Here is a 57671-nt window from a genome sequence, read left to right as displayed (position 1 = left end):
TGCGCTTTTGCTTCCGCTTCGCGCTTAACAGCTTCTTCTGCTGCACGTTGTTCATCCTCTAGTGCTGAACGTTTCACGTAGGTGCGCTTTTTGCGCACTTCTACTTGAACATTTTTGCTCTTGCCACCACTGCCAGACACACTTAGTGTACTTCGTGTCTTACGCTGCAGAGTCAGACGAGTCGGAGCGCCGTCAGTATTGCCGTCACTACCATGCTCCTTTTGGAGATGGTTAAGTAACGCCTGTTTTTCGGTTTGGCTTACATTTGCATCAACATTCTTAGCTATCCCAGCATCTGAAAACTGTTGAAGTAAACGGTCAATCGGCGTACCAATTTCTTCCGCCAATGTTTTAACGGTAACCTCTGACATAATGCTCCTCCCTTGCTTTATTTTTTATTACGCTTCGTCGCTGAACCAGCAAATATTACGCGCAGCCATAATTAGCTCACCCGCTTTTGCTTCGTCCACGCCTTCAATGTCGGTCAAGTCATCAGTTCCTTGATCAGCAAGATCTTCAAGCGTACAAATACCTTTTGCTGCAAACTTAAACGCTAATTCGCGCTCAAGACCTTCCAGACTTAATAAATCTTCAGCTGGTTCTACACCATCAAGCGATTCTTCTTTAGCAAGCGCTAACGTAGTCAATGCAGCTTTTGCACGGCTACGTAGTTGCTCAATAGTCTCTTCATCAAGACCATCAATATCCATTAATTCACTTAATGGAACGTAAGCAATTTCTTCTAGTGTAGTAAAGCCTTCTTCTACCAATACAGTGGCAAAGTCTTCATCAATATCAAGGTGCTTAGTAAACACTTCAATTGATGCTTGTGCTTCTGCTTGGTGTTTTTTCTGTAGATCTTCAACTGTCATTACGTTTAGTTCCCAGCCAGTAAGCTGTGATGCTAGACGTACGTTTTGACCGTTACGACCGATCGCTTGTGCCAGATTATCTTTCTGTACAGCGATATCCATAGTGTGGTTGTCTTCATCAACAATAATTGAATCAACTTCCGCAGGTGCCATTGCATTGATCACGTATTGTGCAGCATTCTCATCCCACAATACGATATCAATACGCTCGCCGCCAAGCTCACTAGAAACAGCTTGAACACGTGCGCCACGCATACCAACACACGCACCAACAGGATCAATACGCTTATCGTTAGTTTTTACTGCAATTTTTGCACGAGAACCAGCATCACGTGCTGCACCCATTAGCTCAATCAGTTCTTCGCCCATTTCAGGCACTTCAATGCGGAATAGCTCAGATAACATTTCAGGCTTAGAGCGCGTCATGAATAACTGGAAACCACGAGCTTCAGGGGCAACTTTGTAAAGTAGACCACGAACACGGTCGCCTGGACGGAAGTTTTCACGAGGAAGTTGATCATCACGCTGGATAACCGCTTCTGCGTTGCTGCCTAAATCAATAATTACTGCGTCACGATTTACTTTCTTAACAATACCAGTAATTAGCTCACCTTCGTTGTCAATAAATTGTGCCACGATTTGCTCACGCTCAGCTTCACGTACTTTTTGTACGATAACTTGCTTTGCTGTTTGCGTAGTAATACGGTCGAACGTTACAGATTGAATATCATCTTCAACATAATCGCCAAGAGCAATTGTTGGATCTTCAAATTGTGCCGCTTCTAAGGTAATTTCAAGTGTAGGTTGAGTCACCTCTTCTACTGCTTTCCAACGACGGAAAGTTTCAAATTCACCAGTTTTACGATCGATAACAACACGAACTTCGATTTCAGCTTCGTGTTTCTTTTTAGTTGCTGTCGCTAATGCAATCTCAAGCGCTTCAAAGATACGCTCGCGAGGAACAGCTTTTTCGTTGGATACCGCTTCTACGACAGCCAAGATTTCTTTGTTCATTTCTAATGCCCCAATTTAGCGGTTAGAATTTTGGAACTAGGTTGGCCTTGGAGATATTGCTAAGTGCAAAGGACTCGTCATTGCCATCTACGTTAAGTGTGATCAGTTCGCCTTCAACAGCGACAATGTCACCTTTCCACTTACGACGGTTACCCATCGCCATTTTTAATACTAAGCTAACTTCATGACCAATAAATTGTTGGTAATGTGCTGCTTTGAAGAGTGGTCTTTCCAATCCAGGGGAAGACACTTCTAGGTGGTAAGCAACAGTAATTGGATCTTCAACATCCATTACTGCACTAATCTGGCGGCTAACCTCTGCACAACCGTCTACATTTATACCATTTTCATGGTCAATAAACACGCGAAGTGTGGAGTGCTCACCAGCACGGATGAACTCTAAACCAACAAGTTCAAAGCCAATAGCTTGAACTGAAGGCTCAAGTAAGTCGGTTAATTGTGTCTCTAAAGCTGTCAAGACAACCCCCCGGAAACAAAAAAAGGGCATAAAGCCCAGTAAATACCTGAATGGTCATGTTTCAGATAATAAAAAACCCCGAATACGGGGTTTTTATTACTGGACCCTGATTACTAAAACCATGCAAGCAAGTGTCTTAGTAAGAAAACAAACATTCAAAAGTAAGAATAGTCTATTTTCAGGAAAGTGGTTGCGGGGGCCGGATTTGAACCAACGACCTTCGGGTTATGAGCCCGACGAGCTACCAAGCTGCTCCACCCCGCGTCCGATTCTGAACTGAGTATACCGTTCAGATGTTACTATTACAAGTAACCAGTATAATGGTGCCGAGAAGGGGACTTGAACCCCTACACCTTACGGCACTAGCACCTCATGCTAGCGTGTCTACCAATTTCACCATCTCGGCTAAATATTTACTTACTGAGATTTCTCACTTGTTGCTGGTGTTGTTTCAGCAGTGTTCTCAGTTGTTTTTTCAGCTGTAACAACTTTATCTGTAGTTACAGTCTTTGGTGTTTCAACAGTTTGTGTTGTAGCAGGAGCCGAAAGGTTATCCCAACCACTTGTCTCTGTTGCTTGCTTGGTACTGATGTTGCCAAGAACAAGACTGATCACAAAGAAAATTAGTGCACAAAGTGTTGTCATTCGAGTTAGAAAATTTCCTGAGCCGCTAGAGCCGAACAAAGTTCCTGAAGCACCAGCCCCGAATGAAGCTCCCATATCTGCGCCTTTACCTTGCTGAACCATTACTAGGCCAATTACACCAAGCGCAGCGACAAGATAAATCACAAGTAGAATTTCGTACATGGGTTCCACCTATGGTTAAATTGCTATACCGGCTTTGCTTTAGCAGTGCCAGCGCATTCCTCTTATCTAGAGAGCGAATGAATACTAGCGAAACCCTGTAACAGTGACAAGTAATATTTACTAAAAAAGTGAATATTCCGAACCACTTGCACAACATTTAGCCAAAAACAAAGTCATCGAAATAAAAAGGCTGACCATATTTGTATTAGCCAGCCTCCTCCTTTATTGAATAATGTTTAAAAAATTAAACAGTTATCAATAACCATTACATTAGCAGTTTTCTTTTACTGCTTTTGCAATATCTAATGCATATTGCTTAACATCAGCTGCATTTTGGCCTTCAACCATAACACGGATTAATGGCTCAGTGCCTGATTTACGTAACAATACGCGACCATTATCACCTAATTTTTGTTCAACCGCTTGAGTAGCTGCAATAACAGCTGCTGATTGTAGAGGATCGTTGTCACCCTTAAAGCGAACATTTTCCAAAACCTGCGGGAACATTATCATGCCATCACTTAGCTCTTTCAGGCTCATTTTACTTGCTACGATAGAAGCCATAACTTGTAAACCAGCAACAATACCGTCACCTGTCGTTACTTTATCAAGTAAAATTACATGACCTGAATTTTCAGCACCAATTAACCAATTATGCTTTAGTAGTTCTTCCATTACATAACGGTCACCCACTTTTGCACGTACAAAAGGAATGCCTAGATTTCTAAGTGCAACTTCCATGCCCATATTGGTCATTAGCGTACCAACGACACCGCCTTTCAGTTCGCCACAACGTAATGCATCACGTGCAATGATGTAAGCAATCTGGTCACCATCAATTTTATTACCAAGCTCATCCACCATGATAATACGGTCACCATCGCCATCAAGGGCAATACCAAAGTCAGCTTTTTCAGCTAATACTTTAGCTTGTAATGCGGCAACATCTGTAGCACCTACTTTATCATTAATATTGATACCGTTTGGTTCGCAACCAATAGTAATAATTTCAGCACCTAATTCAGCGAAAACTTTAGGAGCAATATGGTACGTAGCACCATGCGCACAATCGACGACAATCTTAAAACCTTCAAGGCTTAGATGATTAGGGAATGTACCTTTACAAAATTCAATGTAACGTCCAGCAGCATCATCAATACGGTATGCTTTACCCAATAGTGCTGATTCAACACACGTTAATGGTTTTTCCATTTCAGCTTCAATGGCTAATTCAACTTCATCCGGTAATTTAGTACCTTGAGCCGAAAAGAATTTGATGCCGTTATCATGGTAAGGATTGTGCGATGCAGAAATTACAATACCCGCTTCAGCACGAAATGTACGAGTTAAATAGGCAACAGCAGGGGTTGGCATTGGACCAGTAAAAGCCGCTTTTAGACCAGCAGCGGCAAGACCTGCTTCTAAAGCAGACTCAAGCATGTAACCTGAAATGCGAGTATCTTTACCTATTAATACTTTTTTAGTACCTGTTTGTGATAATACACGTCCTGCAGCCCAACCCAGTTTCATTACAAAATCAGGTGTAATTGGACCTTCACCAACAAAACCACGAATACCATCAGTACCAAAGAACTTACGTTCAGCCATTTTACACTCCTAGCTTTCTTTTTTATAAGTATATTGATTGTAATTAGCGTTGTGCTTTTCATTACAATCATTCACTGAAATAAGGTTATATCTGCATTATTTGGAATAATTCATCACTATATTACAGACTTTCATAACATCAATTGTCTCTTGTACGTCATGAACTCGAATTATTTGTGCGCCTTTCATTGCAGCCACAGTTGCACAAGCTAAACTACCGGCTAAGCAATCAACGGCTGGTTTATCTAATAATTTCGAAACCATTGATTTGCGTGACATTCCCGCTAATAACGGTAAACCAAACTGATGAAATTGTTCAAATTGAGCTAATAATTGATAATTATGTGCCATTGTTTTACCAAAACCAAAGCCGGGATCTAATACCAGTTGTTGGCGGCTAATGCCTTGTTTCTCACAAGCTTGAATACGCTGGTGAAAAAAATGATTTACATCTGTGATCAAGTCAACATAATTAGGATCAGCTTGCATTGTACGCGGTTGACCTTGCATATGCATCAAGCATATAGGAACATTTGCTTTGGCCGCAGCAACTATTGCTCCTGGTTCTTGTAATGCACGTACATCATTAATTAAATCAGCCCCTGCATTTACCGCCTCAGTCATTACCTGCGCTTTACTGGTATCAATTGAAATCCAACAATCAAATCGTTGTCTAATCGCTTCTATTACCGGAATAACACGTGCAAGTTCTTGTTCAATACTTACATCGGCAGCACCTGGACGCGTCGACTCACCACCTATATCAATGATAGCTGTACCTGCTTCAACCATAGATTTGACATGATGGAGCGCACTATCTAATTGATTATATTTACCGCCATCAGAAAATGAATCGGGGGTTATATTAACAATCCCCATCACTTGAGGTGTTGTCAGATCAAGCGTCTTAGTTTTACTGATTAACATCATGTTATGACTCCGGAAATTTCCATAAAAAAAACCCCGACCTAAGTCAGGGTTTTCTATTCACTTAGCAATTAGGCTTGTGGTTTAGTATCTGTATCATCTTTTTCAGATAATGCATCGATACCATCGCCTACAGGCTCATCAGGTGCTAGCTCTGTTTCAGGTGCATTATGGATTGTATCACCGTCATCAGCCCAACCTTTTGGTGCGCGAATCACAGCCTTACGTTCCATTAGGTCATCAATCTGACCCGCATCAATGGTTTCATACTTCATCAATGCATCTTTCATTGCATGCATGATATCCATATTATCAACCAAAATTTGACGTGCGCGCTGGTAATTACGGTCAATCAGAATACGAACTTCAGTATCAATCAGCTTCGCAGTGTCATCAGACATATGCTTACTTTGTGTTACTGAACGACCAAGGAATACTTCACCTTCGTCTTCTGCATATAGTAACGGCCCTAACTTGTCAGAGAAGCCCCACTGCGTCACCATCTTACGTGCAATATCAGTTGCGCGTTCGATATCGTTTGAAGCACCAGTAGATACTTTCTCACGACCATAGATAAGCTCTTCAGCCAAACGACCACCGTAAAGACTTGAAATCATTGATTCTAAGAATTCACGAGAATGACTTACACGATCTTGCTCTGGTAAGTACATTGTCACACCTAATGCACGACCACGTGGAATAATTGATACTTTGTACACTGGATCGTGATCCGGTACTAAACGACCAATAATTGCGTGACCTGCTTCGTGGTATGCAGTTGATGCTTTCTGATCTTCAGACATCACCATTGATTTACGCTCAGCGCCCATCATGATTTTGTCTTTTGCTAGTTCAAATTCAACCATTGAAACAGTGCGTTTCTCACCACGAGCGGCGAATAATGCAGCTTCGTTAACAAGGTTTGCAAGATCAGCACCAGAGAAACCTGGTGTACCACGAGCAATCAATGATGGATTAACATCACCGTCTAGCGGCACTTTACGCATATGAACTTTAAGAATCTGTTCACGACCACGTACATCCGGAAGACCAACTACAACTTGGCGGTCAAAACGACCAGGACGAAGTAATGCAGGATCCAGAACATCAGGACGGTTGGTTGCGGCAATAACGATAATACCTTCATTACCCTCAAAACCATCCATTTCAACCAGCATCTGGTTCAGTGTTTGCTCACGCTCATCGTGACCACCACCAACACCAGCACCACGTTGACGACCTACTGCATCGATTTCATCGATAAAGATAATACAAGGCGCTGCTTTCTTCGCTTGTTCAAACATGTCACGGACACGGGATGCACCCACACCGACAAACATTTCAACAAAGTCAGAACCAGAGATAGTAAAGAACGGTACTTTCGCTTCACCAGCAATAGCTTTTGCTAGTAATGTTTTACCAGTACCAGGAGGACCAACCATCAACACACCTGTTGGGATTTTACCGCCTAGTTTTTGGAAACGGCTTGGATCACGTAAGTAATCAACCAGTTCTTTAACGTCTTCTTTAGCTTCGTCACAACCAGCTACATCAGCAAAGGTTGTTTTGATTTGGTCTTCACCCATCATGCGTGCTTTAGATTTGCCGAACGACATGGCACCTTTGCCACCACCGCCCTGCATCTGACGCATAAAGAAAATCCAAACACCAATAAGCAATAGCATAGGGAACCACGAGATGAAGATTGAAGCTAAAAGGCTTGGTTCTTCTGGTGGTGTACCCGCAACTGCTACGTTTGCGTTAATAAGATCGTCTAACAGTTTTGGATCATTTGCGACAGGTAAGTATGTTACATAGCTCGCATTATCACGTTTGGTTACAGTGATTTGACGATCATTGAATCGTACTTCCTTTATCTGATCCTGACCGATTTGACGGACAAATGTCGTATAATCGACTTGGCCTTTGGTACTATTACTATTGGTTCCAAAACTCTGGAATACAGACATAAGAACAACAGCAATGACCAGCCATAAAATCAAGTTTTTTGCCATGTCACTCAAGGTGTTAACCTCGCGATAACTAAAAGATGAATGTAGATTACTACAGTTTGTAACCTGTAGCCACAATATAGACTTCACGCGAACGATCTCGCGAGGAATCAGGTTTACGAATTTTGACCACTTTAAACATGCTACGAATATCAGCTAAATATTGGTCAAAGCCTTCACCTTGGAAAACTTTTACCGCAAAACTGCCATTCGGTGCAAGCACTTGTCGACACATATCTAATGCAAGCTCAACAAGATACATAGCTCGAGGTTGGTCGGATGCAAGGTTACCACTCATATTAGGAGCCATATCAGACATTACCACATCAACCATATCTGGTTGAATGCGTGTTAATAAAGCCTCTAATACTGCTTCTTCACGGAAATCACCTTGGAGGAAACTAACCCCCGGCAGTGAATCCATTGGCAAAATATCACAAGCGATGACCTGTCCTTCATCACCTACAATTTCTGCCGCGTACTGTGACCAACCACCTGGTGCAGCACCAAGGTCAACCACTGTCATGCCCGGTTTTAATAATTTATCTTTATTTTGAATTTCTTCAATTTTAAAGAAAGCCCGTGAACGGTAGCCCCGTTTTTGTGCTTCTTGTACATATTTATCGTCAAAATGTTCTTTTAACCACCGGCCTGAGCTAGCGGATTGTTTTTTTCTACTCATGCTAAACCTAATGAGTTGCCATACTTAGTAAGTATACGTCGGCTAAAGACTTTATCGCACCTAATTCATTAGATTGCGCCCTAAAAATGTGCAGTGCAACATAATCACTGTAAATTTTCCGACTGTCATCTATTAAACAAATTAGTCTTCTAGACTAGATGGCGGTAGAATGTCGCGTTTTCAACCCTTGTAACTAAAAAAATAGAGTCATCATGAATCTAAGCACAAAACAAAAGCAGTTCTTAAAAGGCCTTGCTCACAACCTAAAACCTGTTGTTCTTATGGGTGCCAACGGCCTAACTGAAGCAGTATTAGCCGAAATCGATTTAGCCCTAAACCACCATGAGCTTATTAAAGTAAAAGTGGCTTCTGAAGATCGTGAAACTAAATTATTAATCGTCGACGCTATTATTCGCGAAACTAAAGCTGAAAAAGTACAGGTGATTGGTAAAACATTAGTGCTTTACCGTCAAACAGAAGATCGTAAAATCGAACTTCCTCGTAAATAAAAAAGGCCGCCTAGCGGCCTTTTTTATATTCGTCGTTAGCAATAAACATATTTTGTTAACGACAAACCTTACCGTAATTAATAAGTTAACGCTTATTTGTCAAACATAGTCTAAATTTTTACGAACAACAAACAGCAATTAAATATTAAATGTATTGTACATCCATGATTTCAAATTCTTTTAAGCCGCCAGGTGTTGTAATTTGAACTTCGTCACCAACTAGCTTACCAATTAAACCACGTGCAATCGGTGAGTTAACTGAAATTAAATTTTGCTTAATATCTGCTTCGTCATCACCGACGATGCAATAATTCATTTCTTTATCACTATCTAAATCTAACAGTTTAATAGTGGTACCAAAAATAACTTTACCTGTGTTTGCTAATGTTGTTACATCAATAACTTGGGCAACTGATAATTTATATTCAATATCACGAATTTGTGCTTCACAAATACCCTGCTCTTCACGTGCAGCGTGGTACTCAGCATTTTCTTTTAAGTCACCAAGTTCACGTGCTTCAGCAATCGCTTGAGAAATAAGCGGACGACGCTTTAATAATACCTCAAGTTCCTTGAGCAGCTTTTGTTCGCCGCGAACAGTCATTGGTACTTTTTCCATAAATAAATAGCCTCTGTAACCTGATAGCGCTCGCCAATTTCAGGTAAATAGCGCCAGTCTAGCCCATGGCTAGCCCGACAGAATAAAAAATGATTTGGTTTATTTTAAACAAAGATGACTCAGAGATCATCATTGATAAATGATAATCCGTATTTAACTGTCATTTTTATGCTAATTCTTTTATTTCACCGCAGTCCTAAAAACATCCGTGTCGCGATTAATAGCCACCAAAGATCAAACACGCTTTAATGTCAGCACTTACTATTGTGATATTGGCGCTAACAACATAAAAAACGTTACAATCTAAGCCATATCAAAAAGCGCGCTAAATCACACTCTTACAAATAAAAATGTCCTTTTTAAATATAAAAAAAACAATATTTTCTAAATAGAACTAAAATTCAAAAAATAATTAGAACTTTTACTTATTTAGCTAACACACTGATAAAAAACACGATAAGTACCATAAAAACTAAAAACCACTTATTTAAACTATTTTTCAGTTTTTTTTACTAACATATTACCAATGACACAAGTAAAAAGAACGCCATAGCATTTGGCATCAAAATGCAACCTATAAAAAAATCATATAAAGGATTCGGTAATGAACAAGAACCTAATTGCTCTAGCAGTAGCAGCAGCGACTTTCTCTGGCGCAGCATCAGCAGCAACAGTTTACTCAGATGACACTTCTAGCCTAGCTATCGGCGGCCGTGTAGAAGCTCGCGCACTTTCTTCTGAGAACGCAACAAACGACCAAGTTACTGACGTTCTAAAGCAACACACAAGCAACGATGTAACTGACATTTCACGTGTACGTGTAAACATTGATGCTAAAACACAAATCGCTGACGGCGTACAAGGTATTGGTTACTTTGAGCGTGAATTCAAAGCTGATAACGCTAACGATGAAAACCGTTACATCTATGCGGGTGTAAACAGCGATAAGTACGGCCAAATCGTTTACGGTAAGGCTGACGGCTCTCTAGGTATGATCACTGATTTCACTGATATCATGGCATACGCAGGTTCTGTTGTTGGTGGTTCTAAGCTAGCTGTATCTGACCGTACTACAAATAACCTAGCTTACTCAGGTACATTTAATAACCTAACTTTCAAAGCGAACTACGTATTTGATGGCGCGGCTTACAACGAAAAAACTGGTCAGAAAACAAACCAGAATGGTTTCTCAACTGCGGTTAAATACAATGTAGCAGATACAGGCCTTGCTCTTGGTGCTGGTTACGCGCAGCAGAAAGATCAAACTGCAATCAACAACCCAGTAAACCAAACATCTAAGCAAACATTTGCTGTAGCATCTTACACTATGGGCGATCTATACTTCGGTGGTCTATACAAGTACGGTCACCGTGATGCAACTAACCTAGTGAATGGCGACGTAACAGATTCTCAAGGTTACGAATTCGCAGCCGCTTACACTATGGGTAAAGCCGTATTTACTACTACTTACGGCTTCATGAAAGACGAGCGTAACACTAGCGGTGCTTACGATGAGTTAGCAAACCAACTATCTGTTGACGGTACTTACTACTTCAACAGCAACTTCCGTACTTACGCTTCTTACACATTCAACATGCTTGATAAGAACAAAGTAGGTAAAGTTGCAGCATCTGACCAAGTTGTTCTTGGTGCACGTTACGACTTCTAATCCAAACGATTAAAAGCGTACTACAAAGCGTCGGCCTCGGTCGGCGCTTTTTGCTATCTTAGCTAACACATTATTGGTGATAACGATATCAAACGGCTTTTTTTACTAACAGTGTTAAAAAAGCTATGATTATGATTCATTTTATTTATGCCAATATTCCTAAAGATGCTTAAAAGACTTATTTGTTCTGCCTTGCTGCTAACAAGCATGCCATCACTTGCAGCGTTTGCGCCTCAGCAAGCCCTCAAGCAATTACCGACAGGTAGTGATGCCTCACTACTGGTTGTTAACCCTGCAACCAACAAAATCATTTACCAACACCAAGCCAGCCATCTCCAAGCACCAGCTAGTACTCAAAAGTTATTAACCGCACTTGCGGCTAAATTATATTTAGGTAATGATTTCCGTTTTAGTACTAACCTTGAGACTCAAGGCAATAATGTTATTTTAAATTTTAATGGTGATCCAACCCTAAAAAGCAGTGATATTGCCAACTTGTTACGCCAACTCAAGCAACAAGGTGTTAGTACAATTAAAGGTAATCTTTATCTTAATGGTGGTCACTTTACCGGATTTGAACATGCGGTAGGCTCACCGTGGGATATGCTGACTCAGTGCTACAGTGCGCCATCAAGTAGCATTACTTTGGAGCATAACTGTTTTGAAGGGGCGTTATATTCAAACATGGCTTTTGGTGCTAAAACACGGCTACATATTCCTAGCCACCAGCCAATTACTGCTACCAATGATGCAATTGTGGTCACCAAAACACAGCAAAAAGAACACCACTGTGAGCTATCACTGCAAGCCAATGATAATAATAACTACCACATCACAGGCTGTATTCAACCTAAAAAAGATCCACTCGCGCTGCGATTTGCGGTACAAAATACCACGCTATATACAACAGCTATTATTAAGCGTGAATTAAAACAAGCAGGGATCAATTTAGACGGTAAAATTTTACGTAATGACACCATCAGCGGTAAGATCATTGCAACCCATCAGTCTGCGCCATTAACGACACTGCTGTATATCATGCTTAAACGTTCTGATAATTTATTTGCCGATAACCTTGCTAAAACCATCGGCGCTAAATACTTTAATCAAGCGGGTAATTATGCCAATGGTGTCGCCGCTATTAAAGCGATCCTAAAACAAAAAGCCAATATTGATTTATCTAACACTATTATGGTTGATGGTTCAGGCCTTTCGCGTAATAACCGCTTAAACACCCATGATTTAATGGAAGTGCTTACTTACATTTACCAGCACCCGAAACTAGGATTAATCACCGATTTACCCGTTGCAGGTAAAAGTGGCACTCTTCAATACCGTAAAAGTGTTCAAACTGCGCCGTTAAAAAATAATATTATTGCCAAAACAGGCTCATTATTTGGCACTTATAATCTTGCTGGTATTATTAAAACTAAATCTGGTGAGCCACTATTATTTGTACAGCTGGTAACTAACTATTACCCAACAGATGCCGAATTAAAGGCGAGTCCGTTACCGCCAATCAATCAGTTTGAAAAGCAATATTATACGTCGCTATATAATAATTACTGATTGACTGACAATATTCGTTAGCAACATCTAAAAGCCCTATTTATCGATGATAATCTTAAAAACATTCATCAATAAACAGGGCTTTTTTAAAACAGTTAATCACAATTACCATAATTAACGGTTAACTAATACGCCATAACCATCATAATTAATGGCCTAACCCAAGGATCCAATTAATGGTGTTAAAATAAATAACCATCCCTGTAATATCAACCATTGAAGCTAATACGGGGCTTACAAGCACTGCAGGATCTAGGTTAAATGCGCGCGCAATTAATGGCAATAATCCCCCAGCACTGGTTGATACCACATGACCACTAAAGAATACCACTCGACCAACGATCACAGCCGCTAGTCCAAACGCAATCACTAATGAAACACGAAATTCTTTCCATAAGACCGCCATCCAATCTCGAGATCGTATTTCCTCCATCGCTAATGCACGTACAACAAGCGTCGCTGCTTGCGAACCTGTATTACCACCAGCAGCAGCTATCACAGGCATATAAATCGCAAGTAACACTAATTGGCTTAATGTGTCTTCATAATGAGAGATAATTAAACCTGAAATAATGCCCATTAAAGCTAAACCAACAATCCAACCAATGCGTTCACGCACGTGACTAAATACACTATTTTGTAAATAATGCCCTACAGGTTCAACTTCAGAACAAATCAACCCTAATCCATTAGCCAATTGTCGCACTTTAACGTCTTCTTTACGTTCATCAAGACGATCAAGTAATAATTGAACATGGCGTAAAGGGCATTCATGAAGCATGACTAATGCTTCGGGTAAGGCCATTTTTGCTAATAATTGTGCTTGCTCATCTAAATCATATTTTAGAAAAGCATTGCGCACAGCTAAAGCATCGCGTTGATCTAAGTTAGTAGTTGTTGCAGCAGCGGCATAGGCTGCAAAATTCATTACTGTCATGACAGGTTTCCCGGTTAACTGATACTCAAATAAGAGTAATAAGTAGCGACCGTCACAATTTAAAACTTGGCCCTCAACTATAGCAGGCATACCATTAGGCCTACCGCTAATAACAGCCATAAATAGACTGGTATTGAGGGTATTCAATAGTCAAATTGCATTGAAATATAAACGGGAAAATCGAGGAAAATATCGTGGATAAGTTATCGCACTAAAAGAAGGACATATTATTCCGAGCCTGGCAGCACGGAACTGTTACAAATACCGTTGCTAGACTTGATTTTCCACCATCATACTCGGGGGGTGGTCGGTATCGTTCACTTACATCTCCAAAAATATATCGCCTACTGCGACGACTGCATTGTACGCTATTAGTACATTGCTGCAACCAAATCTAGTATTTTCTAAAACACAACAAGCGATAATGCTATCAAATAAAAAAGCCGATCATTTCATGATCGGCTTTAATTTAATTATGTATCGAAATACGATTACTTAATCATTCCATGCAGTTCTTGAATCGATGTTACTGTGTTACGGTCATCTGCAGTGTGTGCCAGACAAGTCGCAAAACCAGCGTTCAAGGTGGTAGTGTAATTGACCTTTTCAGCTAAAGCACTACGACGTAGTACCTTAGAATCCTCAATCGCTTGACGACCCTCTGCAGTATTCACAATGTAGGTGTACTCATTATTCTTAATACGGTCAAGAATATGAGGACGACCTTCGTGAACCTTGTTTACCAAGCGTGGGTTAATACCTGCTTCGCCAAGAATAACCGCCGTACCATGAGTTGCATCAAGTTGGTAACCAAGTTTAATCAACTTAGAAGCCAAATCAACCACACGCTTCTTATCACCTTCACGTACAGAAAGTAATGCACGACCTGATGATGGATACTCTTTACCACAGCCTAGCTCAGCTTTAGCAAACGCTTCTGCAAAGGTATTACCGATACCCATAACCTCACCTGTTGAGCGCATTTCTGGGCCTAACAGCGGATCAACACCTGGGAATTTATTAAACGGCAGTACCACTTCTTTTACTGAGTAATACGGTGGAATGATTTCTTTAGTGAAACCTTGCGACTCAAGTGATTGACCCGCCATTACACGCGCAGCAATCTTAGCCAATGGTGCGCCAGTTGCTTTTGAAACAAATGGTACCGTACGTGCAGCACGCGGGTTAACTTCAATTAAGTAAACTTGGTTATCTTTAACAGCGAACTGAGTATTCATTAAACCTCGAACACCTAATTCAAATGCTAAGTTCTTCACTTGCTCACGCATTACATTTTGAATATCTTGGCTTAGCGTATAAGCAGGTAATGAACACGCTGAGTCACCAGAGTGAACACCGGCTTGCTCGATATGCTCCATGATACCGCCAATTACCACTTGTTCGCCGTCACAAATCGCATCAACATCGACTTCAATCGCATCATCTAAGAAACGGTCTAACAATACTGGTGATTCGTTTGATACACTTACTGCTTCATTAAAGTAACGACGTAAATCTTGCTCATCGTAAACAATTTCCATTGCACGACCACCAAGTACATACGATGGACGTACCACTAATGGGAAACCGATGATTTTTGATTTCTCAATCGCCTGCTCCATCGTGGTCACGGTTGCGTTTTCAGGTTGTAATAAACCTAAACGGTCAACTGCTTGTTGGAAACGCTCACGGTCTTCAGCACGGTCGATAGCATCTGGGCTCGTACCAATAATTGGCACACCAGCAGCTTCAAGTGCACGTGCTAATTTAAGTGGCGTTTGGCCACCGTATTGAACGATAACACCTTTTGGTTTCTCAACACGTGCAATCGCAAGTACATCTTCCAGTGTTACTGGTTCAAAGTACAAACGGTCAGAAGTATCGTAATCTGTTGATACTGTTTCTGGGTTACAGTTAACCATAATGGTTTCGTAACCGTCTTCACGTAATGCTAGTGATGCATGTACACAACAGTAATCAAATTCAATTCCCTGACCAATACGGTTAGGGCCACCACCAAGAATCATGATTTTTTCTTTAGTGGTTGGGTTTGCTTCACATTCATCATCATAAGATGAGTACATGTAAGCAGTATCTGATGAGAACTCAGCTGCACAAGTATCAACACGCTTATACACTGGGTGAATATTGAATTGGTCACGCAGCTTGCGAATTTCACTTTCAGCGACACCAAGCAATTTAGCTAGGCGCGCATCAGCAAAACCTTTACGCTTTAATGTACGTAGTGATTGTTCATTAAGACCTGCAAAACCTGCCGCTTTTACGCGTGCTTCGTCTTTAATAATGTCTTCGATTTGAACCAAGAACCAACGGTCAATGTTGGTAAGGTTAAAGATACCGTCAACTGACATCCCCGCACGGAATGCATCACCGATGTACCAAATACGCTCAGCACCCGCTTCTTTTAGTTCATAGCGAATTTTGCTCATTGCATCAGGTTCATCAAGATCAACCATCTCGTCAAAACCATTCGCGCCAACTTCTAAACCACGTAAAGCTTTATGTAATGATTCTTGTTGGTTACGGCCAATCGCCATTACTTCACCAACAGATTTCATCTGCGTCGTTAGGCGATCGTTAGCACCCGCAAATTTTTCAAAGTTAAAACGAGGAATTTTAGTTACAACATAGTCAATCGTTGGTTCAAACGAGGCTGGTGTTGCGCCACCTGTGATATCATTCATTAGTTCATCAAGGGTGAAACCAATCGCCAGTTTTGCAGCAATTTTAGCAATCGGGAAACCCGTTGCTTTAGATGCTAATGCTGATGAGCGTGATACACGTGGGTTCATTTCGATGATAACCATACGGCCATCTTCAGGGTTAATACCAAACTGAACGTTTGAACCACCTGTTTCAACACCAATTTCACGTAATACTGCTAGCGATGCATTACGCATTAGCTGGTATTCTTTATCCGTTAGTGTTTGTGCTGGTGCAACAGTGATTGAGTCACCAGTATGAATACCCATTGGGTCAAAGTTTTCAATCGCACATACGATAATGCAGTTGTCGTTTTTATCACGCACCACTTCCATTTCGTATTCTTTCCAGCCAATCAGTGATTCATCAATCAACAACTCACTGGTTGGTGATAAATCGAGACCGCGCGAACAGATTTCTTCAAATTCTTGTTTGTTGTATGCAATACCGCCACCAGTACCACCCATCGTAAACGACGGGCGAATAATACAAGGGAAGCCAACCATATCGAGAACTTTGTAGGCTTCTTCCATGGTGGTTGCAGTATCTGCGCGTGGACATTCAAGGCCAATCGCTTTCATTGCTTTATCGAAACGTGAACGGTTTTCAGCTTTATCAATTGCGTCAGCTGTAGCGCCAATCATTTCGACATTAAATTCTTTTAATACGCCATACTTTTCAAGATCTAACGCACAGTTAAGTGCAGTTTGGCCACCCATCGTTGGCAATACTGCATCTGGACGTTCTTTTTCTATGATCTTGCGTACCACTTCCCAGTGAATAGGCTCAATGTACGTTGCATCCGCCATATCAGGGTCGGTCATGATCGTTGCTGGATTTGAGTTAACCAGAATAACGCGGTAACCCTCTTCACGTAACGCTTTACATGCTTGTGCACCTGAGTAGTCGAATTCACACGCTTGACCGATAACAATCGGACCAGCACCTAAGATTAATACACTTTTAATGTCAGTACGTTTTGGCATTTTTACTACTCCCAGTTTAGGCGCTGTGTTTCTTGATTAGTTCGATGAAATGATCAAATAGTGGTGCTGCATCATGTGGACCAGGGCTCGCTTCTGGGTGGCCTTGGAAACTAAATGCTGGCTTGTCGGTACGATGGATACCTTGTAAAGAGCCATCAAACAGGGATTTATGAGTTGCACGTAGATTATCAGGTAAGGTTGCTTCATCAGCAGCAAAACCGTGGTTTTGGCTGGTGATCATTACCACATCACGCTCAAGATCTTTTACTGGGTGGTTAGCACCGTGGTGACCAAATTTCATTTTCACTGTTTGTGCACCACTAGCCAATGCCAGAATTTGGTGACCAAGACAGATACCAAAAATCGGTAACCCTTTATCTAAAAATACTTTCGTTGCTTCAATCGCATAAGTACATGGGGCTGGATCACCAGGACCATTCGATAAGAAAACACCATTTGGATTTAATGCTAATACTTCTTCTGCTGACGTTTGCGCTGGTACTACCGTTAGACGGCAACCGCGATCAACAAGCATACGTAGGATATTGCGCTTAGCACCAAAGTCGTAGGCAACAACATGGTACGGTAGTTCGCTGTCATCTTTTGCTGCAGGTAAACCGCCCGTTAATGTCCATGAACCTTGCTTCCAGCTATAAGTTTCAGCCGTGGTCACTTCTTTTGCTAAGTCCATACCTTTAAGACCAGGGAATGCTTTAGCTTGAGCCAATGCTGCAGTCTCATCAAGGTCATTACCCGCAATAATACAACCATTTAGAGCACCTTTCTCACGTAAAATACGGGTTAACTTACGCGTATCAATATCTGCGATGCCAACAATATTTTGTGATTTAAGGTAGTCAGAAAGGGATTGTTCAGAGCGGAAGTTAGAAGCAATAAGAGGAAGATCACGAATAACCAAACCTTGAGCATGAATTGCTGTTGATTCTTCGTCTTCGGTATTGGTACCAGTATTGCCAATATGAGGATAAGTAAGAGTAACGATCTGTTGCGAGTAAGAGGGGTCAGTGAGAATTTCCTGGTACCCCGTCATCGAGGTATTAAAAACAACTTCACCAACAGCCGAACCATCTGCCCCAATGGACACGCCGCGGAACACTGTCCCATCTTCAAGGACTAACAGCGCAGATTTGCTCAAGACAACCTCCAAAAAATAAAAATGCAATTAAAACAGATAAATTTTCAACTACCCATTCCATTTAACGCCAAAAACCTTTAACTACTGATTTTTGACAAATTGCGCAAATTCTATGGATCAGTTAGCAAACTGTCAACATTTAACTGTAATTAAATTTGGAAAATCACGACTAAGCTCTCTTTTTTACATCAAACACTGAAAAAAACAACTTTAATTACATCTTTAGGACTATTGAATAACGTAACTTGAAATGTAATCGATTGCCAAAGTAACAACCCCATTAACAAAATTTAAAACAGCGCGCAAACGATAAAATAATCGGACTTTACACACAGAAACAACCATAAGCAAAGAAAAAAAGAGCCAAATTGACATAAACAACACCAAAATACACAATTTAACCAGCATTACCCTACGCTTGAGTTACAGCAAAACAATCAGCTTATGCTATGCACAAAACACCCACAAATATGCATAAAAAAAGGCGCATACGATCATTCAGTTATAAAAAAACCTGCACAATGGCAGGTTTTAAAGCGGATAGTGACTAAGTCTATAGTCGATCCAAATCCAACACATCTGTCATGGTATAAAAACCACAAGGCTTATTATTGAGCCATGCTGCTGCACGCACTGCGCCATTAGCAAATGTCATTCTGTCAGTCGCTTTATGGGTAATTTCAACCCGTTCACCAATGTCTGCAAACATAGCTGTATGTTCTCCGACAATATCTCCAGCTCGAATGGTCGCAAAGCCGATCTCATCACGCGTACGCTCGCCGGTGATCCCTTCTCGCGCGTAAACAGCAACATCACTGAGTTTATTACCCATCGCACCTGCAATCGCTTCACCCATGCCTATTGCTGTTCCCGATGGTGCATCTACTTTATGGCGATGATGAGCTTCGATAATTTCAACATCACAGTAGTCTCCCATCACTTTGGCGGCTTTTTCTAATAACTTAAACACCAGATTGACACCTACACTGTAGTTAGGTGCCATAACGACGGCTATCTGTTCTGCTGCAGTATCAATGAGCTGTCGCTGTTGTTCACTAAAGCCAGTAGTACCTATGACTATTTTTTTATGATGCAGCTGGCATAACTCAAGGTTTGCCAGTGTGACTACAGGTGCAGTAAAATCAATTAACACATCAAAGTCATCTATCGCTTGGCTAAGATCATCAATAATAACAACACTCGCCAAACCAATTCCTGCGAGCTCTCCAGCATCCGCACCCACTAAACTCGAGCCTGTACGCTCAGTAGCAACCGTTAGTGTCGTTGTATTTGACAATGCAGTGGCTTTAATTAACTGACGTCCCATTCGTCCGGCTGCGCCGGCTATTGCAATTCTGACCATTAACGTGCGTCTCCTACACTGTTCATTTCATAATAATATCGTTCCACTGTAGCCTGTTGACTATGATAAAAAAAGCCCCAGTTTTCACTGAGGCTCATCAATCACAAACAAACACTGGCTTAGATATTTTTTACTTGTAACTCTTTCGGTACTTCAAAGAACATATTTTCTTCACGACCGGATAATTCTTCAACATTAGTGGCATTAGTCAGCTGCTTAATACGCGTAATAATTTGATTCACTAGCTCTTCAGGTGCTGATGCACCAGCCGTAACACCGACTAAGGTTTTATCTTCAAACCATAGTGGATCAATATCGTCTGCACTATCGGTCAAATAACCCGGCGTGCCAAGTTTTACCGCTAGCTCACGTAAGCGATTTGAATTGGATGAATTTTTAGAGCCAACCACAATCATTACATCAACGGTGGCAGCCATTTCACGTACTGCATCTTGACGATTTTGGGTTGCATAACAAATATCATCTTTACGTGGTCCTTGAATCTCAGGAAACACCTGCCGCAGACGATCAATGACATCGGCCGTTTCATCAACAGATAACGTCGTTTGACTAACAAAATGAAGATTTGATGGATCTTTTACTACTAAAGCATCGACATCTTGTGGTTTCTCAACCAAGTACATACCACCGTCTTGGTTGGCATATTGGCCCATGGTGCCTTCGACTTCCGGATGACCCGCATGGCCAATCAACACCACTTCCATTGCTTTACGACTAGCACGAGCCACTTCCATATGCACTTTTGTTACCAATGGGCAAGTAGCATCAAACACGGTTAATTGTCGTGCTTTGGCTTCATTTCTAACCGCTTGAGATACCCCATGAGCAGAGAAAATAACGATATTATCGTCAGGTACTTCACTTAATTCCTCAACAAAAATAGCTCCACGCTGTTTAAGCCCTTCGACAACAAAGCGGTTGTGTACCACTTCATGACGCACATAAATAGGTGGCTGATACATTTCTAGTGCACGCTCAACAATGCTAATCGCACGATCAACACCAGCACAAAAACCCCGTGGATTTGCGAGTAATATTTTCATCAATTATGGCTCTTAACGTTCAATGGAGACAACTTCAACCTCAAAGGTGACTGTCTTACCTGCTAATGGGTGATTAAAGTCAACGGTCACTGACTCACCCATTACTTGAGTAATTATACCGGGAATATCATGCCCATCAGGTCCTGTGAAGGCAATAATACGACCAACTTCAGCTGGTGTATTTGCACTAAACTTACTCAGATCGACATGATGAATATTATTCGGGTTTGAAGGGCCAAAAGCATCTTCAGGTGCTAAATCAAATGTCGCCTTTTGTCCTACTGTTAATCCTAATAGACATTTTTCAAAGTTAGCAGTAAGACTGCCATCACCCATGCGAAATATCACTGGTTTAGCATTAGCAAACGTCGATTCAGCGACAGACCCATCAGCCAATTTAATCGCAAAATGCATTAGCACTTCGCTGTTATCCTTGATCACCGACATATATTTTCCCCTATTATTGGTTACGACTATTTAACAACAAAGTGTCACGGGTATCAACGCATGCTGACTAAGGTTTTACCAACTTCAACAACTCTGACGCTACTTTGGAACAGATCGAGGCGAGTTAATACTGCTCAATAAATACAATATTGCACCGCAACAAATGGCAACATCAGCAATATTAAAAATAGCAAAGTGGTGATTCTTATAATAAAAATCTAAAAAATCAATTACAAAACCATAATGTACTCGATCGAAAAGATTGCCTAATGCGCCCCCAATAATCAATGCACAACCAATATTATGCGCCGTTTTTGTAATCGAAGCTTGGCGCATTTGATAACTTAAAAAACCACATACCACCACAGCAATGAAGCCAAATAGCCACCGTTGCCAACCCCCTTCGGTACTTAAAAAACTAAATGCAGCACCAGTATTATGGACGTAATACAGATTCATAAATGGCAATACGGCTATCGGTTTCTCCCCATTGGCAGCCATAGTACCCATAATGATAATTTTACTTAGGTAATCAACCATGAACACAATCATTGCGACCCATAGCCAGCGTAAGCCTGATCGTTGCTCAAATTTTGAATCTAATCCTACCTTTGCCATTTGGGTATACTCCTCATCACACCATTTGCCATCTAGTATAACTATTGCCACTGAAATTTAAGTCTTATCGAAGTCAAACATAGACATCGCCAATTAATAATTAAAAAAAACGCCACCTGTAATCACAGGCAGCGTTATATTTTAATAACCGATCAATGTTTAGTGTGCTTTAGCGACTTTATCGGCTCGAAAACCATCAAGAATCAATAATGCAGCCCCTAAACAAATGGCTGAATCAGCAATGTTAAATGCAGGCCAATGATAATTACCGTAGTAAAAGTCAAGAAAATCGACCACAAAACCATGGTATAAGCGATCAAATAAATTGCCGAATGCACCACCAATAATTAGCGCATACGCAATGTTGATCATTTTATTGGTTGCAGGTGTACGACGCATCCACACAGCTAATAAGCCACAAACACCAAAGGCAATCGCTGCAAATAACCATCGCTGCCAACCACCCGCACTACTTAAAAAACTAAATGCGGCACCCGTATTGTGCACATACAGTAAATTAAAAAACGGTGTGATTTCAATCCGGTTTGGCCAACCATAGCCCATCGTGTCCATCACCAATAGCTTAGAGCCATTGTCGATAATAAATACCAGAATCGCTAGCCATAACCAACGAATACCCGATTGTTTAAGCGTTAGCGGTTGCTGAGGTGTTGAACTAGTCATTAGGCAAATTTACGCTCTTCGCCGTCGCCATCGATGTTAGTTACACAACGGCCACACACTTCTTCGTGTCCTGCAATTGTGCCAACATCAGCAACATGGTGCCAACAACGCTCACATTTTGCCGCTTCTGATGCATTCACAGTTACAAATAATCCTTCGATATCTGTTTCTTGTGCGCCTTCAGGCTTGCTATCAGCAACAACAACTTGTGCTTTTGATGTTAGCAATACAAAACGTAATTCGTCTTCTAGCTTATTCAGTTTCGCTGCAAGCTCTGCATTTGCAGTTAATGTCACTTCAGCTTGTAGTGAACCGCCGATAACTTTTTCGCTACGTGCTGTTTCAAGTAACTTGTTCACTGCACCACGAACTTGCTGAATTTCAGCCCAGAATTCGTTATTTAGTTCTTCGTTTTCAGCTAGACCAAATAAACCATCGAACCATTCACCAGTAAACACGAATTGATCACGCTTACCTGGCATTTCGTTCCAGATTTCATCGGCAGTGAATGACATGATAGGTGCCATCCAACGAACAAGCGCTTCAACGATGTAGTAAAGTGCTGTTTGACAGCTACGTTGTGCATGACTGCCACGTTTTGCTGTGTACTGACGGTCTTTAATAACATCTAAGTAGAAAGAGCCCATTTCAACAGAACAGAACTGCATTAAACGTTGAGTTACTGTATGTAGGTTGTAATCTTCGTATGCTTTAACGATCTCTTCTTGAGCAGCCATTGCACGACCCACAGCCCAACGATCAAGTGCTACCATTTCATCAACTGGCACACAATCTGTTTCTGGGTTAAAGCCGTTTAGGTTTGCAAGGAAGAAACGTGCAGTGTTACGAATACGACGGTACGCATCAGCTGAACGCTTTAGGATCTCATCAGATACTGCAACTTCACCAGTGTAATCGGTTGATGCAACCCATAGACGTAGAATATCTGCACCAAGCTTGTTAGTCACATCTTTAGGTGCAACAACGTTACCTACTGATTTCGACATTTTACGGCCTTGACCGTCAACCACGAAGCCGTGTGTTAACACTTGCTTATACGGAGCTTTGTCTTTCATCGCTACCGATGAAATCAATGAAGACTGGAACCAACCACGATGCTGATCTGAACCTTCAAGGTAAAGATCTGCTGAATGACCGTTGAACTCAGGGCGACTATCAACCACAGAGAAGTGAGTAACACCAGAGTCAAACCATACGTCTAATGTATCTAGTACTTTCTCGTAATTAGCGGCGTCTTCTGCGCTCATTACGTCAGTAAGTTCTAGATCCCACCACGCTTGAATACCCTTTTGCTCAACAAGCTGTGCTACTTTTTCAATTAGCTCAGATGTTTGTGGGTGAAGCTCTTGCGTTTCTTTATGGATAAACAGCGCAATTGGCACACCCCAAGTACGTTGACGTGAGATACACCACTCAGGACGTCCTTCAACCATACCTTCGATACGGCTTTGGCCCCATTCAGGCATCCATTGTACGCTTTTGATTTCACCTAATGCTTTTGCACGCAGACCAGCTTTCTCCATCGAGATAAACCACTGTGGCGTTGCACGGAAAATAATTGGCGTTTTATGGCGCCAGCAATGTGGGTAGCTGTGAGTGATTTTTGAGAAATTTAACAGTGAACCGTGTTCACGTAATACATCTACAACCACTTCGTTAGCTTTAAATACGTGTTGACCGGCAAAGATCTCTGTATCAGGTAAGTAAACGCCGTTGCTGCCAACAGGGTTAGCAATTTCTAGGTTGTACTTTTGACCAACCACGAAGTCTTCTTGACCGTGGCCAGGTGCGGTATGTACACAACCAGTACCTGATTCTGTTGTAACGTGATCAGCAAGCACTACTGGCACATCAAAGCTGTAGAATGGGTGATTAAAGCGCATTAGCTCTAATGCATCACCTTTACAAAAACCAAGAATTTCTGATTCTTCAAAGCCAACACGGCCCATCACTTCTTTCACAAGCTCAGCCGCTACGATCAAACGTTGTGGTTGAGGGTGTGCGTCAGTTACTGGTGTTTGTACTAATGCGTATTCAAGATCTGCACTTACAGCAACTGCACGGTTAGCTGGCATTGTCCACGGTGTGGTTGTCCAGATAACAATCGACACATCGCCTTCGCCTTGGTCAGCAACACAGCCAAACTTCGCTAATACTGCAGCTTCGTCTACCGCTTTAAATTTAACATCGATAGATAGCGATACTTTATCTTGGTATTCAACTTCAGCTTCAGCCAAAGCAGAACCACAATCAGTACACCAGTGAACAGGCTTAAAACCTTTCAGTAAATGATCTTTATCTGCAATTTTGCCTAATGCACGAATAATATTGGCTTCAGTACCAAAATCCATAGTACGGTATGGCTTATCCCACTGGCCTAGTACACCTAGACGCATGAAACTTTCTTTTTGGCCTTCAACTTGACCAGCAGCATATGCACGACATTTTTCGCGGAACTCAGCAGCCGTTAATTTTTGACCTGGCTTACCAAATTTCTTTTCTACCATTAATTCAATCGGTAGACCGTGGCAATCCCAACCAGGAATGTACGGTGAATCAAAGCCAGAAAGTGTCTTTGACTTAATAATAATATCTTTAAGAATCTTGTTTAACGCGTGACCGATGTGAATATCACCGTTAGCGTAAGGAGGGCCATCGTGTAATACGAAAGATTTTTTACCTTTCTTAGCTTTACGAATTTCACCGTAAAGATCTTCATCATACCAACGCTTAAGCATTGCTGGCTCACGTTGAGCTAGGTTGCCTCGCATCGGAAACCCTGTTTCAGGCAGGTTCAGGGTATCTTTATAGTCACTCATGGATTCTAGATTCCGTTACTTGGGCGAAATTGGACATTATTACGCTCAGACAGCCACACCCGTGCTGCTTGAGCATCTCGTTCGATTTGTAGTTTCAGCGCATCGAATGATTCAAATTTTTGTTCGTCACGCAATTTATGGCGCAACACGACTTCAAGCTGGCGACCGTAAAGATCCGCTTGATAATCAAATAGGTGAACTTCCAGTTGTTGTCGTACACCTTGTACCGTTGGTCGGTGGCCAACATTAGCTACACCCGCAATAGGTGCGGCAGTAATACCCAACACTTCAACCGCGTAAACCCCTGCAACAGGTGCTACACGGCGTTTTAGTGGAATATTTGCTGTTGGAAAGCCGATAGTACGGCCTAATTTTCTTCCGTGTGAGACACGACCACGAATACTGTATGGTCGACCAAGCATTTGTTCTACTTGTTCTAATTCATTATTCGCTAACGCATGACGAATTGCAGTACTGCTTACTCGCTGCTCTGAAACACAAAAACTTGCAGTACTAATTACTTCAAATCCGTATTTCTTACCAGCCGCCACCAGCATCGCAAAATCACCACGTCGCTCTTGACCAAAACGAAAGTCATCACCAATAACCAGAAATTTAACACCCAATTGCTTTACCAACAAGCATTCGACGAAATATTCAGCAGTCATGGCAGCAAAATGATGATTAAAATTAACACACAATAATCGATCAATACCGACTTTTTTCAATTCTACATATTTCTCGCGAAAACGAGTTAACCTTGCAGGCGCTTTATCACCAGCAAAAAGTTCTTGTGGTTGTGGTTCAAATGTCATCACCGTTGCGGCAAGTCCCATTGAATGTGCTTTCGCAACCACCTTTTTAAGCAAGGTTTGATGGCCAAGATGGACGCCATCAAAATTACCGATCGTCAACACGCAACCATGATGGTATGGCTGAATATTGGGTATACCTCGAATTAATTCCATAGGTGATGTAACTATGTCAGTACTCATAAGGCTATTCGTTCATCCTACAATCAGGTTACTTGTTTTATATGATGACCAATAACAGCCAAAAATTTAATAACCGCGGAAAGTCATCCATCACCATTACTACTGACAAAAGCTTTCCCGCGTAAAACTAGTGAATTATATACTACTCAACAATTTCAATCAGCTCTCTGCACGCAGATGACGCGGACGAACACCTAAAATAATCGCACATAGCAGATAAAGACCACTGCCGCCGAAGATCAAACCAAACAGCCACATCAATCGTTCTAGTAAATGGAAAGCTAACCATTGCTCTGTGGTTGGACTAAACCAGAGTAATCCTGTCACCATCACCACACCAGCAATCGCTAATCGCAGCACAAACAATAATGTCTGACGGCTGATGCGATAAATATTTCCCTTGTGTAAACCGCGATATAGCAACCCCGCATTAAGTAAAGCCGATAACACACTCGCAATCGATAAACCAACGTAACCATAGAATGGGGCAAAGATACCGTTAAATACCATATTACTCACCATGGCTATAATACCAATTTTTACTGGTGTTTTGGTATCTTGACGAGCGTAATAACCCGGAGCAAAGACTTTAATCAACATGTAATTAAGTAAACCCGCTGATACCACCCATAGCGACATTGCCGTTTGATTAACGTCATACAGATTAAACTCACCGCGCATGAACATTACCATCAACATCGGCTTAGCTAAGGTGATCATACCCAGCATTGCAGGAATGCCTAAGATCAACACCATTCGCACCCCCCAATCCATGGTATGAGAGAACTGTTCAGGGGATTTATCAACATGCTTACGTGATAACGCCGGTAAAATTACCGTCGCGATCGCGATGCCAAAGAGTCCTAACGGAAATTCTAATAAGCGATCAGAATAATATAACCAACTGATTGAGCCCGTCATCAGAAAACTCGCAATCAAAGTATCAAGCAATAGATTGATTTGAGTAACGGAGACACCAAACAGAGCCGGAAGCATCAGTTTACGTATTTTGGTCACGCCAGGGTCATTCCAGCCCCATTGTGGCCGAACTAAATAACCCTCACGATACAAAAACGGTAATTGAAAACCAAATTGGACTAAACCACCGATGAAAACACCGATCGCTAAACCAATTTCAGGTTTGGCCAGATGGGGGGCAACAAACATCGCACAACTAATAATCGCAATATTAAGAAATACTGGCGTAAACGATGAAATCGCAAATTTCCCTAGGGTGTTTAAGATTGCGCCAGATAGCGCCACGAAGGTAACAAACCACAAATAGGGAAAGGTAATTTTTAGTAACAAACTCGCTAATTCAAATTTTTCAGCGCCTGGCGAAATGTTATGCATCCAATCCCAAAACCAGCCAAAACCAAACAAGGCGGTGACAACACCCGACCCCAATACCCCCAAAAAAGTCACAAGAGTAACAATACCGCCTAAGGTACCTGCAGCCCGAGCAATTAATAATCGCGTTTTATCTACGTCACCAGCGGCATGATATTCCGTTAGTACGGGTACAAAGGCTTGTGAAAAAGCCCCCTCCGCAAAAAGACGACGTAAAAAATTGGGAATTTTGTTGGCAAAGAAAAAAACATCGGCCGCAGCCCCTGCTCCCATAAGGTTAGCGACGACCACATCTCGGACTAAACCGAGCACGCGAGACACCAAAGTCATGGCGCTAACTATCATTCCAGAGCGTAAAAGACGCTTACTCACAAAAAAACCTCATAAAAGATGTTCAGAAAGGTGACTTCTGATTCGAAATACTGGTAAAATCTTCCGCCATATTAACCGTGTTAATCCGCAAGTGCCAACTAGATTGGTATGGCGGTTATTTGCACGAATCATTTGACAATGATTAAGATTAAGGGCATAGTCCTCGGCCTTAAATTGTCACCATACCAAGATTTGGGAGTTACACCCTTGGCAAATATCAAATCTGCTAAGAAACGTGCACTAACTTCAGAAAAACGTCGTCAGCATAACGCTAGCCGTCGTTCTATGATGCGCACTTTCTTCAAGAAAGTAATTATCGCTATTGAAGCTGGTAATAAAGAAGCTGCAACACAAGCTTTCGCTGAAATGCAACCTGTTATGGACCGCATGGCTACTAAAGGCCTGATCCATAAGAACAAAGCTGCACGTCACAAAGCTCGTCTAACAGCGAAAATCAAAGCTCTTTAATTTTAATTAATGAGTCTAGATTAAAAAAACCGACCTTAGGGTCGGTTTTTTATGTCTCTTCACTAGCCATCGTCTATAAAACTAGCACTTCAATCGTTAACATTGCTAACTTTATAGTTGAATTTATTTCACATCTTCGAGCATAAAATGAAAAAAACGCTATTACGCGGCTTGTTCAACGTTCTGCCGCTAGTATTAAGTATTTGGTTATTCTGGTCACTTTTTGAGTCATTAGATGAAGTAGGCAGTTTTTTATTTGGCCTTGTTCATATCAATGAACTCTTTAAAGGTGCTGGTTTTTTACTCATTCTAATCTTATTATTCGTTGCCGGACTACTTTTTTCTGTCAGCCCTATCGCATGGCTATATGATTTTATCATTCGTCAACTGATGCGATTCCCGTTTTTTAAAACGGTTTATAGCAGCATTAATGATATTGCCTCATTAATGAGCAGCGACAATAAAAATAAAAGTCAGCAAACCGTGTTAGTCCATCAAGCCAATGATACCTATGTGGTGGGCTTTATTATGGCTAACGACACGCCAGAACCGCTGACAAACGCATTACCGGAAGGTGACTGGGTTCCGGTACTGTTTCCGCTAAGTTACCAAATAGCGGGCGTTACAACGCTGGTTAAACGTCAAGATCTCACCATTGTTGATTGGTCGTTTGAAGATGCAATGCGTTATAATTTAACTGCCGGTATTTCAATTGCAGCCAAAGATAAAGAAGAAAAAGAAAAAGAAAAAGAAAAAGACGCTAAAGATCCATTAGCGGCAAATCCGCAGCAATAGACAAGCATTAACAACAATAATCATTAACGCCTTATATTCGTAAGGCGTTAATTAATAATGGTTATTTAAAATAAGTTGCTAAAATCTGCCGCACAAATACGTTTTACTGCAGGATGCATTATCATTCGTTCAGCAAAAATAACAAAATACTCATCGCAAATATCAACCACCCGCTTCACTTCATGCACTCGACTACTGCTAGTCAACTCATCAGCATAAATCGATGGCGCGATAAACATCGACTTATGGTAACAAGAAAATGCCTTCATTAAGGCTGCATCATCAAACTCGCCCAAAATATTTGGCGTGATCCCTTGTTGATCAAACCATTGATGTAATTTTCGTCCCATTGCTGAACGTCGACTAGGTACTAATAACTTATAATCTTCAATACAAGCAGGAAAATCAGCATCAGATAAGTCATCGGTACAAAAAAAACTCATTGCCGACTCCCCGAGTTTTTTACTGTATAGACCTGGGTTTTGGGTCGAACTCACTGGGCAATCTGACAGAATCATGTCTAATTTATGTTGTGATAACTGCTCTAACAACATTTCATGGGTAGATTCAAAACAACTTAATTGGATCCGTTGATCGTTCGGTATACCTTCAAGCAACACTTGGCTCACTAATCGTTTTGACAACGCATCAGCTACACCAACTTCAAACAATTGGTTATCACGCTGGGTATAATTAATACGATCAAGCATTTGATAACTGAGATCAAACATCTTATCGGCATATTTAAACACTAATTGGCCAAGCTCTGTTGGTTCAATATTACGCCCAACCCGCTTAGTTAACTTGCCTTTTAAACGCTCTTCTAATGAACGAATTTGACCGGTAACCGTTTGTGGTGTTAGGAATAATGCATCAGCTGCTTTGGTTACTGAGCCTTGTTTGCAGACCATCCAAAAATAATACAGATGGTTATAATTTAAGTGAGACATTGCCGCTATTTTAAATAAAAAAACCCAGCGGCAAAGCTTACGCTGTGCCACTGGGCTGTTCAATGTTTGACACTATAAATTATAGTAAAATCAAACCAAGATCGTATTTGAGTCGCAATTAACGTTGCAGTCGCTCTAAATTGCGTACTCGTTCGCCACCACGTTGCTCTAACGCTCGTTGACGAAACGAGTTTTCACGTACAGTAGATGCTTTTACTGCGCTCGTTTTAGCATCATGGATCCCTTGTAAGTATGCTTGGCATAACTCAGAACGATCATCATTAGTACACTGCTGATAATTCGCAGCCACACTGGGTAATGAAAATAAACACGCAATAACAACTAGCAACGTTTTCATATTACACCTCTGATTTAGGTAGTGTTTTACTCAACATTATGTAACCAACAACAGCTGCAACAGTAGAACCTAATAGGATTCCAAGTCGTGAATAAGTCGCAAAGCTCTCATCCGCACCAACAAACGCCAATGATGAGATGAAAATCGACATCGTAAATCCGATACCACACAGGATTGATACTGCAAAAATATGCTTGAAGTTAATCCCATCAGGTAATTTTGCCACACCCGTCTTAACCGCAATAAAACATGCAGTAAATATGCCGACTGGCTTACCAATAAACAAACCGGCTGCAATCCCCATCGGTAACATTGCTGATAGACTCGCCAGTGATACACCGGTAAGTGATATACCTGCGTTTGCAAATGCAAATAATGGCAAGATTAAGAAAGCAACATACGGGTGTAATGCATGTTCAATGTTTTTAAGTGGTGAATGAGTATCTGCGCGACCATCTTTACCTGCTAATGGCACTGCAAAACCTAATACCACACCAGCCAAGGTCGCATGAACGCCAGATTGCAGCACACTGAACCATAAAATAGCACCAACAATTAAGTATAATGGAATACTAGTGATATTCTTTAAGTTCATAACGACTAACGTCGCTGTCGCAATAAATGCCACCGCTAGCGCAATAGTCGATAAATCACTGCTATAGAATAGGGCGATAATAACAATTACCCCTAAGTCATCAATAATAGCTAGCGCTAATAAGAACACTTTTAAACTCACCGGTACACGGTTACCCAGCAATGCCATTACACCTAGTGCAAATGCAATATCGGTCGCTGCAGGAATGGCCCAACCTTTCACAGCCATCGGATCGCTGTAGTTAAATGCGGTATAAATTAACGCTGGTGCAATCATACCGCCTACAGCGGCTATTGCCGGAAAGATTGCCTTTTCCTTCGTATTAAGCGCACCCTCAATCAGCTCACGCTTAACTTCTAATCCAATTAAGAAAAAGAAAATCGCCATTAAACCGTCATTGATCCAATGGGCTACTGATAATCCTGCAATATAGCTATGCAAAGTGTCAGTATATATTGATGCCAATGGCGAATTAGCAATAACCATTGCAATTAACGCTGCGATAATAAGAATAATACCGCCAGCTGATTCTAATTTAAGAAACTTACGAATAGCATCGGTCATCGACCGTCACTCCTTTAACTATATTGTCCACGCGATCCAAGCTGCTCTAACTATAAGGTTAGCTAAATACTTGGTCATCTCAATTAAATTTAGTGTAAACGTCATTCTCATAATCTGAGAAATCGTTTGTATAGATATAAATACTCGGTAAAACCGAAAGGTTGTAGTTATATAGCTACTATATCCGCACTGTCACCGAACTACGATTCATTAGCTTTATGCTGAAAAAAAAATCAATAGCAAAAATTTACTTTAAATAACGATTCCATCACGATTTTTATATCTAATAATTCATTTCATTAAAAAACAATTAGAAACAATCTACTAGAGAGTATTATTGCAACCTGACATTGTACAATTTAATCGGTTGCGCTCTCACTTTGCTGACAAAACGCAAACAAATATTCATTTATGACACTCAGTGTAATATTTCTGAAATATAACCAAACTAATATTCACGCAGATTTCAACAAAATGACACCTAAACGACATATTCCTGTCATGGAGAAATGATTATGACTACCCAAGCCACTACTGCTGCATCTAAGTTCAGCTCTATGCGTTGGGTCCGCTGGGCCAACCTAGCGTTCATGCTATATTTGTTACTCGTTGCTGTATCTATGGTCAGCGGCGGTTTTAAATGGTCTGTTGGCGAGCAAGCAAAAACATTATTTGAATTTGCTTCTCACCCAGTTGCAGGCTTAATGATTGGTCTAATTGCGACTGCACTTATTCAATCATCAAGTACTGTAACCTCTATTATCGTTGGTCTTGTGGCAGGTGGTTTACCGGTCGAAACCGCCATTCCAATGGTTATGGGTGCTAATATCGGTACCACATTAACCAATACATTAGTTAGTTTAGGTCACGCACGTTGTAAAGAAGAATTCCGTCGCGCATTTGCAAGTGCGACTGTACATGATTTCTTTAACTTATTAGCTGTTGCCATTTTCCTTCCATTGGAAATGATGTTTGGTATTCTTGATAAGTTATCAGGTTGGTTAGTATCACCGTTCTTAAAAGCGGGTGATATGAGCATGGACGGCATGGATTTCATGAAGCCATTAACTCAACCAGCAGTAGATTTAGTAAAAGGTCCACTAGAAGTATTTGGTCACAACGGTGGTTTTGGTCTAATCATTCTAGGTATTGCACTGATTTTCGTTTCTATTACGCTAATGGGTCGCTTAATGCGAGGTTTAATGGTTGGTCGTGCTCGTGATATTCTTAAGAGCGCAATCGGTCGTGGTCCATTACATGGTATTGCTTCAGGCACTGCGGTAACTGTGCTGGTACAGTCATCATCAACAACAACAAGTTTGATGGTACCGCTAGTAGGTACTGGTGTATTAACTGTCCGTGAAGTGTACCCATTTACTCTAGGCGCAAACATCGGTACCTGTATCACTGCACTACTAGCAGCGACAGCAGTATCAGGTGAGCACGCAGTATTTGCACTACAGATTGCACTGGTACACTTATGCTTTAACGTACTAGCAACAGTATTAATTTTCGGTGTACCGTTCTTACGTGAAATTCCACTTAAGTGTGCTTTCTACCTCAGCGACTTAGCAACGAAGAACAAAGCCGCTGTTGCGGGTTACCTTGGCCTAGTATTCATTGCTATCCCTGGTTCAATCCTAGCGTTTACGGCTTAATCATTACGCTAAGTTAAATAAAAGTACTGTTCAATAAAAAGCCCCGCACAAGCAATTGTGCGGGGCTTTTTGTCATTCTAATATTTGACACTAATATCGATTCCAATAAGTATCTAATTAATGGAATGCATATTACGTCAATTAAACTACACTATTTTAAATCTAACACTATACCGAGAATGGGTATTGAATTGGCGCATGGTGTTGATAACCCACCACCTCAAAATCATCCAACGTTACCCACGTTTCTAAATCTTCTAGTGAGGTAATTTTAGGATTGATAATCAATTGTGGCGATGCAAATGGAATACGGGTTAATTGCTCATCACGCATTAGTGGTAATTGATCTTCATAAATATGGGCATTAATAATTTTATGATAAGCCTGACCCGGTTTATGGCCGGTAATTTGCGCCATTAACGCCAATAACGTAAACACTTGAACTTGGTTAAAGTTAAGCCCTAACGGGACATCACAAGAACGCTGAGCACTCGTCAAATACAAGGTATCGCCCAATAATGAAAAAGTATGGGTGTGCATGCATGGGCGTAAACAGCCCATATCAAACTCACCAGGGTTATAAAACGTTAATATTTCGCCACGATCATCAATCCCTTTGGTTAAGTCATCAACAATCTTCTTTAATTGATCGATAACCGTACCATCCGCCTTTTGCCAGCGACGACCTTGAACACCATAAACGCGTCCCATATCATCCTCACCTTTACGGTACGGATTATTTAGCCATGCTTGGTTATCATTGGCATTAGCATTCCATGTATTACAACCAATAGCACGAAATTGGGCAGCATTATCATAGCCACGTAAATAACCTAATAACTCCGCAATTGCCGCTTTCCAAAAGCTTTTACGAGTAGTGATCAATGGAAATTGATTATTAGCAACATCATAGGTTAAATCAGCATTGATCACCGTTAGACAACGTTTCCCTGTACGCTCATTTTCAATCCATACACCATCATCAACAATTCGCTGACATAACGCTAAGTACTGTTTCATTGTCCTACCCGTTAAATTAATGACGCCCAGCAAAAGCTAGGCGTCTAAAGTCGTTACTTTTAATTCTATCAGAAGATAGCAAACTTAAAGCTAGCCAATATCAACTCATGAACATTTTAATACTGATAATAAGCAGCAGTACTGCAAACATTTTTTTAAGGGTTGCCGTTGGCAATCGCGTAACAAGCGCAGCGCCATAACGAGTAGTAATCATTGACGTTGCAGCAATACCGATTAGAGCGGGTAAATAGACATACCCAAGGCTATATGCCGGTAAATCAGCACTGCCAACACCAGCAAAAATAAAACCAATCATGCCAGAGACCGCAATAAGAAAACCAACTAATGAGGCCGAACCAATAGCACGGCGCATTTCAATCCCAAAATAGCTCAAATATGGCACCGTTAATGAGCCGCCACCAATGCCGGCTAAACTTGATAATAAGCCGATAACACAACCACCAGCAGCCGATGCCAGTGCACTTGGTAATGGTCGAGCATGAGTGACACGTAGTGATAGCAGCATTTGCAAAGCAAGCAGCAGCACAATCACAGCAAACACTTTAGGTAAATATTGTGCAGGCACCAATTCTGCCACCACGCTGCCGCCTAATCCGCCAATAATGATCCCCGGAGCAAGCACTTTAACCACTGAGAAATCAACATTTCCCAATCTAAAATGATTGCGCGCAGAAGCCATTGAAGTCATTACAATACTGGCTAACGATGTCGCTAATGCAATGTGCATTAACATCGCAGGTTCAATGCCAGCTTGTGGCAACAACCATACTAATGCAGGCACCACCAATAAACCGCCACCTATTCCCAATAATCCTGCTAATAACCCTACCACTGCACCTAAAATTAAGCACATAGAGAAAAGCCATATTACGCTTTCATGCATAATAACTACCCATAACCTTAACCGAAGAAGTCGCCATTATTTATTACCTGCTCGAATAAATCCACCTAACTGATGCTGTTCAATAAATACTGTCGTTAATTGGCGCACATCATCAGCAATATCAACCTGCAGTGCCTGAGTCGCCAACGCAGTCATATCGGTACTATTGATATGGCGTAAAATATATTTAATTTTGGCAACATTACGGGCATTCATGCTCAACGAGCGATAGCCCATGCCAACCAGCAGTAATGCACCAACAGGATCGCCAGCTAATTCACCACAAACACACACGGGTAATTGATATTTTTCAGCACTATCAACGATATGCTTTAGCGCATGTAAAACAGCTGGATGCAGCGCATCATAAACACTCGCTACTCGCGCATTATTACGATCAACCGCCAATAAATATTGGGTTAAATCATTACTACCAACAGAGAGAAAATCAACTCGACCAACCAACGCATGGAGTTGATATAACATTGACGGTACTTCAATCATGATGCCTATTCGTGGCTTATGCAGTTGTTGCCCTGCTGCTAATGCTGTTTGAGCAACATCCGCATACGCCCGTTCAATAATCGCCTTGGCGTCATCAAGTTCATTAATACTTGAAATCATTGGCAGTAAAATATCCATATTGTTCAAACCAATGCTAGCACGTAGCATGGCTCGTACTTGGATCATGAATATTTCAGGATGATCGAGCGTAAATCGAATTCCACGCCAGCCTAGAAAAGGGTTATCTTCTTCAATTGGTAGATAAGGTAGCGGTTTATCTCCGCCAATATCAAGTGTACGCATCACAACAGGCTGATGCGGGTAAGTGTGCAAAATAGTTCGGTATTGATTAATTTGTTCTTCTTCAGAGGGGAAACTACGTTGCAGTAAAAACGGTACTTCGGTGCGGTAAAGTCCAACGCCATCAATACCTTTATTGATAGCAAGATGTGAGTCAGCACTTAAGCCGGCATTAATGTGGACCATGATCCGTTGCTGATCTTTGGTCACAGCCAGTTGTTGTTGGTCACCTTCAACGATTTTTTCAAGTTCATCATCTTCACGCAGTAAGCGTCGATATTCAGCCAGCACATGTCGATTTGGATTAACTAAAAAATCACCGCGATAACCATCAACCACCACCACATTGTTATGCACAGTATGTGGCGTAAAATCAACCCCCATAATGGCAGGAATGCCTAGTGCACGAGATAAAATAGCCGCATGTGAGTTAGCGGCACCGTCTTGAGCAACCACAGCAGCTAGTTTACCCGCAGGTACTGTTGCTAACATTGCAGCTGTTAATTCTCGCGTCAGCAGTACAATCGGCTCATCCCACTGCTGCTCATTAGGCTCGTCATCACATAAAAAATACAATAACCGCTGCCCTAATTCACGAATATCACGCGCTCGCTCTTTAAGGTATTGATCTTTCATATTAGAAAAACGGTTAGAATACGCTTCAACCACTTGTCGCACTGCCCATTCCGCTTGATCACCACCATCTATACGAGTTTTAAGATCTTGGCGTAGCAATGGATCATTGAGTAAGTGACTAAAGAGATCAAAAATAGCGAGGGTTTCTTTTTGCAAATCGCTATCAAACCGCTTCCGTAAACGGCGAAATTCTTTTGCTGCCGCATCAATCGCAATCGTTAATCGATCTTGTTCGGCATGGATATTTAAACATGACGCTGGCGCAACATGCTCTAATAATGGCTGAGTATCATCCCACCACGCTTTTGCCACCGCAACGCCACTGGATGCCGCTGAACCGGTTAAATGAAGCCGATTACCTTGCTCAAACCACATTCCTTGTGCTTTCGCGTGGGCTAAAATACCCGCCAGTTGAGCGGCAAGTGTGACTAAAAACGATTCTTCACTTTCGTTAAATTCACGCTGCTGACGTTGTTGAACCACGATAACACCAAGAACTTGGCGCTGATGTATAATTGGCGTACCAAAAAAGGATCGAAAAGATTCCTCTCCGATCCCTGATACATGTTTAAAACGAGGATGTAAACGCGCATCTGCAACATTTAACGGCTCTGCTCGTTGACCCACTAACCCTACTAGCCCTTGATCAAAGCGCAAACTAATGCGTCGTCGAGATTTATTTAACCCCTGCGTTGCCATCAAGGTATAAACCTGACGCTGATGATCGGCAATATACACCGAACAACAATCGGTCTTCATTGCTAACGTCGTGTTTGAGACTAATTGATCCAATGCATCAATCAATGTGTGAGCGCTAACAACCTTGTCAACAATATCTCTTAGCTGTGTCAGCATAGTGGGCCTTTAAATTGTTCCCTGTGAGCCAATAACCTCTATTTGCTAATTACGCTTACTCTTTGTGCGTTTAAATTTACGTTCTTTCCATTCTTTAAATGGCATTGCGACAGCGGCAAACTCTTTTAATGCACGACGGTATACATCACGCTTAAAAGACACCACTTGTCTTACTGGGTACCAATAACTTACCCAACGCCAACCATCAAACTCTGGTGTAGCACCACGCTGCATATTAACCTTGGACTCATCGCATTCTAAACTCAGCAAAAACCACTTTTGCTTTTGACCGATACAAACAGGTTTTGAATCCCACCGCACAAGACGCTTAGGTAATTTATAACGTAACCAATGACGGCTTGACGCAATAATCCTGACATCTTTTTTGGTTAATCCTACTTCTTCATACAATTCACGATACATGGCCTGTTCAGGGGTTTCACCTTCATCAATACCACCTTGCGGAAACTGCCAAGAATGTTGTCCATATCGTCGAGCCCAAAATACCTGGCCATGGCCATTGCAGATAACGATCCCTACATTAGGGCGGTATCCATCGCCATCAATCACTGGACGACCTCAAGTATAAATATCTATTAATAGTGATTTTTTCATAGTAGACGGGATCGGTAAACAAACATTCATTAATATCGATCAGTTTTACTCAATTTAAACCATATTTGGGATAACTTTGCATAATGACCACTTTACCAACAGCTAAGTGAGACATACCCCACATTTATTCACTCTTTCTGTGGATAGATTTGTGCAGAAACCTAAAAAAAGCATATTTAAGTGATTGAAAAAAATTTTATTACACCCAACAAAAAACAAATTAAAATCAAAATTAACAATGATAATCAAATAGATATGTGCAAGTTAAGTTCATAATAAATAAAAATAAAGCTAACTTTCACATCGCCAAAAAACGATCGGTTAAAGATCAACCAACAATGGCGTTATCCACAAATGGTGGCTTTTAGTGGTGAGCAAGATCGCACCATAACGAATATTATTCCACCACCACACTGTATAAACACTCAGTTAACCTGAAAAAATATTTTTTAAAAAAAAGCTGTGGATATCTTTTTATTTTGATCTTAGCGCTAAATAACTGCCATAAGTTACTCATTACCAGACAATCAACAGTCATTATTCTATTTCTGCAACTCACATGATCAATAATAATCCCTTATTCCTCATAACGATCATCGCAGATCTTCAGCTAAAACTGCGACTAATATGATAGTATTATCAGCCAATACCATCTTTACTATTGGTACTATCACAATATTTTATGAGCCAACATTCGATGCAACCCAAACCAAAAACAGAAGCCGAATTACTTTATCGCGCCCACCAATTGGCAGGCATGACACTGGGTGAATTAGCGACTCAGGCTGGAATAATTCCACCGCCAAACCTTAAGCGTGATAAAGGCTGGGTTGGGCAATTATTAGAATGGCATTTAGGAGCAACTGCAGGTAGCAAGCCTGTACCTGATTTTATTGAACTTGGCATTGAACTAAAAACGATTCCAATCAGCTATCAAGGTAAGCCATTAGAAACTACCTTTGTCTGTGTTGCACCATTAATTGGCGTACAAGGTTTACAGTGGAAAAGTAGTCATATTAGGCAAAAACTGGCACGCGTATTATGGGTCCCCGTTGAAGGAGAGCGTGATATTCCACTTGAAGATCGTCATGTTGGATCTGCACTATTATGGAGCCCAAGTGCAGAAGAAGAACAACAATTACAGCAAGATTGGGAAGAGTTGATGGATCTGATTGTATTAGGTCAAGTAGAATCAATCACTGCCCGTCATGGTGAAGTTCTACAATTACGCCCAAAAGCTGCCAACAGTAAAGCACTAACCGAAGCCTATGGTACTAATGGCCAACCAATTAAAACCCTACCCCGTGGCTTTTATTTAAAAAAACAATTTACTGCACAATTATTACAACGACATTTTATTTAGCCAACTTTACGCATGGCCTTGACGAAAACAACGCGGTGGCGGAATAAGCTCATGTTTGTTTAATAATCGATACATCGTCGCTCTTGATACCCCCAGCTCTCGTGCTGCGGCAGAAATTTGACCTTTATTATTTTCTAATACGGTTAATAATGCATTACGTTCAGATTCTTCGCGCACTTTTTTCAAGCTTAATTTATCATCAACTAAGCGCGGTATATCTAATTGTTCTGCTTCAATACATTTATTTTCTGCGAGTAATACTGCACGCTTAATTTGGCAAATAAGCTCTTGCACATTACCTGGCCACGGATATTGCAATAGCATTGCTTGCGCTTGTTCCGATAAAGACTTAGCCACACTATTATACTGACGTGCATATTTTAATAATAAAAATTCAGCTAAAACAATAATATCATCGCCACGTTCACGCAATGTCGGCACCGTTAATGATACGACGTTTAAGCGAAAATATAATTCACGTCGTAATGTCGTTAAAGTAACTAAATAATCAAATGAATACTTGGTAATAGAAATAACGCGAATATCAACAGTAGTCGCCTCACCCGCTTGATTGTAGTAATACCCTTCAGCCAATACTTGATATAACGCCTGCTGGCAAGCATCGGTTAACGCGGTAAACTCTTCTAATACCAGTACACCATTATTTGCAGCTTCAAATACCGACTCAGTACCACTGACAGTTTCAATCTGCCAATCTGCAGTCATGGTTTCACAATTAACTCGTATTACCTGTTGTTTGGCGCGCGCTGAAGCTTGAAAAATAGCGTCTGCTACTAATATTTTGCCAGTACCAATTTCACCACTAATAACGACAGGTACATCACTTAATGCAATCCGCTTAACTTGATCACGTAATTTTTTCATTACCGCCGTCGAGCCCTGCAGCCCTTGTTGACCAAAATTACCTAATTGTGGCCATACTTGACGTTCCAGGTTGAGCATACCAATCTGGTGACCTATGGTTTGTTGTAACCGCTCTGGAGGAATAGGAACAGAAAAATAATCAAGACAAAAATTAACGATAAATTGACCGATAGCTTCATTGTTCAATTGATCATCACGCACAATCGCAATCCAACGCACTTGTTTATTACGATTCACCATTGCTGAAAAACTATGAATACTAAAATCATCATGGCTAAGATCAACTACACCAATACAGGGGCCAATCTCTAACAATAATGTTTCTGCGGTACGCAAATCATAACAACGGTGACATAACCAACCAGCGGCTTCCATTGCAAGTAACCAATTTTGATTACTGCCACCAAAAACAACCAAGGTATTAGAAATCACAGTTTGTGCTTTTTTTACCATTCCAATTGTCATTTATCCCTCCTTGAATAAAGCAATTATCTTATATTTGACTTAACTACTACTTTATTAATGATATACGAACAAATGCAACTTGTTTACTATAATATGATTAAGCCTATATAAAATAATAATGTTAGCTATATTGCGGTCTCACAAATTGCTATTTGTCACTTTATTGACTCCTTTTAACAAAAAAAAGCCAAAAAAAAGCCACCGCACTGAGCGATGGCTTTTTATAATAATTCAATTAGTTATTTGTTTGTGGGCGCATTGCTGGGAACAAAATAACATCACGAATAGTATGTGTGTTAGTAAATAGCATCACTAAACGGTCAATACCAATACCTTGGCCTGCTGTTGGTGGTAAACCATGCTCTAGCGCAGTAATGTAGTCTGCGTCGTAGTACATTGCTTCATCATCACCAGCATCTTTAGCGTTAACCTGTGCTTTAAAGCGTTGGTCTTGATCTTGAGCATCGTTAAGCTCAGAGAAACCATTCGCTACTTCACGACCACCGATGAAGAATTCAAAACGGTCAGTAATGAATGGGTTTTCATCGTTACGACGCGCAAGTGGAGAAATATCAGCAGGGTATTCAGTAATAAACGTCGGTTGCATTAGTTGAGGCTCAGCTGTTTCACCAAAGATTTCTTCAAGTAATTGACCACATGTCCAGAAGCTTTCTACGTCAACATGAACAGATTTTGCGATCTTAACCATTAGCTCACGATCAGCAACGCCTTCGTAAGTTAATGCTTGGATTTCTGCGTGATCTGGGTTGTATTGCTTAATTGCATCCAACATGCTCATGCGAGTATAAGGACCTGCGAATTCAACTTCGAACTCACCGTATGGCATTTTAGAAGAACCTAATACATCAATTGCGATGCTGCTTAGCATTTCTTCTGTGATATCCATCAGATCATTGTAATCTGCATACGCCATGTAGAATTCCATCATTGTGAATTCTGGATTATGACGAGGAGATAGACCTTCGTTACGGAAGTTACGGTTGATTTCAAATACACGCTCAAAACCGCCAACCACTAGACGCTTAAGGTAAAGCTCAGGTGCAACACGTAGGTACATGTCGATATCAAGTGCGTTATGGTGCGTGATAAAAGGACGTGCTGTTGCACCACCAGGGATCACGTGCATCATTGGTGTTTCAACTTCCATGAAACCTTTAGTTACCATGAAGCTACGAATAGCTGAAACAACTTTTGAACGGATCACAAATGCACGACGAGAATCATCATTCACAATCAGATCAACATAACGCTGACGGTAACGCATCTCTTGGTCAGTTAGACCATGGAATTTTTCTGGTAATGGACGTAGTGCTTTAGTTAGCAACTCGTAGTTATCCATCTCAACGTAAAGATCACCTTTACCAGATTTTTGCAGTACCCCTTTAACACCGATGATGTCACCGATATCTAGACCAGAATATTTCGCTTTTAGCTCTTTCTGAACATCTTTAGATGCATAAGCCTGAATACGGCCAGACACATCCTGAATAGCTAGGAAAGGACCACGCTTAGCCATAACACGACCAGCGATTGCAAATACATGACCAGCTTGTTCAAGCTCTTCCTTGGTCATCTCACCGTATTTTGCTTGTAGATCAGCCGCTAAGCTATCACGACGGAAATCGTTTGGGTGGCCATTTGCTTTGCAGTTTTCGCGAATCATATCCAGTTTCGCGCGACGCTCTGCAATCAGTTTATTCTCATCTTGTACTTGGTCAGTCATGGGGGAACCCTTAAAATTTTACTGAAATTCAGTTACAGACCTGATTTCAAGCTTGCTTCAATAAAACGGTCTAAATCACCGTCCAGTACTGCTTGGGTGTTTCTGTTTTCCACCCCAGTACGTAAATCTTTAATGCGGGAGTCATCCAATACATAAGAACGGATTTGACTACCCCAACCAATGTCAGATTTAGTATCTTCACTGGCTTGTTTTTCAGCATTTTGCTTTTGCATTTCATATTCAAACAATTTTGCTTTTAACTGCTTCATTGCTTGATCTTTATTCTTATGCTGAGAGCGATCGTTCTGACACTGCACCACAATATTGGTTGGCATGTGCGTAATACGTACTGCCGATTCAGTGGTGTTTACGTGCTGACCACCGGCACCAGATGCGCGGTATACGTCGATACGTAAATCAGAAGGGTTGATATCAATAACTATATTGTCATCAATTTCTGGATACACAAATGCTGAAGCAAACGAAGTATGGCGACGACCGCCGGAGTCAAACGGTGATTTACGAACTAAACGGTGTACACCGGTTTCAGTACGTAACCAACCATAAGCATACTCTCCGCTAATACGAACAGTAACAGATTTCAGACCAGCAACATCACCATCAGAGATTTCAATGATTTCGGTTTTAAAACCTTTCGCATCTGCCCAACGCAAGTACATGCGCAGCATCATTGAAGTCCAATCTTGTGCTTCAGTACCACCAGAGCCTGCTTGAAGGTCGAGATAGCAATCAGAACTATCATGATCGCCAGCAAACATACGACGAAATTCTAACTTAGCTAACTTAGCTTCAAGCTCAGCTAACTCAGGTTCAATCTCATCAAAGGTTTCTTGATCGTCTTCTTCAACCGCTAACTCAAGTAAGCCCTCAACGTCTTCAACGCCTTGGTCTAATTGGTCAATAGTTTCAACTACCGCTTCCAACGCTGCACGTTCTTTACCTAACGCTTGAGCGCGTTCAGGTTCATTCCATACATCTGGTTGCTCTAGTTCTGCATTTACCTCTTCTAGACGCTCTTGTTTAGCATCATAGTCAAAGGTACCCCCTAAGGATATCAGTACGTGCTGACACATCCTCAAGTCGGTTTTTAATAGGATTAATTTCGAACATCGCCACGCTTCATTACCGAAATAGATATAACCGCAAGATTCTATCGAATTGTAGATAGAATATACAGAGGGAGAGAAAGGTTATCAGAAAATTAATCAAAATATGGTGACAATCTAGACTGAAAACACCAAGATCCTCACCATTAATCACTTCATAACCGAATTAGTATTATTTCGCCGCCAAGTGTTCAACCATCAATTGTACACTACGGTTACCGCGAAACTCATTGACATCTAGACGATACACTAACTCAATCTGTTGCACTGAAGCATCTGGCCAACGCTTTAGATCGACGTTAAATGCAATTGCATCAATGACGCTACCACCCGCTAACGGCTCAACCATCATTTTTAGATGTTTACCCGCCACCAGCTTTTGATGTAATAGTCGAAACGTACCGTCAAAGGTCGGCTCCGGAAATTGCTGCCCCCACGGCCCACCTGCACGCAGAATTTCTGCGGTCTCAAGTGTTAATTCATTAGATTGTAATTCGCCATCACTAAGCAAAACACCTTGGAGTGCATCTTCATCAAGAACTTGTCGTACCGCGGTATCAAAGGCAACACTAAACGCCTCTAATTGTGATTCCGGAATGGTTAATCCTGCCGCCATTGCATGACCACCAAACTTTAAAATCATTCCAGGATGTTGAGTATCAACCACATCCAATACATCACGCATATGCAATCCCACAATAGAACGACACGAACCTTTGATTTCGTCGTTGCCTGCATCAGCAAATGCAATCACTGGGCGATGGTATTTATCTTTGATTCGCGAAGCTAAAATACCAATCACCCCTTGATGCCAATCACGTTGAAACAGCACTAATCCATAAGGCATATTCTGGTGGTTAAACTGCAACCTCTCACAAATCGCTAGGCCTTCTTCTTTCATTCCTTGTTCGATTTCTTTGCGGGTTTGATTAAGTGCATCAAGTTCTGATGCCATGCGACGCGCCGCTTGAATGTTGTCACACAATAATAACTCAACCCCAAATGACATATCATCTAAGCGCCCAGCAGCATTAATACGTGGCCCTAATGCAAACCCAAGATCGCTAGCCACTAACCGCGCTGGATCACGGTTGGCAACTTCAATTAACGCCTGAATACCAGGGCGACATTTACCAGCACGAATACGTTGTAATCCTTGATGGACTAAAATACGGTTATTACCGTCTAATGCCACCACATCAGCAACGGTGCCTAATGCGACTAAATCAAGCAGTTCAGCCAGATTAGGAACGGCTAGCGCTTGTTGTTCAAACCAGCCGTTATTACGTAATTCAGCCCGTAGCGCTAACATTAAATAAAACGCCACCCCAACGCCGCATAATGCTTTTGATGGAAAGCCACATTGGCCAAGGTTTGGGTTCACCATCGCGTCAGCTTCAGGTAAACAATCACCAGGCAAGTGATGATCGGTAACCAGCACTTTTACCCCTTGTGCTTTTGCTGCTGCAACACCGCTAATCGAAGAAACACCGTTATCAACCGTCATGATCAACTCAGCCCCACGCTCAATCGCTTGTTGCGCTACATCAGGGCTTAAACCATAACCGTCATCAAATCGATTCGGAACTAAATAATCGACATTACGACAGCCCAACATTTTTAAAGCCAAAACAGATAATGCTGAGCTAGTGGCACCATCGGCATCAAAATCACCGACAATAATAATACGGGTATTATTAGCCAATGCCGTCACTAACAATTTAACAGCATCGCTCATACCGTGAAGTTGGTTATAGTTAAGTAGCCCTTTAGCGCCGCGTTCCAGCTCAGCGTCATTGCTAATACCACGACTGGCATAAATACGTTGTAAAATAGCGGGGATTGCACTAGAGAAGCCTTGAGGATCGGCAACAGGACGACGCTTTATTTCTATCATAATAACGGCTTCTTTAAGGGAATGATTATCTTTTCATCTTAACCAAATCACCACCAACAAAAAAGCCTGATATCAGTATCAGGCTTTATATTCAATGGCGCAGTGGGTTATCAGTTAGTTAGCTTTTGCTTTGCTATCTAATAACTGTAGCAATGCTGCTGGCGGTTGGTAGCCAGGGATCATCGTGCCATCTTCTAGTACGATTGCAGGCGTTCCATTAACCCCCATCGCAACACCTAATTGATATTGCTCCATCACTAAATCAGGACGTGGCGTGATCTTTGATTCATCAAAAGTGCCATTTTTCGCGTCATGCATCGCTTTAGCACGATCTTTAGCGCCCCAAATCGCACTCATTTGGCTGAAGTTACTTGAACGCTCGCCACCGCGTGGGAAAGCAAGGTAACGTACTGTAATACCGGCATCGTTATAACCTTGCATTTCATTATGCAATTTACGGCAATAACCACAGCTGGTGTCTGTAAACACAGTCACCACATATTTTTCATTTTTAGCAGGATAAACAATCATGTCTTTATCCATACCCGCCAATTTAGCTTTATTTAACTGTGCCATTTTTTGCTCAGTTAAATTAATCGGCTCAACACCAGTATTTTGGTATAAATGCCCCGCTAAGAAATATTGTCCGTCATCAGAGGCATACACAACACCACGTTCAGTCACAACTTCATTAACTCCCGCCATCGGTGAGGCTGTAATTGAGCTTGGCGTTAAACCAATATTTGAAAGTTGCTTAGTGATAGCTGCTACATCAGGTTTTGCAACCGCAGAAAAAGCAGTCAGTGCAACAGCCGTAGCCAGCACGGTGCGACGAATAAAATGCATCTTGTTATTCCCTTTTAAAATGATGACTATCTCGATATAACTACAGACCGAGATCACAACTATATAGTTTCAATTACACTACTATTTTTATGTCCGCAGCATAAATGAAGTATCCCTAAATACAAATATTATCGCTAGTTTTATCTAACAATATCTCATAATTATGCACGAGGATGGTGGCTTTGATGCAATTGTTTCAATCTTTCCGTCGCAACATGGGTATATATTTGAGTGGTTGATAGATCACTATGACCAAGCAACATTTGTACCACTCGCAAATCTGCGCCGTAATTAAGCAAGTGAGTCGCAAATGCATGCCGCATTACATGGGGTGATAAAGTATCGGCATCAATGCCAGCTAACACCGCATAATATTTAATTCGATGCCAAAATGTTTGGCGTGTCATTTGCCTTGCTCGTCGGCTAGGAAATAACACATCTGAACTTTTTTCACCTAATAATACTGGCCGACCACTGTCAATAAACTGCTCAATCCAATCAACGGCATTTTCACCCATTGGCACTAAACGTTCTTTATCACCTTTACCTGTTACCCTCACAACACCTTGACGTAAGCTGACTTTATCCATGGTTAAAGTTACTAACTCTGTCACACGCAGCCCGGTGGCATACAATAACTCCAACATTGCCTTATCACGCAATTGCAGCGGGTCATTAACATCAGGCGCTTCTAATAAGGCATCAACTTGCGCTTCGGTAAGATCTTTAGGTAGCCGTTGTGGCAATTTAGGCGTAACAAGCATCGCACTAGGATCATCTACGCGCACTTTTTCACGGTACAAATATTGAAATAAACGTCGAATAGCGGACACCATTCGTGCCCGTGATGTTTGTTTATAATCTTGATCAAATAGCCATAATTGATAACGTTGTAAATCATCAATCGAAGCCTGAGATAGCGCAATATTTTGCTGTTGCATCCATTGCTGTAATTTTTTTAAATCATTACGATAAGAAGCAAGAGTATTTTCAGATAACCCTCGCTCCATCCACATCGCATCGAGAAAGCGTTCAATAATAACATCGTCGGTTACCATTTTTACCTCGCCATAAGCTGTGTCATAAGACGGTTTAAATACATGGATAAAAACACAGTAATTAGCGCATGATAGGATATTTATTCTGAAAAGTAACCTCGTTCTCTGTTTATTAATCTTAAACTTATCGCTTTCAATGCCAGCCGAGTCTTGAGCTCAAACAACAATAACGAGTACACTTTAATCTAATAATACGCACACAGGGTACACGACATGAAAATTGGTTTGTTTTATGGCTCAACCACCTGCTATACCGAAATGGCAGCAGAAAAAATTCGTGATTGCCTCGGGGCTGAACTCATTGAATTACATAACATTAAGCACACGCCAGTAGCAGAAATGAACCAATATGACATGTTGATTTTAGGCATTTCAACCTGGGACTTTGGTGAAATCCAAGAAGATTGGGAAGCAGTGTGGCAACAACTCGATAGTTTACAATTACAACAAAAAACAGTAGCACTGTTTGGTCTTGGCGATCAGGAAGGTTATACCGAGTGGTTTTTAGATGCGATGGGCATGTTGCACGATCAACTCTGCTCCACTGGGGTGCAATTTATCGGTTATTGGCCCAATGATGACAGCTACCAATTTCAAGCATCAAAAGCGTTAACTGCAGATGAACAATTTTTTGTCGGTTTAGCGTTAGATGAAGATAGCCAATATGAATTAAGTGATGCCCGCATTGAACAATGGTGCGAACAGATTATGCTGGAATACGCACAACTACCATAAGAGCTTAACGGCGATAAACGATACCATATAAAAAAGGGACGCCAATATAATATGGCATCCCTTTTTTGTTTAACAATAACAGTGTTATTACACAGCAACAGTATCGCTATGATTATTGTTGGTCTTAACACCGACAAAGCGGGTTATCACCAGTGCAATCAAGGTTGGTAATACCCAGCCCATACCGTAATTAAATAGTGGTAAGCTACTGAACATTGATACATCAAACTGCAAGTACTTCGCCACATCAATCATACTAAAGATAAAAGAAACTAACAGAACCACACGGTAGGCTAAACGTGGATTTGGTAACCATTTACGCACTAAAGTTAATGCTACCAGAGCAATCGCGACAGGGTACAAGGCAAATAATACGGGTATCGACAATGAAATCAGCATATTTAAACCAACATTTGCCACAATTGCACACACGATAGCTAATAGTACTGCCCACTTTTTATAAGATAGTGGTGTTAGGGTACTAAAGTAATCAGCACACGCACTGATTAGGCCTATCGCGGTAGTTAAACATGCTAGCAATACAATGCTCGATAAAATAATTTGTCCCGTTGAGCCAAATAACGCCATCACATAAGTCGTTAAAATAGCACCGCCATTACCGACACCAGCCGCAATACTCGCACTGGTCGCGCCAAGATAAAACAATGACACATACACAAACGCTAAACCTGCTGCAGCAATTAAGCCCGCATAGATAAGATATGTACAGGTAGTCTTATCATCAGTGATGCCTTTGCTTCGAATCACATCAACAATCAACATACCAAACATCAGCGCCGCAAAAGTATCCATGGTGTTGTAGCCTTCAAGGAAACCTTTGGTAAACGGTTGAGTGATATATTCACCTTGCGCTGCAATAATACTGCCTTGTGGATTCATGAACACAGCAATCGCAAGTATCGTCAATACTACAAATAAAGCCGGTGTTAAAAACTTACCGATCATGTCGATCAATTTACCGCGAGACCAAGCAAAAAACAGTGCTACAGCAAAAAAAAGGATAGAAAAAATAGTTAAGCTGGTTTGACTCGCATCAGTAATAAACGGTTTAACAGCCATTTCATAGGCAACAAGACCGGTACGAGGTGCAGCGAACGCAGGGCCAATAATGATAAAAATCAATACCGCCATTAATGTTGCTACTTTTGACGGTAAATCACGGGTTAACCCACTCCAACCACCACCTGCAATAGCGACAGCGATAATACCAATTAAAGGTAAGCCAACCGCAGTAACTAAAAAGCCTGACATTGCAAGTAACATATTATCACCAGCTAGCTGTCCTGCTAACGGTGGAAAAATGATGTTGCCCGCACCTAAAAAGAACGCAAAGGTCATAAAGCCTAGCGCGATAATATCTGTTACTTTGAGTGTTTTTTTCAAACTGCACCTTCCACTCGCTAATGGGTTATATTGTGTCTGCATTTTTTATAATAAGTAGCACCTAATATATATCGCTATAATTATTGTGCCTCGTAGCATAATGACTAAAAATAGTACCCTTAGCAATAGACCAGATAAAAACACCATATAATCCAGTTAAGCAGCGAATAAACCGAAACTAACAACCAATTTAAAACCAAAAAACAAAATAAAAAGCCATTTTAAACCATAAATACCATACTTACAAAAAAGATATAACAACTGATTAACAACAAATAAACAGTTTATTATCAAGTGTGATTTTTTGATTATATCACCATCGTTTTATATGCTTTATGAACCCTAACAGTAATACTGTCACCCAAGGATCCATCATGAGTCGCAGCTTTAGTTTTAAACAATTTACTATCAATGATCACGGTTGCGGCATGCCAATCAGTACCGATGGAGTATTATTAGGCGCGTGGGCAAGATTACCGCAGCAAGGGCATATTGTTGATATTGGTACCGGTAGTGGCTTATTAGCATTAATGGCTGCACAGCGTACATCTACAGCAATGATCACTGCGATTGAATTAGATGCCGCAGCCGTCACCGCCGCAACGGCTAACTTTGCAGCATCACCGTGGCAGTCTCGCTTACAATGCATTGACAGTGACATTACTCACTGGTGTCAAGCTATTGCAGCTGAATCGATTGATAGTATTATTTGTAATCCACCTTATTTTAATACTGGTCAGCAGGCACAACAACAACACCGCGCGACTGCACGCCATACCGATACTCTTAGTCACCAACAGTTATTGGCGACTATTCGTCATTTGTTAACCACTGATGGCTGTGCCAGTCTTATTCTACCGACTTATGAAGGCCAGCAACTGCTCACTCAAGCTGCGGCATACGGTTTATACTGCCAACGCCGTTGTGATGTTCGTTCGACACCACATAAACCGTTTATGCGCACATTGATTGAATTAACAAAAAATTGTGCCATTACTGAGCAACACCAGCTTTGCATTCATACTGAAAACAGCTATTCATCTGATTTTATTGCACTTACTAAAGATTTTTACTTAAAAATGTAATCGCTAACAGCATAAAACTTAATTCTATAATGGTGAATATTGATCATTAACTGAAGTTTTTATGTTTTAATCGGTGTTACTTACGCCAAGAGTGGATATAATGCCGCCCCTTAATATAAATACCCATGTTCTGGTTACGCTTTAAAAGCACAGTGACGAGAACATATTTAGCATTTGTCTTGGGAGAGATAACTGGTGAAAGACTTTTCCGAATTAGAGTTAGATAGCGAGCTATTACGAGCGATTGACGAGATCGGCTATAGCCGCCCAACCGTAGTTCAAGCGCAGGCTATCCCTCATGCCCTTGACGGTAAAGATGTCATGGCTTCTGCACCAACAGGGACCGGAAAAACAGCCGCGTTTTTACTGCCAATGATTCAGCACTTGCAAGATTTCCCGCGTAAAAAACCGGGGCCTGCACGTGTACTGATCTTAACCCCTACTCGTGAATTAGCGATTCAAGTTACTGAGCATGCGCGTGCGCTGGCTAAATACACTAACTTAAAAATATTTACCATTACTGGTGGTATCTCTTACGATGAGCACGCTGAGCTACTAGGCAAAACGCAAGATATCGTTGTGGCAACACCAGGTCGTTTAATGGAATACATTGAGTCAGAGAAATTTGATTGCCGTGCAATTGAATGTCTAATTCTTGATGAAGCTGACCGTATGTTGGATATGGGCTTTGGTAAAATTGTTGAGCGCATCAACCATGAATGTCGCTGGCGTCGTCAGAGCTTATTATTCTCGGCAACCTTAGAGGGTAAAGGCGTACGTGAGTTCTCAGAAACTATTCTGAATGAACCACTTGAAGTCAATGCTGATCCTTCTCGCCGTGAGCGTAAGAAGATCCACCAGATGTACCTGCGCTGTGACAATATGGAGCACAAACTCGCTCTATTAGAAAACATCATTAAAGATCAAGCTGAACGCACCATCATCTTTGTGAAAACACGTGAGCGTCTAGCTATCCTTCGCAGTCAATTAGACGCAATGGGTATCCCTTGTAACTGGATTCAAGGTGAAATGGCACAAGCTGCGCGTACTAATATGATCACCCGTTTCCGTGATGGTGTCGTGAACGTATTAATTGCGACAGACGTTGCTGCTCGTGGTATTGATTTACCCGATGTTAGCCATGTGATTAACTTTGATCTACCACGTACAGCTGAAGTATATGTACACCGTATTGGTCGTACTGCACGTGCTGGTAAGAAAGGTACTGCCATCGCCTTAGTTGAAGCACATGACCAAGGTATGATCGAGCGTATTAGTCGCTACATGAAAGAAGAAATTCAAGAACGCTTTATTCATGGCTTGCGTCCACAGACCAAAAAACCAAGCACAGCCAAGAAAAAGAAAAAAGTAAATAAAAAAGTAAAAGAAGCGAAAGCGAAAAAGAAAATCAAACAAGCAGCTAAAAAAAGCCAAGCTAAGTCGTAATTTCTCTTTTACAACATAGATAAAATAATAAGGCCAACGCTAAGACGTTGGCCTTTTTTTGATCTTAACAAACGATAGCAATGTTAGTTTTGCTGTTCGCGCTTAAACACCAATTCTTTCGCCGTTGATTCTGCTGCTACGAAATAATAACCTGCGCAATCAAATTTCTTTAAGGCTTCAATCGAGGTGATTTGGTTATCAATAATGTAACGCACCATCATGCCACGGGCTTTTTTAGCGTAAAAACTAATCACTTTATAAGTGCCATTCTTGCAATCTTTAAAAATTGGTGTGATTAATTGAGCATTCAACTGCTTTGGTTTCACCGCTTTAAAATATTCATTAGATGCAAGATTGATCAGAATATCATCGCCTTGTTCTGCTAATGCTTGATTCAATTTATCAGTAATAATATCGCCCCAGAACTGATACAAATTAGTTCCACGAGGATTGGTTAATTTGGTCCCCATCTCAAGACGATAAGGTTGCATCAAATCTAATGGACGTAATAAACCATATAAACCAGACAGCATGCGTAAATGCTGTTGAGCATAAGCAAACTGCTCTTGTGTCATCGTTTCAGCTGCAAGACCGGTATAAACATCGCCTTTAAAAGCCAATATTGCCTGACGTGCATTGTCTTGAGTAAATTGAGGCTGCCACTCAGCAAAACGAGCTGCATTTAGTCCAGCAATTTTATCACTGACCTTCATTAAGCTTGCAATATCCATTGGCGTAAGTTCACGGCAGACATCAATCAGTTCAGCAGAATGATCCGTAAGCTCTGGTAACGTAAATGTTGATGTTGCCAATGGCGATTCATAATCTAACGTTTTTGCTGGTGATACCACGATTAACATAAGGCTTTTTCCTTTAAAGTCTGACGCAACTAGACTACCACCATCACTTTAAAAAACCATCATCAACCATGAAGGTTATTACTATTTTATTAATAGGTATAACAACAATTAGCGTATTGTTGTCTTCGATGACGAACAAGATTGATCCCAGACACCATCTTCAAGTTGACCCAATAATTCTGGGTAGTCTTGGCGATTGAATGTTGGTACTTTTCCAAGTGATAATTGCTTATTGTAATCTTGAGCTAACTTAATCACCGTGCCTGAAAGCAATACTATTGCAGCCAAGTTAATCATTGCCATCATCCCCATTGAAATATCAGCCATCGCCCACACTGTTGGTAGATCAGCCAGTGCACCAAACATCACCATGCATAGCACTACCATTCGAAAAACATTTAGCCCAACTTTATGATTGCGTTCTAAAAAAATCAGGTTGGTTTCGGCATAAGAATAATTGGCTATTAATGAGGTAAATGAGAAAAAGAAAATCGCAATCGCAATAAAAATACCGCCCCAATCACCGACTTGTGAACTAACTGCTTGTTGGGTTAATGCAATGCCAGTAATACTACTATACGGTTCATATTCACCTGACATTAAAATAATTGCCACGGTTGCAGAACAAATAACAATAGTGTCCATAAACACGCCCAGCATTTGCACATAACCTTGCGAAGCGGGATGAGGAGGGTAAGGGGTTGCAGATGCTGCGGCATTAGGTGCTGAGCCCATACCTGCTTCATTGGAAAACAAACCGCGTTTTAAGCCATTAATCATACCCTGAGCAATGGTATACCCCAACGCGCCAGAGGCTGCTTCTTCAAGCCCAAATGCACTACGAAAAATAAGCATTAATATATGTGGCAGTTGCTCGATATTAGTCAGCATAATAAATAATGCTAAACCAAGATAACACAGCGCCATTGTCGGCACTAAAATCTCAGCAGTTCGTGCAATTGCTCGCATACCACCAAAAATAATCATTCCGGTCAATACAACTAGCCCTAAACCAACATATTGTGGCTGCCACCCAAAGGCAACTTCAGTCGCCTGAGTGATTGAATTAGCTTGTACCGCATTAAAAACCAGCCCAAAAGCGATGATAAGAAAGATAGAAAACATCACTCCCATCCAGCGCATTCCCAAGCCACGTTCCATATAATAGGCAGGCCCGCCACGATAATTGCCATCATCGTCACGAGTTTTATACAATTGTGCTAATGTGCTTTCCGCAAAAGCAGTTGCCATGCCGAGCATAGCAATTAGCCACATCCAAAAAATAGCTCCAGGGCCACCCAGTGTTAACGCTACTGCTACTCCAGCCATATTACCAGTGCCAACTCTTGCAGCGAGACTGGTACATAAAGCTTGAAAAGAAGAAATTCCCGCCGAATCCGATTTGCGGCTATTTTTCATTACCGCAAACATATGCTTAAAATGACTAAATTGAATAAAATCAAGTCGATAAGTAAAATAAATGCCAATACCAATTAGCAAATATATCAATATCGAGCCCCACAATAAATCATTGATAAAGTTAATTTGACTGTTCAAATTGATGCCTTCACTGATCGATAAAGAATGGTATAAAGCCTAACTTACGCTGCTTTCTGTCGCGAAAAAGAACCCTGACGGTCACAACAATAATACCTTATAGATATTCGTTATGATTTATAATTAATTTAAGCTATAACTTTACTATTAAAGTATAAAACCTTTATTAAATAAAAATAATATCATTCTCATTATTTTTACAGTGTGTTACTTAATCCACTAATAATAAAAAAGCAATGATTACCGACCTTAAATCATCGATAAATCTTATGTTATAAGCAGCTCTGATAACATAACGTCCCCAAAGCTATAAAATCATTATTTAACACTATAACCGGCCAATATTTAACCTAATAATCACCATTCGTGACGTTATGCACATAAATATTTCATCTTTTAGTAACAAATGCGAAACGGTTCAATTTTATTGTGAGTCATTCTATGGTAATAAGTAATCTGATCGCTTACATCAAGCGAAAAGTAGGAATAGGTGCTTTATGGATAGCTTTGCATTCGACGATATGATGACTACGGATACAGTTTCACGCCGCTCTCGCGCAAAACCTGAGAAGAGAAAATGGCGTGAAATTGAAGCCTTAAAAGATCGTCAAAGACTGCGTCGAGAACTACAAGATATGGATATGTGCGGTAGTTTCAATAGTGATGATTTTGATTTTTAGTAACAACCATAATGGCCAGCTTCATTGCTGGCCGTTTTATTCTTGTAAGTAATATTTACCGCACGATTATAATTGCCAATCAATCGGCGTTTTATTCATCGTAACTAATAACGTATTGGTCGCAGAGAAGTGCTTGCAACCAAAAAAGCCACGATAAGCAGACAATGGTGATGGATGGGCTGAGGTCAGAACATGATGTCGGTTGGAATCTATTTTTTTACCTTTTTTCTGAGCATGGGCACCCCACAATAAAAAAATCACCCCTTCAGTATTATCATTAATATATTCAATAGCGCGATCAGTAAATGTTTCCCAACCAATTTTAGCATGGGAATGGGCGTTACCTTGCTCGACAGTTAATACGGTATTAAGTAATAACACCCCTTGCTCTGCCCATGACTGTAAATATCCCTGTTCAGGAATAGTAAATCCGTCAATATCAGTCGCCAATTCTTTATACATATTAGCCAATGATGGCGGTGTTTTTACACCGGGTAATACCGAAAAACTCAATCCATGAGCTTGATTTGGGCCATGATAAGGATCTTGACCTAAAATCACTACTTTGGTCGCCATTAGTGGCGTGGTTGTAAACGCGTTAAATATATCTTTCTGAGGAGGAAAAACCGTTTTACCTTCAGCGCGAGCAAGTGTCACTGCTTGCTCAATATCCTTAAAATACGGTAATTGTTGCTGCTGCTTGATAAATGCTTGCCAACTTGCTGTCATTAATTATTCCTCTGTTGCAAAACTACGTAACATCGCAATTTCATGCTGCCAGATATCAGGGTTAATGGTTTCTAATATTAGCGGCATATTATTAAATCGACTGTCTTGCATTAAGAAACGAAAACAGTCCCATCCAATCGCGCCCTCACCCAAACTATGATGACGATCTAAGCGACTGCCTAACTCACCTTTGGAATCATTTAAGTGCATCGCGCGTAAATATTGCATACCGACCACTTGATCAAATTCAGCAAAGGTCGCTTGTGTCGCTTCCATTGTTCGCAAATCATAACCAGCAGCAAAGGTATGACAAGTATCAATGCACACCCCGATACGTGATTTATCGTCTACTTGCGAAATAATTTCGGCTAAATGCTCAAAACGCCAACCTAAGTTAGATCCTTGACCGGCAGTATTTTCGATCACTGCTATCACATCATCAACTTGCTGATGGGCTAAATTAATTGATTCTGCAATTAATCTTAAACATTCTGTTTCAGAAATTTTCTTTAAATGACTGCCTGGATGAAAGTTCAATAAATGTAAACCTAATTGCTGACAACGCTGCATTTCATCAATAAATGCTAACCGTGACTTTTCTAGCTTGTCAGTTTCTGGCGCACCTAAATTAATTAAATAAGAGTCATGCGGCAAAATAGCATTTGCATCAAAACCAAGTTGCAGACAACGGGCCTTAAATGCCGAGATGGTAGCAGCATCTAATGGCTTTGCTTGCCATTGACGTTGGTTCTTGGTGAACAATGCGAATGCCGTTGCATTTATAGCCTTGGCGTTAGCTGGGGCATTAAACACACCACCAGCCGCTGACACATGTGCTCCAATTAATTTCATAATCACCCTCAAAAATAACCATCAAGCAACATATTAATAACGCTAATGTCACTCGAAAAAATTAACATAAAAACCCATATAAAATGACAACACATTCACCAATGGTATATAGGGATGGTATGAAATGTTGTTATTTTACAACAAAATAACATTAAAATTATTTTTTAAATTTACTAATTTTAGTTGATTCCCAGCTAAAATGCAGTTAGATTGACCTAGCTCAATAAAACAGCCTTATTATATTTAAGGTTTTTTGTAGTAACTTGATCTACATCAATACCCAAAAGTGCATTACGGGTTATATAATAGGTAGCTCAATACAAAAACGAATAAATTAACAACAATTTTCTTGGAGAAAAGTTATGATTACTGGTATTCAAATTACTAAAGCAGCAAACGATGATCTACTAAACT

General features: G+C 41.0%; 50 protein-coding genes and 2 tRNA genes (2 of these 52 only partly in view). 12 read left to right on the top strand and 40 right to left on the bottom strand.

Annotated features, from left to right (window positions below; genetic code table 11):
* The 10 genes from infB to rlmE all read right to left on the bottom strand — a co-directional run.
* Window positions 1–371, bottom strand: partial view of a translation initiation factor IF-2 gene (gene infB, locus BTN98_RS00945; protein ID WP_060997668.1) — the start only. It extends 2362 nt beyond the left edge of the window; the window shows 371 of its 2733 coding nt (coding positions 1–371); the start codon lies at window positions 369–371; its stop codon lies off the left edge, out of view.
* 27 nt (window positions 372–398) lie between these two features.
* The gene (gene nusA / locus BTN98_RS00940; RefSeq protein WP_060997667.1) at window positions 399–1886 is read right to left on the bottom strand and encodes a transcription termination factor NusA; all 1488 of its coding nucleotides are present in this window, start codon (window positions 1884–1886) and stop codon (window positions 399–401) included.
* A 22-nt stretch (window positions 1887–1908) separates the two neighbouring features.
* A complete protein-coding gene (gene rimP / locus BTN98_RS00935) occupies window positions 1909–2364 on the bottom strand; it encodes a ribosome maturation factor RimP (protein WP_045042274.1) in 456 nt (151 codons plus the stop codon).
* A 187-nt stretch (window positions 2365–2551) separates the two neighbouring features.
* Window positions 2552–2628 (bottom strand) — tRNA-Met (locus BTN98_RS00930).
* Window positions 2629–2685: 57 nt separating this feature from the next.
* Window positions 2686–2770: transfer RNA gene (locus tag BTN98_RS00925), tRNA-Leu, on the bottom strand.
* Window positions 2771–2781: 11 nt separating this feature from the next.
* Window positions 2782–3171: a preprotein translocase subunit SecG gene (secG, locus tag BTN98_RS00920; protein WP_082732128.1), complete on the bottom strand. Its 390-nt coding sequence runs from the start codon at window positions 3169–3171 to the stop codon at window positions 2782–2784.
* A gap of 270 nt (window positions 3172–3441) precedes the next feature.
* Entirely contained in the window at window positions 3442–4779 is a 1338-nt protein-coding gene (glmM, locus tag BTN98_RS00915; RefSeq protein ID WP_060997666.1) for a phosphoglucosamine mutase, read from the bottom strand.
* A 96-nt stretch (window positions 4780–4875) separates the two neighbouring features.
* Entirely contained in the window at window positions 4876–5709 is an 834-nt protein-coding gene (folP, locus tag BTN98_RS00910; protein ID WP_060997665.1) for a dihydropteroate synthase, read from the bottom strand.
* A 68-nt stretch (window positions 5710–5777) separates the two neighbouring features.
* Window positions 5778–7721, bottom strand: a complete 1944-nt coding sequence (gene ftsH, locus BTN98_RS00905; protein ID WP_060997664.1) for an ATP-dependent zinc metalloprotease FtsH — start codon at window positions 7719–7721, stop codon at window positions 5778–5780.
* 49 nt (window positions 7722–7770) lie between these two features.
* Window positions 7771–8400 (bottom strand): 23S rRNA (uridine(2552)-2'-O)-methyltransferase RlmE, encoded by a 630-nt coding sequence (rlmE, locus tag BTN98_RS00900; protein ID WP_060997663.1) that lies wholly within the window; start codon window positions 8398–8400, stop codon window positions 7771–7773.
* Window positions 8401–8612: 212 nt separating this feature from the next.
* On the opposite strand from rlmE, the gene yhbY reads away from it, so the two are divergent.
* Complete coding sequence (gene yhbY / locus BTN98_RS00895; protein WP_036795986.1) at window positions 8613–8909, top strand: ribosome assembly RNA-binding protein YhbY; 297 nt, start codon at window positions 8613–8615, stop codon at window positions 8907–8909.
* A gap of 145 nt (window positions 8910–9054) precedes the next feature.
* Here the strand turns inward: yhbY and greA are convergent, their stop codons facing one another.
* A complete protein-coding gene (gene greA, locus BTN98_RS00890) occupies window positions 9055–9528 on the bottom strand; it encodes a transcription elongation factor GreA (RefSeq protein WP_060997662.1) in 474 nt (157 codons plus the stop codon).
* A gap of 604 nt (window positions 9529–10132) precedes the next feature.
* Here greA and BTN98_RS00885 point away from each other — a divergent pair.
* Together BTN98_RS00885 and dacB are read left to right on the top strand one after the other, a co-directional pair.
* Window positions 10133–11197: a porin gene (locus tag BTN98_RS00885; RefSeq protein ID WP_060997661.1), complete on the top strand. Its 1065-nt coding sequence runs from the start codon at window positions 10133–10135 to the stop codon at window positions 11195–11197.
* A gap of 147 nt (window positions 11198–11344) precedes the next feature.
* Window positions 11345–12766, top strand: a complete 1422-nt coding sequence (gene dacB / locus BTN98_RS00880; RefSeq protein ID WP_268875320.1) for a serine-type D-Ala-D-Ala carboxypeptidase — start codon at window positions 11345–11347, stop codon at window positions 12764–12766.
* Window positions 12767–12914: 148 nt separating this feature from the next.
* On the opposite strand, the gene BTN98_RS00875 is transcribed toward dacB, so the two are convergent.
* From BTN98_RS00875 to murJ, 11 genes are all read right to left on the bottom strand, one after another.
* Window positions 12915–13703: a magnesium transporter gene (locus BTN98_RS00875; protein WP_060997706.1), complete on the bottom strand. Its 789-nt coding sequence runs from the start codon at window positions 13701–13703 to the stop codon at window positions 12915–12917.
* A gap of 491 nt (window positions 13704–14194) precedes the next feature.
* Window positions 14195–17413 (bottom strand): carbamoyl-phosphate synthase large subunit, encoded by a 3219-nt coding sequence (carB, locus tag BTN98_RS00870; protein WP_060997659.1) that lies wholly within the window; start codon window positions 17411–17413, stop codon window positions 14195–14197.
* A gap of 16 nt (window positions 17414–17429) precedes the next feature.
* Window positions 17430–18569 carry a glutamine-hydrolyzing carbamoyl-phosphate synthase small subunit gene (gene carA, locus BTN98_RS00865; protein WP_060997658.1) on the bottom strand — a complete coding sequence of 380 codons (1140 nt, stop codon included), beginning with the start codon at window positions 18567–18569 and terminating at the stop codon, window positions 17430–17432.
* A gap of 553 nt (window positions 18570–19122) precedes the next feature.
* Window positions 19123–19932 carry a 4-hydroxy-tetrahydrodipicolinate reductase gene (gene dapB / locus BTN98_RS00860; protein ID WP_060997657.1) on the bottom strand — a complete coding sequence of 270 codons (810 nt, stop codon included), beginning with the start codon at window positions 19930–19932 and terminating at the stop codon, window positions 19123–19125.
* A 119-nt stretch (window positions 19933–20051) separates the two neighbouring features.
* On the bottom strand, window positions 20052–20996 hold the full coding sequence (ispH, locus tag BTN98_RS00855; RefSeq protein WP_060997656.1) for a 4-hydroxy-3-methylbut-2-enyl diphosphate reductase: 945 nt from the start codon (window positions 20994–20996) through the stop codon (window positions 20052–20054).
* A 12-nt stretch (window positions 20997–21008) separates the two neighbouring features.
* Window positions 21009–21443, bottom strand: a complete 435-nt coding sequence (gene fkpB, locus BTN98_RS00850) for an FKBP-type peptidyl-prolyl cis-trans isomerase (RefSeq protein WP_060997655.1) — start codon at window positions 21441–21443, stop codon at window positions 21009–21011.
* A gap of 99 nt (window positions 21444–21542) precedes the next feature.
* On the bottom strand, window positions 21543–22061 hold the full coding sequence (gene lspA / locus BTN98_RS00845; RefSeq protein ID WP_060997654.1) for a signal peptidase II: 519 nt from the start codon (window positions 22059–22061) through the stop codon (window positions 21543–21545).
* Between the two features lie 159 nt (window positions 22062–22220).
* Window positions 22221–22745, bottom strand: coding sequence for a signal peptidase II (gene lspA / locus BTN98_RS00840; RefSeq protein WP_060997653.1), 525 nt, complete (start codon window positions 22743–22745; stop codon window positions 22221–22223).
* The gene (gene ileS, locus BTN98_RS00835) at window positions 22745–25585 is read right to left on the bottom strand and encodes an isoleucine--tRNA ligase (RefSeq protein ID WP_060997652.1); all 2841 of its coding nucleotides are present in this window, start codon (window positions 25583–25585) and stop codon (window positions 22745–22747) included. Before ileS ends, lspA (BTN98_RS00840) begins: the two co-directional genes overlap by 1 nt.
* 5 nt (window positions 25586–25590) lie before the next feature.
* Complete coding sequence (ribF, locus tag BTN98_RS00830; RefSeq protein WP_060997705.1) at window positions 25591–26553, bottom strand: bifunctional riboflavin kinase/FAD synthetase; 963 nt, start codon at window positions 26551–26553, stop codon at window positions 25591–25593.
* A 186-nt stretch (window positions 26554–26739) separates the two neighbouring features.
* On the bottom strand, window positions 26740–28302 hold the full coding sequence (murJ, locus tag BTN98_RS00825; protein WP_060997651.1) for a murein biosynthesis integral membrane protein MurJ: 1563 nt from the start codon (window positions 28300–28302) through the stop codon (window positions 26740–26742).
* Window positions 28303–28509: 207 nt separating this feature from the next.
* Here murJ and rpsT point away from each other — a divergent pair, with 207 nt between their 5' ends.
* On the top strand, window positions 28510–28770 hold the full coding sequence (rpsT, locus tag BTN98_RS00820) for a 30S ribosomal protein S20 (RefSeq protein ID WP_036796485.1): 261 nt from the start codon (window positions 28510–28512) through the stop codon (window positions 28768–28770).
* A gap of 147 nt (window positions 28771–28917) precedes the next feature.
* The gene (locus BTN98_RS00815) at window positions 28918–29565 is read left to right on the top strand and encodes a DUF502 domain-containing protein (protein WP_060997650.1); all 648 of its coding nucleotides are present in this window, start codon (window positions 28918–28920) and stop codon (window positions 29563–29565) included.
* Between the two features lie 65 nt (window positions 29566–29630).
* On the opposite strand, the gene nhaR is transcribed toward BTN98_RS00815, so the two are convergent.
* The 3 genes from nhaR to nhaA all read right to left on the bottom strand — a co-directional run bounded on the left by nhaR (window position 29631) and on the right by nhaA (window position 32032).
* Window positions 29631–30515, bottom strand: coding sequence for a transcriptional activator NhaR (nhaR, locus tag BTN98_RS00810; protein WP_060997704.1), 885 nt, complete (start codon window positions 30513–30515; stop codon window positions 29631–29633).
* 118 nt (window positions 30516–30633) lie between these two features.
* Window positions 30634–30873 carry a hypothetical protein gene (locus tag BTN98_RS00805; RefSeq protein ID WP_060997649.1) on the bottom strand — a complete coding sequence of 80 codons (240 nt, stop codon included), beginning with the start codon at window positions 30871–30873 and terminating at the stop codon, window positions 30634–30636.
* A gap of 1 nt (window position 30874) precedes the next feature.
* Window positions 30875–32032 carry a Na+/H+ antiporter NhaA gene (gene nhaA / locus BTN98_RS00800; protein WP_060997648.1) on the bottom strand — a complete coding sequence of 386 codons (1158 nt, stop codon included), beginning with the start codon at window positions 32030–32032 and terminating at the stop codon, window positions 30875–30877.
* A gap of 515 nt (window positions 32033–32547) precedes the next feature.
* Between nhaA and BTN98_RS00795 the strand changes: the two genes are divergently transcribed.
* Window positions 32548–33690 (top strand): Na/Pi symporter, encoded by a 1143-nt coding sequence (locus BTN98_RS00795; RefSeq protein ID WP_060997647.1) that lies wholly within the window; start codon window positions 32548–32550, stop codon window positions 33688–33690.
* 168 nt (window positions 33691–33858) lie between these two features.
* Here BTN98_RS00795 and BTN98_RS00790 read toward each other — a convergent pair whose 3' ends face one another.
* The 4 genes from BTN98_RS00790 to rppH all read right to left on the bottom strand — a co-directional run bounded on the left by BTN98_RS00790 (window position 33859) and on the right by rppH (window position 38479).
* On the bottom strand, window positions 33859–34710 hold the full coding sequence (locus BTN98_RS00790) for a thymidylate synthase (protein WP_060997646.1): 852 nt from the start codon (window positions 34708–34710) through the stop codon (window positions 33859–33861).
* A gap of 100 nt (window positions 34711–34810) precedes the next feature.
* Complete coding sequence (locus tag BTN98_RS00785; protein WP_060997645.1) at window positions 34811–35614, bottom strand: sulfite exporter TauE/SafE family protein; 804 nt, start codon at window positions 35612–35614, stop codon at window positions 34811–34813.
* Window positions 35615–35650: 36 nt separating this feature from the next.
* Window positions 35651–37909 carry a phosphoenolpyruvate--protein phosphotransferase gene (gene ptsP / locus BTN98_RS00780; RefSeq protein ID WP_060997644.1) on the bottom strand — a complete coding sequence of 753 codons (2259 nt, stop codon included), beginning with the start codon at window positions 37907–37909 and terminating at the stop codon, window positions 35651–35653.
* A 45-nt stretch (window positions 37910–37954) separates the two neighbouring features.
* Complete coding sequence (gene rppH / locus BTN98_RS00775) at window positions 37955–38479, bottom strand: RNA pyrophosphohydrolase (RefSeq protein WP_060997643.1); 525 nt, start codon at window positions 38477–38479, stop codon at window positions 37955–37957.
* 742 nt (window positions 38480–39221) lie between these two features.
* Here rppH and mutH point away from each other — a divergent pair.
* Window positions 39222–39887, top strand: a complete 666-nt coding sequence (gene mutH, locus BTN98_RS00770; RefSeq protein ID WP_060997642.1) for a DNA mismatch repair endonuclease MutH — start codon at window positions 39222–39224, stop codon at window positions 39885–39887.
* A 6-nt stretch (window positions 39888–39893) separates the two neighbouring features.
* On the opposite strand, the gene BTN98_RS00765 is transcribed toward mutH, so the two are convergent.
* The 6 genes from BTN98_RS00765 to xerD form a co-directional block, all read right to left on the bottom strand.
* The gene (locus BTN98_RS00765; protein WP_231730666.1) at window positions 39894–41237 is read right to left on the bottom strand and encodes a sigma-54-dependent transcriptional regulator; all 1344 of its coding nucleotides are present in this window, start codon (window positions 41235–41237) and stop codon (window positions 39894–39896) included.
* A gap of 235 nt (window positions 41238–41472) precedes the next feature.
* Complete coding sequence (gene lysS, locus BTN98_RS00760; protein WP_060997641.1) at window positions 41473–42981, bottom strand: lysine--tRNA ligase; 1509 nt, start codon at window positions 42979–42981, stop codon at window positions 41473–41475.
* A gap of 32 nt (window positions 42982–43013) precedes the next feature.
* Window positions 43014–44112, bottom strand: a protein-coding gene (prfB, locus tag BTN98_RS00755; RefSeq protein ID WP_105029937.1) for a peptide chain release factor 2 whose coding sequence is annotated in 2 segments (ribosomal slippage) — window positions 43014–44036 and window positions 44038–44112 — 1098 coding nt in all. Because the reading frame shifts where the segments join, the coding sequence is not laid out codon by codon here.
* 168 nt (window positions 44113–44280) lie between these two features.
* Window positions 44281–46005 carry a single-stranded-DNA-specific exonuclease RecJ gene (recJ, locus tag BTN98_RS00750; protein WP_060997640.1) on the bottom strand — a complete coding sequence of 575 codons (1725 nt, stop codon included), beginning with the start codon at window positions 46003–46005 and terminating at the stop codon, window positions 44281–44283.
* 114 nt (window positions 46006–46119) lie between these two features.
* Window positions 46120–46851, bottom strand: coding sequence for a bifunctional protein-disulfide isomerase/oxidoreductase DsbC (gene dsbC, locus BTN98_RS00745; protein WP_060997639.1), 732 nt, complete (start codon window positions 46849–46851; stop codon window positions 46120–46122).
* 161 nt (window positions 46852–47012) lie between these two features.
* A complete protein-coding gene (gene xerD / locus BTN98_RS00740; protein ID WP_060997638.1) occupies window positions 47013–47909 on the bottom strand; it encodes a site-specific tyrosine recombinase XerD in 897 nt (298 codons plus the stop codon).
* A 213-nt stretch (window positions 47910–48122) separates the two neighbouring features.
* On the opposite strand from xerD, the gene fldB reads away from it, so the two are divergent.
* Entirely contained in the window at window positions 48123–48644 is a 522-nt protein-coding gene (fldB, locus tag BTN98_RS00735) for a flavodoxin FldB (RefSeq protein WP_060997637.1), read from the top strand.
* A gap of 87 nt (window positions 48645–48731) precedes the next feature.
* Here fldB and brnQ read toward each other — a convergent pair whose 3' ends face one another.
* A complete protein-coding gene (brnQ, locus tag BTN98_RS00730; protein WP_060997636.1) occupies window positions 48732–50048 on the bottom strand; it encodes a branched-chain amino acid transport system II carrier protein in 1317 nt (438 codons plus the stop codon).
* Window positions 50049–50422: 374 nt separating this feature from the next.
* Between brnQ and BTN98_RS00725 the strand changes: the two genes are divergently transcribed.
* Together BTN98_RS00725 and srmB are read left to right on the top strand one after the other, a co-directional pair.
* Window positions 50423–51133, top strand: coding sequence for a tRNA1(Val) (adenine(37)-N6)-methyltransferase (locus BTN98_RS00725; RefSeq protein WP_060997635.1), 711 nt, complete (start codon window positions 50423–50425; stop codon window positions 51131–51133).
* A 195-nt stretch (window positions 51134–51328) separates the two neighbouring features.
* Window positions 51329–52579 carry an ATP-dependent RNA helicase SrmB gene (gene srmB, locus BTN98_RS00720; RefSeq protein WP_060997634.1) on the top strand — a complete coding sequence of 417 codons (1251 nt, stop codon included), beginning with the start codon at window positions 51329–51331 and terminating at the stop codon, window positions 52577–52579.
* Window positions 52580–52662: 83 nt separating this feature from the next.
* Here the strand turns inward: srmB and yaaA are convergent, their stop codons facing one another.
* Window positions 52663–53439: a peroxide stress protein YaaA gene (gene yaaA / locus BTN98_RS00715; RefSeq protein WP_060997633.1), complete on the bottom strand. Its 777-nt coding sequence runs from the start codon at window positions 53437–53439 to the stop codon at window positions 52663–52665.
* A 108-nt stretch (window positions 53440–53547) separates the two neighbouring features.
* Window positions 53548–54996, bottom strand: coding sequence for an alanine/glycine:cation symporter family protein (locus BTN98_RS00710; RefSeq protein WP_060997632.1), 1449 nt, complete (start codon window positions 54994–54996; stop codon window positions 53548–53550).
* Window positions 54997–55493: 497 nt separating this feature from the next.
* Between BTN98_RS00710 and BTN98_RS00705 the strand changes: the two genes are divergently transcribed.
* Window positions 55494–55676, top strand: coding sequence for a DUF3545 family protein (locus tag BTN98_RS00705; RefSeq protein WP_060997631.1), 183 nt, complete (start codon window positions 55494–55496; stop codon window positions 55674–55676).
* A gap of 66 nt (window positions 55677–55742) precedes the next feature.
* Here the strand turns inward: BTN98_RS00705 and ung are convergent, their stop codons facing one another.
* On the bottom strand, window positions 55743–56405 hold the full coding sequence (gene ung, locus BTN98_RS00700; protein ID WP_060997630.1) for a uracil-DNA glycosylase: 663 nt from the start codon (window positions 56403–56405) through the stop codon (window positions 55743–55745).
* A 3-nt stretch (window positions 56406–56408) separates the two neighbouring features.
* Window positions 56409–57257, bottom strand: coding sequence for a deoxyribonuclease IV (nfo, locus tag BTN98_RS00695; RefSeq protein WP_060997629.1), 849 nt, complete (start codon window positions 57255–57257; stop codon window positions 56409–56411).
* 362 nt (window positions 57258–57619) lie between these two features.
* On the opposite strand from nfo, the gene grcA reads away from it, so the two are divergent.
* Window positions 57620–57671, top strand: partial view of an autonomous glycyl radical cofactor GrcA gene (grcA, locus tag BTN98_RS00690; protein ID WP_060997628.1) — the beginning only. 326 nt of this gene lie beyond the right edge of the window; only the first 52 of its 378 coding nucleotides appear in the window; the start codon lies at window positions 57620–57622; its stop codon lies off the right edge, out of view.

This window comes from Photobacterium aquimaris (assembly GCF_002954455.1).
GTDB classification, from domain to species: domain Bacteria; phylum Pseudomonadota; class Gammaproteobacteria; order Enterobacterales; family Vibrionaceae; genus Photobacterium; species Photobacterium aquimaris.
Note: the sequence above shows the minus strand (reverse complement) of the source record. Positions and strands in the feature narration are given on the sequence as shown.

Excerpts from the sequence above, each read along its gene's own strand:
- dacB (WP_268875320.1), top strand. The coding sequence starts at position 11,345 with ATGCCAATATTCCTAAAGATGCTTAAAAGACTTATTTGTTCTGCCTTG.
- nhaA (WP_060997648.1), bottom strand. The coding sequence starts at position 32,032 with ATGACCGATGCTATTCGTAAGTTTCTTAAATTAGAATCAGCTGGCGGT.
- nhaR (WP_060997704.1), bottom strand. The coding sequence starts at position 30,515 with ATGTCTCACTTAAATTATAACCATCTGTATTATTTTTGGATGGTCTGC.
- secG (WP_082732128.1), bottom strand. The coding sequence starts at position 3,171 with ATGTACGAAATTCTACTTGTGATTTATCTTGTCGCTGCGCTTGGTGTA.
- BTN98_RS00790 (WP_060997646.1), bottom strand. The coding sequence starts at position 34,710 with ATGAAACAGTACTTAGCGTTATGTCAGCGAATTGTTGATGATGGTGTA.
- dsbC (WP_060997639.1), bottom strand. The coding sequence starts at position 46,851 with ATGCATTTTATTCGTCGCACCGTGCTGGCTACGGCTGTTGCACTGACT.
- nfo (WP_060997629.1), bottom strand. The coding sequence starts at position 57,257 with ATGAAATTAATTGGAGCACATGTGTCAGCGGCTGGTGGTGTGTTTAAT.
- BTN98_RS00885 (WP_060997661.1), top strand. The coding sequence starts at position 10,133 with ATGAACAAGAACCTAATTGCTCTAGCAGTAGCAGCAGCGACTTTCTCT.
- BTN98_RS00815 (WP_060997650.1), top strand. The coding sequence starts at position 28,918 with ATGAAAAAAACGCTATTACGCGGCTTGTTCAACGTTCTGCCGCTAGTA.
- BTN98_RS00875 (WP_060997706.1), bottom strand. The coding sequence starts at position 13,703 with ATGACAGTAATGAATTTTGCAGCCTATGCCGCTGCTGCAACAACTACT.
- lysS (WP_060997641.1), bottom strand. The coding sequence starts at position 42,981 with ATGACTGACCAAGTACAAGATGAGAATAAACTGATTGCAGAGCGTCGC.
- mutH (WP_060997642.1), top strand. The coding sequence starts at position 39,222 with ATGCAACCCAAACCAAAAACAGAAGCCGAATTACTTTATCGCGCCCAC.
- BTN98_RS00785 (WP_060997645.1), bottom strand. The coding sequence starts at position 35,614 with ATGCATGAAAGCGTAATATGGCTTTTCTCTATGTGCTTAATTTTAGGT.
- glmM (WP_060997666.1), bottom strand. The coding sequence starts at position 4,779 with ATGGCTGAACGTAAGTTCTTTGGTACTGATGGTATTCGTGGTTTTGTT.
- yaaA (WP_060997633.1), bottom strand. The coding sequence starts at position 53,439 with ATGTTAATCGTGGTATCACCAGCAAAAACGTTAGATTATGAATCGCCA.
- carB (WP_060997659.1), bottom strand. The coding sequence starts at position 17,413 with ATGCCAAAACGTACTGACATTAAAAGTGTATTAATCTTAGGTGCTGGT.
- BTN98_RS00705 (WP_060997631.1), top strand. The coding sequence starts at position 55,494 with ATGGATAGCTTTGCATTCGACGATATGATGACTACGGATACAGTTTCA.
- dapB (WP_060997657.1), bottom strand. The coding sequence starts at position 19,932 with ATGGTCAGAATTGCAATAGCCGGCGCAGCCGGACGAATGGGACGTCAG.
- greA (WP_060997662.1), bottom strand. The coding sequence starts at position 9,528 with ATGGAAAAAGTACCAATGACTGTTCGCGGCGAACAAAAGCTGCTCAAG.
- ribF (WP_060997705.1), bottom strand. The coding sequence starts at position 26,553 with ATGGAATTAATTCGAGGTATACCCAATATTCAGCCATACCATCATGGT.
- lspA (WP_060997653.1), bottom strand. The coding sequence starts at position 22,745 with ATGACTAGTTCAACACCTCAGCAACCGCTAACGCTTAAACAATCGGGT.
- folP (WP_060997665.1), bottom strand. The coding sequence starts at position 5,709 with ATGATGTTAATCAGTAAAACTAAGACGCTTGATCTGACAACACCTCAA.
- nusA (WP_060997667.1), bottom strand. The coding sequence starts at position 1,886 with ATGAACAAAGAAATCTTGGCTGTCGTAGAAGCGGTATCCAACGAAAAA.
- recJ (WP_060997640.1), bottom strand. The coding sequence starts at position 46,005 with ATGATAGAAATAAAGCGTCGTCCTGTTGCCGATCCTCAAGGCTTCTCT.
- yhbY (WP_036795986.1), top strand. The coding sequence starts at position 8,613 with ATGAATCTAAGCACAAAACAAAAGCAGTTCTTAAAAGGCCTTGCTCAC.
- fldB (WP_060997637.1), top strand. The coding sequence starts at position 48,123 with ATGAAAATTGGTTTGTTTTATGGCTCAACCACCTGCTATACCGAAATG.
- BTN98_RS00795 (WP_060997647.1), top strand. The coding sequence starts at position 32,548 with ATGACTACCCAAGCCACTACTGCTGCATCTAAGTTCAGCTCTATGCGT.
- fkpB (WP_060997655.1), bottom strand. The coding sequence starts at position 21,443 with ATGTCGGTGATCAAGGATAACAGCGAAGTGCTAATGCATTTTGCGATT.
- BTN98_RS00725 (WP_060997635.1), top strand. The coding sequence starts at position 50,423 with ATGAGTCGCAGCTTTAGTTTTAAACAATTTACTATCAATGATCACGGT.
- ftsH (WP_060997664.1), bottom strand. The coding sequence starts at position 7,721 with ATGGCAAAAAACTTGATTTTATGGCTGGTCATTGCTGTTGTTCTTATG.
- ung (WP_060997630.1), bottom strand. The coding sequence starts at position 56,405 with ATGACAGCAAGTTGGCAAGCATTTATCAAGCAGCAGCAACAATTACCG.
- ptsP (WP_060997644.1), bottom strand. The coding sequence starts at position 37,909 with ATGCTGACACAGCTAAGAGATATTGTTGACAAGGTTGTTAGCGCTCAC.
- lspA (WP_060997654.1), bottom strand. The coding sequence starts at position 22,061 with ATGGCAAAGGTAGGATTAGATTCAAAATTTGAGCAACGATCAGGCTTA.
- rlmE (WP_060997663.1), bottom strand. The coding sequence starts at position 8,400 with ATGAGTAGAAAAAAACAATCCGCTAGCTCAGGCCGGTGGTTAAAAGAA.
- BTN98_RS00805 (WP_060997649.1), bottom strand. The coding sequence starts at position 30,873 with ATGAAAACGTTGCTAGTTGTTATTGCGTGTTTATTTTCATTACCCAGT.
- ispH (WP_060997656.1), bottom strand. The coding sequence starts at position 20,996 with ATGAAAATATTACTCGCAAATCCACGGGGTTTTTGTGCTGGTGTTGAT.
- BTN98_RS00765 (WP_231730666.1), bottom strand. The coding sequence starts at position 41,237 with ATGACAATTGGAATGGTAAAAAAAGCACAAACTGTGATTTCTAATACC.
- xerD (WP_060997638.1), bottom strand. The coding sequence starts at position 47,909 with ATGGTAACCGACGATGTTATTATTGAACGCTTTCTCGATGCGATGTGG.
- ileS (WP_060997652.1), bottom strand. The coding sequence starts at position 25,585 with ATGAGTGACTATAAAGATACCCTGAACCTGCCTGAAACAGGGTTTCCG.